This window comes from Nocardioides panacihumi (assembly GCF_039530925.1).
Lineage (GTDB): Bacteria > Actinomycetota > Actinomycetes > Propionibacteriales > Nocardioidaceae > Nocardioides > Nocardioides panacihumi.
Genome location: NZ_BAAAPB010000001.1, coordinates 434937 through 491692, shown reverse-complemented (window position 1 = coordinate 491692; position 56756 = coordinate 434937). Strand labels below are relative to the sequence as shown.

The 56756-nt window shown below is 70.1% G+C and carries 50 protein-coding genes and 1 tRNA gene (1 of these 51 only partly in view); 32 read left to right on the top strand and 19 right to left on the bottom strand.

Annotated elements, in window-relative coordinates; translation table 11 throughout:
• The 14 genes from ABD205_RS02355 to ABD205_RS02290 all read left to right on the top strand — a co-directional run.
• A protein-coding gene (locus tag ABD205_RS02355) for a sugar ABC transporter ATP-binding protein (RefSeq protein WP_344042009.1) crosses the window boundary here: on the top strand, positions 1-73 show its 3' end. The gene continues 1490 nt to the left of window position 1, outside the view; only the last 73 of its 1563 coding nucleotides appear in the window; its start codon lies beyond the left edge, outside the window; it ends in the stop codon at positions 71-73.
• The gene (locus ABD205_RS02350; RefSeq protein ID WP_344042007.1) at positions 70-1155 is read left to right on the top strand and encodes an ABC transporter permease; all 1086 of its coding nucleotides are present in this window, start codon (positions 70-72) and stop codon (positions 1153-1155) included. The genes ABD205_RS02355 and ABD205_RS02350 overlap by 4 nt, the downstream gene beginning before the upstream one ends.
• Positions 1152-2249, top strand: a complete 1098-nt coding sequence (locus tag ABD205_RS02345; RefSeq protein ID WP_344042005.1) for an ABC transporter permease — start codon at positions 1152-1154, stop codon at positions 2247-2249. Before ABD205_RS02350 ends, ABD205_RS02345 begins: the two co-directional genes overlap by 4 nt.
• Before the next feature lie 6 nt (positions 2250-2255).
• Positions 2256-3287, top strand: coding sequence for a rhamnose ABC transporter substrate-binding protein (rhaS, locus tag ABD205_RS02340; RefSeq protein ID WP_344042003.1), 1032 nt, complete (start codon positions 2256-2258; stop codon positions 3285-3287).
• A 96-nt stretch (positions 3288-3383) separates the two neighbouring features.
• Positions 3384-3740 (top strand): L-rhamnose mutarotase, encoded by a 357-nt coding sequence (locus ABD205_RS02335; protein WP_344042001.1) that lies wholly within the window; start codon positions 3384-3386, stop codon positions 3738-3740.
• 1 nt (position 3741) lies between these two features.
• On the top strand, positions 3742-4905 hold the full coding sequence (rhaI, locus tag ABD205_RS02330; RefSeq protein WP_344041999.1) for an L-rhamnose isomerase: 1164 nt from the start codon (positions 3742-3744) through the stop codon (positions 4903-4905).
• 2 nt (positions 4906-4907) lie between these two features.
• A complete protein-coding gene (locus ABD205_RS02325) occupies positions 4908-6968 on the top strand; it encodes a bifunctional aldolase/short-chain dehydrogenase (protein ID WP_344041997.1) in 2061 nt (686 codons plus the stop codon).
• An 11-nt stretch (positions 6969-6979) separates the two neighbouring features.
• Positions 6980-8479: a rhamnulokinase gene (locus tag ABD205_RS02320; protein WP_344041995.1), complete on the top strand. Its 1500-nt coding sequence runs from the start codon at positions 6980-6982 to the stop codon at positions 8477-8479.
• A 5-nt stretch (positions 8480-8484) separates the two neighbouring features.
• Entirely contained in the window at positions 8485-9225 is a 741-nt protein-coding gene (locus ABD205_RS02315; protein WP_344044442.1) for a (Fe-S)-binding protein, read from the top strand.
• On the top strand, positions 9222-10691 hold the full coding sequence (locus tag ABD205_RS02310; RefSeq protein ID WP_344041993.1) for a lactate utilization protein B: 1470 nt from the start codon (positions 9222-9224) through the stop codon (positions 10689-10691). The genes ABD205_RS02315 and ABD205_RS02310 overlap by 4 nt, the downstream gene beginning before the upstream one ends.
• Positions 10688-11302: a LutC/YkgG family protein gene (locus tag ABD205_RS02305; protein ID WP_344041991.1), complete on the top strand. Its 615-nt coding sequence runs from the start codon at positions 10688-10690 to the stop codon at positions 11300-11302. The genes ABD205_RS02310 and ABD205_RS02305 overlap by 4 nt, the downstream gene beginning before the upstream one ends.
• A gap of 43 nt (positions 11303-11345) precedes the next feature.
• Positions 11346-11435 (top strand) — tRNA-Ser (locus ABD205_RS02300).
• A gap of 225 nt (positions 11436-11660) precedes the next feature.
• Positions 11661-12224 (top strand): GNAT family N-acetyltransferase, encoded by a 564-nt coding sequence (locus ABD205_RS02295; RefSeq protein ID WP_344041989.1) that lies wholly within the window; start codon positions 11661-11663, stop codon positions 12222-12224.
• A gap of 231 nt (positions 12225-12455) precedes the next feature.
• Positions 12456-13871 carry an aldehyde dehydrogenase family protein gene (locus ABD205_RS02290; protein WP_344041987.1) on the top strand — a complete coding sequence of 472 codons (1416 nt, stop codon included), beginning with the start codon at positions 12456-12458 and terminating at the stop codon, positions 13869-13871.
• 1 nt (position 13872) lies between these two features.
• On the opposite strand, the gene ABD205_RS02285 is transcribed toward ABD205_RS02290, so the two are convergent.
• On the bottom strand, positions 13873-14406 hold the full coding sequence (locus tag ABD205_RS02285) for a nuclear transport factor 2 family protein (RefSeq protein WP_344041985.1): 534 nt from the start codon (positions 14404-14406) through the stop codon (positions 13873-13875).
• Positions 14407-14452: 46 nt separating this feature from the next.
• Between ABD205_RS02285 and ABD205_RS02280 the strand changes: the two genes are divergently transcribed.
• From ABD205_RS02280 to ABD205_RS02270, 3 genes are all read left to right on the top strand, one after another.
• Positions 14453-15511, top strand: a complete 1059-nt coding sequence (locus ABD205_RS02280; protein WP_344041983.1) for an aldo/keto reductase — start codon at positions 14453-14455, stop codon at positions 15509-15511.
• A 67-nt stretch (positions 15512-15578) separates the two neighbouring features.
• The gene (locus ABD205_RS02275) at positions 15579-16784 is read left to right on the top strand and encodes a cytochrome P450 (protein WP_344041981.1); all 1206 of its coding nucleotides are present in this window, start codon (positions 15579-15581) and stop codon (positions 16782-16784) included.
• 35 nt (positions 16785-16819) lie between these two features.
• Entirely contained in the window at positions 16820-17044 is a 225-nt protein-coding gene (locus ABD205_RS02270) for a ferredoxin (RefSeq protein WP_344041979.1), read from the top strand.
• Between the two features lie 56 nt (positions 17045-17100).
• Here the strand turns inward: ABD205_RS02270 and ABD205_RS02265 are convergent, their stop codons facing one another.
• The 3 genes from ABD205_RS02265 to ABD205_RS02255 are packed head-to-tail and all read right to left on the bottom strand — an operon-like array spanning position 17101 to position 21593.
• A complete protein-coding gene (locus ABD205_RS02265; protein ID WP_344041977.1) occupies positions 17101-18726 on the bottom strand; it encodes a GMC family oxidoreductase in 1626 nt (541 codons plus the stop codon).
• Between the two features lie 27 nt (positions 18727-18753).
• Positions 18754-19935 (bottom strand): epoxide hydrolase family protein, encoded by a 1182-nt coding sequence (locus ABD205_RS02260; RefSeq protein WP_344041975.1) that lies wholly within the window; start codon positions 19933-19935, stop codon positions 18754-18756.
• A complete protein-coding gene (locus ABD205_RS02255) occupies positions 19935-21593 on the bottom strand; it encodes a flavin-containing monooxygenase (protein ID WP_344041973.1) in 1659 nt (552 codons plus the stop codon). Before ABD205_RS02255 ends, ABD205_RS02260 begins: the two co-directional genes overlap by 1 nt.
• Positions 21594-21737: 144 nt before the next feature.
• Between ABD205_RS02255 and ABD205_RS02250 the strand changes: the two genes are divergently transcribed.
• From ABD205_RS02250 to ABD205_RS02235, 4 genes are read left to right on the top strand one after another with little or no spacing between them, the layout of a single operon-like run.
• Complete coding sequence (locus tag ABD205_RS02250; RefSeq protein ID WP_344041971.1) at positions 21738-23210, top strand: flavin-containing monooxygenase; 1473 nt, start codon at positions 21738-21740, stop codon at positions 23208-23210.
• Positions 23207-25771, top strand: a complete 2565-nt coding sequence (locus tag ABD205_RS02245; RefSeq protein ID WP_344041969.1) for a CaiB/BaiF CoA-transferase family protein — start codon at positions 23207-23209, stop codon at positions 25769-25771. The genes ABD205_RS02250 and ABD205_RS02245 overlap by 4 nt, the downstream gene beginning before the upstream one ends.
• Positions 25771-26922: a thiolase family protein gene (locus tag ABD205_RS02240; RefSeq protein ID WP_344041967.1), complete on the top strand. Its 1152-nt coding sequence runs from the start codon at positions 25771-25773 to the stop codon at positions 26920-26922. Before ABD205_RS02245 ends, ABD205_RS02240 begins: the two co-directional genes overlap by 1 nt.
• Positions 26919-27317, top strand: a complete 399-nt coding sequence (locus tag ABD205_RS02235; protein WP_344041965.1) for a Zn-ribbon domain-containing OB-fold protein — start codon at positions 26919-26921, stop codon at positions 27315-27317. The genes ABD205_RS02240 and ABD205_RS02235 overlap by 4 nt, the downstream gene beginning before the upstream one ends.
• A gap of 10 nt (positions 27318-27327) precedes the next feature.
• On the opposite strand, the gene ABD205_RS02230 is transcribed toward ABD205_RS02235, so the two are convergent.
• Positions 27328-28272 (bottom strand): fumarylacetoacetate hydrolase family protein, encoded by a 945-nt coding sequence (locus tag ABD205_RS02230; protein ID WP_344041963.1) that lies wholly within the window; start codon positions 28270-28272, stop codon positions 27328-27330.
• Positions 28273-28283: 11 nt separating this feature from the next.
• On the opposite strand from ABD205_RS02230, the gene ABD205_RS02225 reads away from it, so the two are divergent.
• Positions 28284-29069, top strand: coding sequence for an SDR family NAD(P)-dependent oxidoreductase (locus tag ABD205_RS02225; RefSeq protein ID WP_344041961.1), 786 nt, complete (start codon positions 28284-28286; stop codon positions 29067-29069).
• Here ABD205_RS02225 and ABD205_RS02220 read toward each other — a convergent pair.
• From ABD205_RS02220 to ABD205_RS02210, 3 genes are read right to left on the bottom strand one after another with little or no spacing between them, the layout of a single operon-like run.
• Positions 29047-30294: a cytochrome P450 gene (locus ABD205_RS02220; protein ID WP_344041959.1), complete on the bottom strand. Its 1248-nt coding sequence runs from the start codon at positions 30292-30294 to the stop codon at positions 29047-29049. The genes ABD205_RS02225 and ABD205_RS02220 overlap by 23 nt on opposite strands.
• Positions 30295-30299: 5 nt before the next feature.
• On the bottom strand, positions 30300-30509 hold the full coding sequence (locus ABD205_RS02215) for a ferredoxin (protein ID WP_344041957.1): 210 nt from the start codon (positions 30507-30509) through the stop codon (positions 30300-30302).
• Between the two features lie 2 nt (positions 30510-30511).
• Entirely contained in the window at positions 30512-31723 is a 1212-nt protein-coding gene (locus tag ABD205_RS02210; RefSeq protein WP_344041955.1) for a cytochrome P450, read from the bottom strand.
• 128 nt (positions 31724-31851) lie between these two features.
• Here ABD205_RS02210 and ABD205_RS02205 point away from each other — a divergent pair, with 128 nt between their 5' ends.
• Positions 31852-33450, top strand: a complete 1599-nt coding sequence (locus ABD205_RS02205) for an FAD-dependent oxidoreductase (RefSeq protein ID WP_344041953.1) — start codon at positions 31852-31854, stop codon at positions 33448-33450.
• Positions 33447-34271: an alpha/beta fold hydrolase gene (locus tag ABD205_RS02200; RefSeq protein WP_344041950.1), complete on the top strand. Its 825-nt coding sequence runs from the start codon at positions 33447-33449 to the stop codon at positions 34269-34271. Before ABD205_RS02205 ends, ABD205_RS02200 begins: the two co-directional genes overlap by 4 nt.
• A 24-nt stretch (positions 34272-34295) precedes the next feature.
• Here ABD205_RS02200 and ABD205_RS02195 read toward each other — a convergent pair whose 3' ends face one another.
• The 4 genes from ABD205_RS02195 to ABD205_RS02180 all read right to left on the bottom strand — a co-directional run bounded on the left by ABD205_RS02195 (position 34296) and on the right by ABD205_RS02180 (position 37740).
• On the bottom strand, positions 34296-34757 hold the full coding sequence (locus tag ABD205_RS02195; protein WP_344041948.1) for a nuclear transport factor 2 family protein: 462 nt from the start codon (positions 34755-34757) through the stop codon (positions 34296-34298).
• A gap of 28 nt (positions 34758-34785) precedes the next feature.
• Complete coding sequence (locus ABD205_RS02190) at positions 34786-36168, bottom strand: tryptophan 7-halogenase (protein WP_344041946.1); 1383 nt, start codon at positions 36166-36168, stop codon at positions 34786-34788.
• 70 nt (positions 36169-36238) lie between these two features.
• Positions 36239-37072: a mycofactocin-coupled SDR family oxidoreductase gene (locus ABD205_RS02185; protein ID WP_344041944.1), complete on the bottom strand. Its 834-nt coding sequence runs from the start codon at positions 37070-37072 to the stop codon at positions 36239-36241.
• 140 nt (positions 37073-37212) lie between these two features.
• Positions 37213-37740, bottom strand: coding sequence for an HtaA domain-containing protein (locus ABD205_RS02180; protein ID WP_344041942.1), 528 nt, complete (start codon positions 37738-37740; stop codon positions 37213-37215).
• Between the two features lie 120 nt (positions 37741-37860).
• On the opposite strand from ABD205_RS02180, the gene ABD205_RS02175 reads away from it, so the two are divergent.
• A complete protein-coding gene (locus tag ABD205_RS02175) occupies positions 37861-38367 on the top strand; it encodes a hypothetical protein (protein WP_344041941.1) in 507 nt (168 codons plus the stop codon).
• Here ABD205_RS02175 and ABD205_RS02170 read toward each other — a convergent pair.
• Positions 38328-39758, bottom strand: a complete 1431-nt coding sequence (locus ABD205_RS02170; RefSeq protein ID WP_344041939.1) for an MFS transporter — start codon at positions 39756-39758, stop codon at positions 38328-38330. The two genes, ABD205_RS02175 and ABD205_RS02170, sit on opposite strands and share 40 nt — an antisense overlap.
• 122 nt (positions 39759-39880) lie before the next feature.
• Between ABD205_RS02170 and ABD205_RS02165 the strand changes: the two genes are divergently transcribed.
• From ABD205_RS02165 to ABD205_RS02155, 3 genes are read left to right on the top strand one after another with little or no spacing between them, the layout of a single operon-like run.
• Positions 39881-41074 carry a CaiB/BaiF CoA transferase family protein gene (locus tag ABD205_RS02165; RefSeq protein ID WP_344041937.1) on the top strand — a complete coding sequence of 398 codons (1194 nt, stop codon included), beginning with the start codon at positions 39881-39883 and terminating at the stop codon, positions 41072-41074.
• Positions 41075-41097: 23 nt separating this feature from the next.
• The gene (locus ABD205_RS02160) at positions 41098-42261 is read left to right on the top strand and encodes an acyl-CoA dehydrogenase family protein (protein ID WP_344041935.1); all 1164 of its coding nucleotides are present in this window, start codon (positions 41098-41100) and stop codon (positions 42259-42261) included.
• Positions 42262-42266: 5 nt separating this feature from the next.
• Entirely contained in the window at positions 42267-43451 is a 1185-nt protein-coding gene (locus ABD205_RS02155) for an NAD(P)/FAD-dependent oxidoreductase (RefSeq protein ID WP_344041933.1), read from the top strand.
• Between the two features lie 59 nt (positions 43452-43510).
• On the opposite strand, the gene ABD205_RS02150 is transcribed toward ABD205_RS02155, so the two are convergent.
• The 5 genes from ABD205_RS02150 to ABD205_RS02130 all read right to left on the bottom strand — a co-directional run bounded on the left by ABD205_RS02150 (position 43511) and on the right by ABD205_RS02130 (position 49344).
• Complete coding sequence (locus tag ABD205_RS02150; RefSeq protein ID WP_344041931.1) at positions 43511-44602, bottom strand: Zn-dependent alcohol dehydrogenase; 1092 nt, start codon at positions 44600-44602, stop codon at positions 43511-43513.
• Between the two features lie 87 nt (positions 44603-44689).
• On the bottom strand, positions 44690-46318 hold the full coding sequence (locus tag ABD205_RS02145) for a flavin-containing monooxygenase (protein ID WP_344041929.1): 1629 nt from the start codon (positions 46316-46318) through the stop codon (positions 44690-44692).
• A 143-nt stretch (positions 46319-46461) separates the two neighbouring features.
• Positions 46462-47709, bottom strand: coding sequence for a cytochrome P450 (locus ABD205_RS02140; RefSeq protein WP_344041927.1), 1248 nt, complete (start codon positions 47707-47709; stop codon positions 46462-46464).
• Entirely contained in the window at positions 47706-48953 is a 1248-nt protein-coding gene (locus tag ABD205_RS02135) for a cytochrome P450 (protein WP_344041925.1), read from the bottom strand. The genes ABD205_RS02140 and ABD205_RS02135 overlap by 4 nt, the downstream gene beginning before the upstream one ends.
• An 82-nt stretch (positions 48954-49035) precedes the next feature.
• The gene (locus ABD205_RS02130; RefSeq protein ID WP_344041923.1) at positions 49036-49344 is read right to left on the bottom strand and encodes a hypothetical protein; all 309 of its coding nucleotides are present in this window, start codon (positions 49342-49344) and stop codon (positions 49036-49038) included.
• A gap of 283 nt (positions 49345-49627) precedes the next feature.
• Between ABD205_RS02130 and ABD205_RS02125 the strand changes: the two genes are divergently transcribed.
• Together ABD205_RS02125 and ABD205_RS02120 are read left to right on the top strand one after the other, a co-directional pair.
• On the top strand, positions 49628-51937 hold the full coding sequence (locus ABD205_RS02125) for an ATP-binding protein (protein WP_344041921.1): 2310 nt from the start codon (positions 49628-49630) through the stop codon (positions 51935-51937).
• 119 nt (positions 51938-52056) lie between these two features.
• Positions 52057-54576 carry a CaiB/BaiF CoA transferase family protein gene (locus ABD205_RS02120; RefSeq protein ID WP_344041919.1) on the top strand — a complete coding sequence of 840 codons (2520 nt, stop codon included), beginning with the start codon at positions 52057-52059 and terminating at the stop codon, positions 54574-54576.
• 327 nt (positions 54577-54903) lie between these two features.
• On the opposite strand, the gene ABD205_RS02115 is transcribed toward ABD205_RS02120, so the two are convergent.
• Positions 54904-55218, bottom strand: a complete 315-nt coding sequence (locus ABD205_RS02115; protein ID WP_344041917.1) for a hypothetical protein — start codon at positions 55216-55218, stop codon at positions 54904-54906.
• A gap of 134 nt (positions 55219-55352) precedes the next feature.
• Between ABD205_RS02115 and ABD205_RS02110 the strand changes: the two genes are divergently transcribed.
• Both ABD205_RS02110 and ABD205_RS02105 read left to right on the top strand, forming a co-directional pair.
• A complete protein-coding gene (locus ABD205_RS02110) occupies positions 55353-56084 on the top strand; it encodes a carboxymuconolactone decarboxylase family protein (protein WP_344041915.1) in 732 nt (243 codons plus the stop codon).
• 117 nt (positions 56085-56201) lie between these two features.
• The gene (locus tag ABD205_RS02105) at positions 56202-56732 is read left to right on the top strand and encodes a hypothetical protein (RefSeq protein ID WP_344041913.1); all 531 of its coding nucleotides are present in this window, start codon (positions 56202-56204) and stop codon (positions 56730-56732) included.
• Positions 56733-56756: the final 24 nt, after the last annotated feature.

The following is a 56756-nucleotide window of genomic DNA, read 5'->3' as shown; positions in this document are numbered from 1 at the left end:
GACGCGGACGACCGCGCACGCCCACGACAACGACAACCCGACCGACAACCGGAAGAGCGAGGTCCCGGCATGAGCGACACCCTGCTCGTCGAGCCCAGCGCCACCTCGCCGACCACCCGCATCGTCGGCACGCTGCTGCGCTCGCGTGAGATCGCGGTCGCCGCGGTCCTGCTCGTCCTCATCGTGCTGACGACGCTCAAGAGCAGCGGCTTCGTGTTCAGCACCGACGGATGGCGCAACCTCCTCGTCACGCCGGCGCTGCTGCTGATCCTCGCGGTCGGCCAGGCGGTCGTCATCATCACCCGCAACGTCGACCTCTCGGTCGGCTCGACGCTCGGACTCACGGCGTACCTCACCGGCAAGGTCTTCATCGCCTGGCCGGGCATGCCGATCCCGTTCGTCTTCCTCATCGCCCTCGCCTTCGGTGGAGCGCTCGGGCTGGTCAACGGGATGCTGGTCGCCTACGGGCGCGTGCCGGCCATGGTGATCACGCTCGGCACCCTCTACATCTACCGCGGCATCTTCCTGAGCTGGGCCGGCAGCGACCGGGTCAACGCGTCGGACTTCCCTAAGGCGTTCAACGAGCTCGGCACCAACGAGATCGGTTCCATCCCGGTCGTCACGATCATCGCGCTCGTCGTGATGGCGCTCGTCGGCTACTACCTGCGCACCGCGCGGGGCGGCCGCGAGCTGTACGCCATCGGCTCCGACCCGGAGGCGGCGACCCTCTACGGCCTCCCCGTCGTACGACGCGTGCTCGTCGCCTTCGTCCTCAGCGGCGCGCTCGCCGGCCTGGCCGGCGTCGTCTACGCGGCCCGCTACGGCACGGTCTCGTCCGGCGCCGGGGTCGGCATGGAGCTGCAGGCGGTCGGCGCCGCGGTCATCGGCGGCGTCGCGATCGCGGGCGGTGTCGGCACGGTCTGGGGCGCGGCGCTCGGCGCCGTCCTGCTCATCACGATCAACCGGGCGCTGCCGATGGTCGGCATCTCGGACTTCTGGCAGCGGGCCGTCGTCGGCGCGCTCATCATCGCCGCGATCGTCCTCGACCGGGTGCTCGCCAAGCGCCAGGAGCGGCAGCTCGTCGCGGCCCGAGACCTGGCCCGCCGAGAGACCAACGACGCCGGCCCCTCGCGGAAGGCAGGTACCCCCGCATGACGACAGCGACCTACTCCCGGCCGGACGGCACCGCGCAGCGCACCTACGCGTCGTACGCCGCTCCGCTCTGGCGGCGGGTGCTCCTGACCCGCGAGTTCGCGATCATCGCGCTGCTCGGGATCGTCTACTTCTACTCGCTCGGCAACGTGCCGAACTTCAACGGCCCGCTGACGCTCTACTACCTCTTCCTCGACATCGCCCCGATCCTCCTCATCGCGCTGCCGATGGCGATGATCATGATCACCGCGGAGATCGACCTCTCGGTGGCCAGCGTGGTCGGGCTGTCGAGCGTGCTCGTCGGGGTCCTGCACCAGGACGCCGGCATGTCCATCCCGCTCGCGGCCCTCTTCGCGGTCGTGATCGGTGCGGTGTGCGGTGCGTTCAACGGCTTCCTCGTGTCGTACGTCGGCCTGCCGTCGCTCGCCGTCACGATCGGCACGATGGCGCTCTACCGCGGCATCGCGGTCGGGCTGCTCGGCACCAAGGCGGTGACCGACTTCCCGCACAAGTGGACCGAGCTCTCCAAGCAGCGCATCTTCGGGGTGGGCACCAGCTACCCGACGATCCTGATCCCGTTCCTGATCCTGCTCGCCCTGTCGGTCTGGATGCTGCACTTCTCCTCCTTCGGCCGCGGCGTCTACGAGATCGGCCTCAACTCGGAGGCGGCGCACTTCACCGGCGTCAACGTCGAGCTCACGAAGTTCTGGCTGTTCGTCATCAGTGGGGCGGTCTCGGCCTTCGCCGGCGTCTACTACACGCTCCGCTTCGGCAGTGCCCGCGGTGACAACGCCACCGGCCTCGAGCTGCAGGTGATCGCGGCCGTCGTCCTCGGCGGGGTCTCGGTCTTCGGCGGTCGCGGCGCGCTCCACGGGGTCGTCGCCGGGGTCGTCCTGATCGGCGTCATCTCGAGCGCGATGCGCCTCGAGGGCCAGACGGTCAACCTCATCAACATCGTGATCGGAGTGCTGCTCGTGCTCTCCGTCCTCTCCACCAGCCTCCTCGCCTTGGCCTCGGGTCTGCTCAGGGCAAGGACCAGGGGCAGGAGCCCCTCCAGCCGGCGTGCGGTCGCCGCAGCCAACCCGAAAGAAAGGTAAAGAACGATGAAGTTCCGGAACCGGCGGATCGCCGCGCTTGCCGCGGTCGCCATCTCCGCCAGCCTCGGTCTGACCGCGTGTGGCGGCAGTGACAGTGGCGGTGGCAGCAGTGCCAGTGGGGGCGGGGGGAAGACCTCGGTGACGTTCTTGCCGAAGAACCTGGGCAACCCTTACTTCGACACCAGTGATGCGGGCGGCAAGAAGGCCGTGGGCGAGTTCAAGGGCACCTACAAGGAGGTCGGGCCCGACGCCGCGTCCCCGGACGCGCAGGTGCCGTTCATCAACACCGCTGCGCAGCAGGGTGTGAGTGCTCTGGTGGTCTCGGCCAACGACCCCAAGGCGATCTGTGATGCGTTGAACGAGGCGCGTAGTGCGGGCACCAAGGTGGTCACGTTCGACTCCGACACCGATCCCTCGTGTCGTGACCTGTACGTGAACCAGGCCACTGCGGAGGGCATCGCGAAGGTGCAGGTCGACGAGATCGCCAAGCAGATCGGTGACTCCGGTGAGATCGCGATCCTCTCGGCCGCGGCGAACGCGACCAACCAGAACGCGTGGATCGACCTGATGAAGAAGGACCTGGCCGCGCACCCGAACATCAAGCTGGTCGACACCGTCTACGGTGACGACGACGACCAGAAGTCCTTCGACCAGACCTCGGCGCTGCTGCAGAAGCACCCGCAGCTCAAGGGCATCATCAGCCCGACCACGGTCGGGATCGCGGCGGCGGCTCGTTACCTGTCGACCTCGTCGTCGAAGGGCAAGGTGGCGCTGACCGGTCTGGGCACGCCGAACCAGATGCGGGAGTACGTCAAGGACGGCACCGTGACCTCGTTCGCGTTGTGGAACCCCGAGGACCTGGGCTACCTGGCCGCCTACGCGGCCGACGCGCTGGTCAAGGGCGAGATCACCGGCAAGGGCGGGGACAAGTTCACCGCCGGCAAGCTCGGTGAGTTCACCGTCGCGGCCGACCACAGCGTGCTGCTGGGCGACCCGTTCGTCTTCACCAAGGACAACATCGACCAGTTCAAGTTCTGATCCGTCCCCTGAACGGCGCCTGCCGGGGGCGGCACCCCCGCCCCCGGCAGGCGCAACCAGAGGACCCCGACGACGCGACGAGCAGGAGGACGACGGATGCAACGCGTGTGCTTCCAGCTCCAAGTGAGGCCCGACCGCCTCGAGGAGTACAAGCGGCGCCACGCCGCCGTCTGGCCGGACATGGTGCAGGCACTGCACGAGACCGGCTGGCACAACTACTCGCTCTTCCTGCGCCCCGACGGTCTGCTGATCGGCTACCTGGAGACGCCGTCCCTGGACCGGGCCCGGGCCGGCATGGCCGCCCGCGACGTCAACGAGCGATGGCAGGCGGAGATGGCCGGGTTCTTCGAGGACCTCGGCGCGGCCGCTCCCGACGAAGGCTTCCTGGAGCTCGAGGAGATCTTCCACCTCGAGGACCAGCTCGAAGCGCTGAACAACACAGAAGCGAAGTGAGATGAAGACGTTCGAGCAGGTCGCGCCTCTCCTGGAGGGACAGGCGATCGAGGTCCCCTCGTGGGCCTACGGAAACTCGGGGACGCGGTTCAAGGTCTTCGGCACCCCCGGCACCCCGCGGACGGTGGAGGAGAAGATCGCGGACGCCGCGGCGGTGAACCGCTTCACCGGGCTGTCGCCGTCGGTCGCCCTGCACATCCCGTGGGACAAGGTCGACGACTACGACAAGCTGCGTCGCTTCGCCGAGGACCTGGGCATCCGGTTGGGGACGATCAACTCCAACACGTTCCAGGACGACGACTACAAGCTGGGCGCGCTGACCCACACCGACGCCAAGATCCGCCAGAAGGCGATCGACCACCACTTCGAGTGCATCGACGTGATGGGTGCGACCGGGTCGCGCGACCTCAAGATCTGGCTCGCGGAGGGCACCAACTATCCCGGCCAGGGCGACATGCGCGGCCGCCAGGACCGCCTCGCGGAGAGCCTGCGGACCATCTACGACAGGCTCGGCGACGACCAGCGGCTCGTGCTCGAGTACAAGTTCTTCGAGCCGGCGTTCTACCACACCGACGTCCCGGACTGGGGCACGTCGTACGTCCAGGTCGCCGCGCTCGGCGAGAAGGCGATGGTCTGCCTCGACACCGGCCACCACGCGCCCGGGACCAACATCGAGTTCATCGTCGCGCAGCTGCTCCGGCTCGGGAAGCTCGGCTCGTTCGACTTCAACAGCCGCTTCTACGCCGACGACGACCTCATCGTGGGCTCGGCCGACCCGTTCCAGCTCTTCCGCATCCTGTTCGAGTGCGTGCGGGGCGGCGCGCTCGAGCCGGGGAGCGAGGTCGCGTTCATGCTCGACCAGTGCCACAACATCGAGAAGAAGATCCCCGGCCAGATCCGGTCGGTGCTCAACGTGCAGGAGATGACGGCGCGCGCGCTGCTCGTCGACCGTGACGCGCTGACCCGGGCCCAGGAGGACGGCGACGTCCTCGTGGCCAACGAGCTCTTCATGGACGCCTTCTACACCGACGTCCGACCGCACCTCGCCGCCTGGCGCGAGGAGCGGGGCCTGCCCGCCGACCCGATGCGGGCCTTCCTCGCCAGCGGCTACCAGGAACAGATCGAGGCGGACCGCGTGGGCGGTACGCAGGCAGGATGGAACTGAACGTGAGCACCTCCACCCCCCGGACTTCGGCCCAGAATGCGGCGCAGGAGCTGATCGCCCGCTCGAACCGGCTGGGCGCCGACCCGAAGAACACCAACTACGCCGGTGGCAACACCTCGGCCAAGGGCACCGAGACGGACCCGGTCACCGGGGAGCCCGTGGAGCTGGTCTGGGTCAAGGGATCGGGCGGTGACCTCGGCACGCTCACGGAGTCCGGCCTGGCCGTCCTCCGGCTCGACCGGATGCGCGCGCTGGTCGACGTCTACCCGGGCGTCGAGCGTGAGGACGAGATGGTCGCGGCGTTCGACTACTGCCTGCACGGCAAGGGCGGCGCCGCTCCCTCCATCGACACCGCGATGCACGGCCTCGTCGACGCCGCCCACGTCGACCACCTGCACCCCGACTCCGGCATCGCGATCGCGACCGCCGCCGACGGCGAGGCGCTGACGAAGCAGATCTTCGGCGACCAGGTCGTCTGGGTCCCGTGGCGTCGGCCCGGCTTCCAGCTCGGCCTCGACATCGCCGAGATCAAGCGGCAGAACCCGCAGGCCGTCGGCTGCATCCTCGGCGGCCATGGCATCACCGCCTGGGGCGAGACCAGCGAGGAGGCAGAGAAGAGCTCGCTGTGGATCATCGACACCGCGGCGGCGTACATCGCCGAGCACAGCAAGGCGGAGCCCTTCGGCCCCGCGCTGGAGGGGTACGCCGCGCTGCCCGACGCCGAGCGGCGTGCGAAGGCGGCCGCGCTCGCTCCGACGATCCGCGGCATCGCCTCGGCCGATCGACCCATGGTCGGCCACTTCACCGACTCCGACGCCGTGCTCGACTTCCTGGCCAGCGCCGAGCACCCGCGGCTGGCGGAGCTCGGCACGTCCTGCCCGGACCACTTCCTGCGCACCAAGGTCAAGCCGCTCGTGCTCGACCTGCCGGCGGGCGCGTCGGTCGAGGACTCCATCGCGCGCCTCAAGGAGCTCGCGGTGACCTACCGCGAGGACTACCAGGCCTACTACGACCGGCACGCGACCCCGGAGAGCCCGGCCATCCGCGGCAAGGACCCGCTGATCGTGCTGGTGCCGGGCGTCGGCATGTTCAGCTTCGGCAAGGACAAGCAGACCGCGCGGGTCGCCGGCGAGTTCTACGTCAACGCCATCAACGTCATGCGTGGCGCGGAGGGCCTGTCGACGTACGCCCCGATCGACGAGTCGGAGAAGTTCCGCATCGAGTACTGGGCTCTCGAGGAGGCCAAGCTCCAGCGGATGCCGAAGCCCAAGCCGCTCGCCACCCGCGTCGCGCTCGTCACCGGCGCCGCTTCCGGCATCGGCAAGGCGACCGCCCAGAAGCTGGCGGCCGAGGGCGCCTGCGTGGTCATCGCCGACCTGTCGCTGGAGAAGGCGATCGAGGCAGCCGCCGAGCTCGGGTCCACCGACGTCGCCGTCGGGGTCCAGGTCGACGTGTCGAACGCGGACGCGGTCCAGGCGGCCGTTGACGCGGCCGTGCTCGCCTTCGGCGGCGTCGACCTGATCGTCAACAACGCCGGCCTCTCGCTCTCGCGCTCGCTGCTCGAGACCACAGAGAAGGACTGGGACCTGCAGCACGACGTGATGGCCAAGGGCTCGTTCCTGGTCTCGAAGGCGACCGCGAAGGTGATGATCGAGCAGGAGCTGGGCGGCGACATCGTCTACATCTCGTCCAAGAACTCGATCTTCGCCGGCCCCAACAACGTCGCGTACGGCGCCGCGAAGGCCGACCAGGCCCACCAGGTGCGGCTGCTCGCGGCCGAGCTCGGCGAGCACGGCATCAAGGTCAACGGCGTGAACCCGGACGGCGTCGTCCAGGGCTCGGGCATCTTCGCCTCCGGCTGGGGCGCCAACCGCGCCGCGGTCTACGGCGTGGAGGAGAAGGACCTCGGCAAGTTCTACGCCCAGCGCACCATCCTCAAGCGCGAGGTGCTGCCGGAGAACATCGCCAACGCCGTCTTCGTGCTGTGCACGTCCGACCTCAGCCACACCACCGGACTGCACATCCCGGTTGACGCGGGCGTCGCGGCGGCCTTCCTTCGGTGACGGAGCCTGCGATGACCGACCAACTCCGGGTCGCCGCGGTCGACCTCGGTGCGACGAGCGGCCGCGTGATGGCCGCGGAGGTCGGTCCGGACCTGCTCCGGCTGGAGGAGGTGCACCGCTTCGCGAACGGCGGGGTGCCGGTGCGCGGCTCGCTGTTCTGGGACGTCGTCGGCATCCACCGCGAGACGCTCGCGGGCCTGCGCAAGGTGGCGCTCGGCGGGTCCCTCGACGGCATCGGGATCGACTCGTGGGCGGTCGACTACGGCCTCCTCGACCGCGACGGTGAGCTGCTCGGCAATCCGTACTCGCACCGGGACGCCCGCACCGTGGGCGTCCCGGAGCGGGTGGCCGGCCTCGTCGACGCGGGCGAGATGTACGCCATCACCGGCCTGCAGGAGCTGCCCTTCAACACCGTGTTCCAGCTCGTCGCCGCGACCGGGACCGCCGCGCTGGAGTCGGCCGAGACGCTGCTCCTGCTGCCCGACCTGCTGACCTACTGGCTGACCGGGGAGATCGGGGCCGAGCGCACCAACGCCTCGACCACCGGCCTCTACGACGTCCGGTCGCGGACGTGGTCGGTCGACCTGGCCAAGCGCCTCTCCCTCCCGTGGGGGATCCTGCCGCCGCTGCGCGACCCCGGGTCGGTGGTCGCACCGCTGCTGCCCGCCGTCGCGCAGGCCATCGGTCAGGCGGTCGGCGAGCCCGGCGTCCCGGTCATCGCGGTCGGCTCCCACGACACCGCCTCGGCCGTCGTCGGCGTGCCCGCCGACGGCGAGCGGTTCGCGTACGTCTCCTCCGGCACCTGGTCGCTGGTCGGCCTCGAGCTCGACGGGCCGGTGCTGAGCGAGGACGCCCGGCTGGCGAACTTCACCAACGAGGGCGGCGTCGACGGCACCGTCCGCTTCCTCAAGAACGTCATGGGCCTGTGGGTGCTGTCGGAGTCCGTGCGCACCTGGGCCGCCCAGGGGCTCACCGTCGACCTCCCGACGCTGCTCTCGGGCGCGGCCCACGCGGCTCCCCTGCGCACCGTCGTCGACATCGACGACCCCTCGCTCCTCCCGCCCGCCACCGCCGCCGACCAGATGCCGGAGCGGCTGCGGGCGCTTGCCCGGGCCGCCGGTGAGCCGGTGCCCGAGAGCCCCGCCGAGGTGGTGCGGACCATCCTCGACAGCCTGGCCCTGGCCTACCGGCGCAACGTACGCCGGGCCTGCGAGCTGGCCGGACGCGAGATCGATGTCGTGCACGTCGTCGGCGGCGGCTCGCAGAACGCGCTGCTGTGCCAGCTCACCGCCGACGCCTGCGGGCTGCCGGTGCTCGCCGGGCCGGCCGAGGCGGCCGCGCTGGGCAACGCGCTCGTGCAGGCGCGCACCCTGGGCGCGGACCTGCCGGACCTGGCGGCGATGCGGGCGCTCGTCCGGCGTACGCACGACCTGGTGCGCTACGAGCCGCGCGGCGGCGCCGACTGGGACGCCGCGGCTCGGCGTGTCGGGCCGCTGAAGGCGGGAGCATGAGCGGTATGCGGGTCGCGCTGATGGTCACGTGCATCAACGACGCCTTGTATCCGCGCACCGGCCAGGCGGTCGTCACGCTGCTGCGCCGGCTGGGCGTGGACGTGGAGTTCCCGGAGGCGCAGACGTGCTGCGCGCAGCCGATGGTGAACACCGGCTACCTGGACGAGGCGGTGCCGGTGGTGCGGACCTTCGTCGACGCGTTCGAGGGGTACGACGCGGTGGTGACCCCGTCCGGGTCGTGTGCCGGCTCGGCCCGCCACCAGCACTCGATCGTGGCCCGCCGCTCGGGCGACGCGGGTCTGGAGCGTGCGGTCGCGTCGGTGTCGCCGAAGGTCTACGAGCTCTCGGAGTTCCTCGTCGACGTGCTCGGCGTGACCGACGTGGGCGCCTACTACCCGCACACGGTCACCTACCACCCGACGTGTCACTCGCTGCGGATGCTCGGCGTCGGCGACCGGCCGCGGCGGCTGCTGGAGAACGTCCGCGGGCTGACGCTGCTCGACCTGCCCGAGGCCGACCAGTGCTGCGGCTTCGGCGGCACCTTCGCGGTCAAGAACGCCGACACCTCGGTCGCGATGGGCACCGACAAGGTGCGTCACGTGTGCGCGACCGGGGCCGAGGTGCTGGTGGCGGGTGACAACTCCTGCCTGACGCACATCGGCGGCCTGATGACGCGGCAGCGGGCCGGCGTACGGACCGTGCACCTGGCGGAGATCCTCGCCTCGACCGAGGGGTCGGGCGCATGAGCGGCACCTTCGTCGGGATGCCCAAGTTCCCAGTCGCCGCGCGTGAGGCGCTCGGTGACGCGCAGCTGCGGCACAACCTGGCGCACGCGACCGGCACGATCCGCGCCAAGCGGCTGCGGCTGGTCGAGGAGGTCAACGAGTCGATCGAGGGCACCTCCGGCTGGGAGGAGCTGCGGCTCGCCGGCGCCGGAGTGAAGGAGTCGGCACTGCTGACCCTGGACGCCCAGCTGGTCCGGCTGGAGGAGACCCTGACCGCGAACGGCGCGACGGTGCACTGGGCGCGTGACGCGGCCGAGGCCAACCGCATCGTCGTCGACATCGCCAAGCGCCACGGCGTGGACGAGGTCGTCAAGGTCAAGTCGATGGTGACGCAGGAGATCGACCTCAACGGCGCGCTCGCCGCCGAGGGGATCGCGGCGTGGGAGACCGACCTGGCCGAGCTCATCGTGCAGCTCGGCGACGACCTGCCCTCGCACATCCTCGTGCCCGCGATCCACCGCAACCGCGCCGAGATCCGCGAGATCTTCCTGCGCGCGATGAAGGAGGTCGGCCGGCCTGCCCCCGAGGACCTGACCGACGAGCCGGCGGTGCTCGCAGCGGCCGCGCGGGCGCACCTGCGGGAGAAGTTCCTGCGGGCGAAGGTCGGCGTCTCGGGCGCGAACTTCGCCGTCGCCGAGACCGGCACGCTCGTCGTGGTGGAGTCGGAGGGCAACGGCCGGATGTGCCTGACGCTGCCCGAGGTGCTGGTCTCGGTGGTGGGCATCGAGAAGGTCGTCTCCACCTGGGACGAGCTCGACCCGCTGCTGCGGCTGCTGCCGCGGTCCTCGACCGGGGAGCGGATGAACCCCTACACCTCGACCTGGTCGGGCGTCACTCCTGGTGATGGGCCGCAGGAGGTGCACGTCGTGCTCCTCGACAACGGCCGGACCCGGGCGCTCGCGGACAAGGTCGGCCGTCAGGCGCTGCGCTGCATCCGCTGCTCGGCCTGCCTCAACGTCTGCCCGGTCTACGAGCGGACCGGGGGGCACGCGTACGGCTCGGTCTACCCCGGCCCGATCGGGGCGATCCTCAACCCGCTGCTCAAGGGCGTGGGGCGTCCCGGTGCGGAGGGGGAGCAGCTCGACTCGCTGCCCTACGCCTCCTCGCTGTGCGGCGCGTGCTTCGAGGCGTGCCCGGTGCGGATCGACATCCCCTCGGTGCTCGTCGACCTGCGCGCGCAGGTCGTCGACGCGCACCGTGGCGGGGTCCCGAAGCCCGAAGCTGTGGCCTTCAAGGGCGCCGCCCGCACGCTGTCCTCCTCGCGCCGGCTGGCGTTCGGGGAGCGCTTCAGCGGCGTGGGGCTCCGGGTGGGGCGGCTCTTCGGACCGTGGTCGGGGGCGCGTGATCTGCCGGCCGCGCCCCAGGAGTCGTTCCGGGCCTGGTGGAGGCGGACCGACGGCGGACGCGACGAGGGGGAGAGCCGATGAGCGCGCGTGAGGAGATCCTGGCGAGCGTCCGTGCGGCGCTGGCCGACGTCACGGACGTGCCGGAGGCCCCGGTCGCGCCGCGGCGTACTCCTGTCGACGACCCCCGCGGCACTGTCGGCCTCTTCGTCGAGCGCGTCGAGGACTACCGCGCCACCGTCGTGAGGTGTACGCCGGCCGAGCTGGCCTCCACCGTCGCCGCGGCCCTGCCCGCGGGTGCGTCGGTCGTCGTGCCGGCCGGGCTCGGCTTCGAGGTCGGCGGGGCGGTCGTCGACGACGGCACCCTGACGGCGTACGAGCTCGACGAGATCGACGCCGTCGTCACCGAGGCCGCCGTCGGCATCGCCGAGACCGGCACCATCGTGCTCGACCACGGACCCGGCCAGGGACGCCGTGCGATCACCCTGGTGCCCGACGTCCACGTGTGCGTCGTCCGGGCCGACCAGGTCGTCCTCGACGTGCCCGACGCCGTGGCGCTCCTGGGCCCCGCCGTCCGCGGCGGTCGGCCGCTCACCTGGATCAGCGGCCCGTCCGCGACCAGCGACATCGAGCTCAGCCGGGTCGAGGGTGTGCACGGCCCGCGCACGCTGCACGTGGTGCTGGTCGAGGGCTGAGGCGATTTCGTCGGTCGTGCCGCTCTCCGGTAATCTCACCGGCGGTGACGTGTCCGAGCGGCCTAAGGAGAACGCCTCGAAAGCGTTTGTGGGCGCAAGTCCACCGAGGGTTCAAATCCCTCCGTCACCGCCAGCCGATGCCCCGCGACACCACCGTGTCGCGGGGCATCGTCGCGTTGCGGCCCGGTCCGGTGCCCCGCGGCTGGGCGACCAGGGGTAACCGTCTGTTCGCAGGGGTAACCGTCAGTTCGATACGCCTCCTGACCGTTGCAAGGGTCATCCAGTGTGTCGAACAGACGGTTACCCCCGGGGTTGGGGCGCGCTGGAGAGGCCGCGCCGCTGTGCGACCATCTCCGCCATGACAGCAGCGGAGGCGACGTCGTGGGCCGTTCGCCGCGTACGTGCCGACGAATGGCGCAGTGCCAAGAAGCTGCGACTCGACGCGCTGCGAGACCCCATCGCCCATCTCGCCTTCCTTGAAAGGCTCGACAACGCACTGCAACAGCCGGACATCACCTGGCGTGCGCGCACCGAAGCCGGAGCCACCGGCACCCACGTCGGACAGTTCGTCGCCGTCGATGACCGAGACATGTTCATCGGCAGTGCTACCGCGAAGATCATCGCCCCCGGAGAGGCCGACTTCCTGGGGGAAGTCCGTGACGTCCCGCGCGCAGACATCGTCGCTGTGTACGTGACGCCCGAACAGCGCGGAGGAGGAGTCATCCAGCGTCTGCTCTCCGAAGCCGAGGGATGGCTGCGGGAGAACGGCGTGACCCAGGCACGCCTCCACGTCCACGAAGCGAACGTTCGCGCGCAACAGGCGTATCTCAAGTGCGGCTACGCCGACACCGGCGTTCGCGCACGGCTGAGCGAAGGAGTCGAGCTCGAGATGATCCACCCCTTGGCCGACGGCTCTGCGTGAACCTGCACGCAGACTCGGCTTCTGTGGTGACGGGGTAACCGTCTGTTCGCAGGGGTAACCGTCAGTTCGATACGCCTCCTGACCGTTGCAAGGGTCATCCAGTGTGTCGAACTGACGGTTACCCGTGAGGCTGGCTGGGCCCCCCGCCAGGCCGGGCCGCACCGGCGCGCCGAGAGCTTCGGACGAGACCGGCGGAGCCAATGTTGATCTAAACATGATTAACTAATGGTCATGGTACGCGACCTGGATCACTGGATCGACGGCAAGACGGTGCCTCGTGGCACGCAGCCGGCCATGACGGTCCACGGCCCCGTCGACCGGCGGTCTGTGGCCAGCGTCGCGCTCGGCGGTGCCTCGCACGTCGCGGATGCGGTCGCTGCCGCTCGAGGTGCTGGCCCCGACTGGGCCGACCGCGCACCCGTCGAGCGCGGGCGGCTTCTGCTGGCGGTCAGCAGCGCGCTGCGGGAGCGGGCCGAGGAGTTCGTCGAGGTCGAGGTCGAGGAGACGGGCAAGCTCGTCTCCGAGATGCGCGGCGGCCTCGGCGTCGCTGCTGACTACTTCGAGTACTACGGGGGCGTGGTGCGCGCCCTCTTCGGGGAGACCATCGGCCTGGGCTCCGGTGACCACGCTTTCACCACACGGGAGCCGTACGGCGTGGTCGGCATGATCACGCCGTGGAACGGCCCGCTCACCCAGGCCGCCCGCGGCATGGCGGCGGCTCTCGCGGCCGGGAACACGGTCGTCGTCAAGCCCTCGGAGTTCACCTCCAGCACGACGCTCATGCTCGCCAGGCTTTGCGAGGAGGTCGGTGTCCCGCCCGGCGTCGTGAACGTCGTGCTCGGCACCGGGGCCGAGGTCGGTGCCGCACTGGTCGACCACCCCGACGTACGCCTGCTGGCCTTCACCGGGTCCGTGACGACCGGTCGCGCCGTGGCGGAGGGGGCGGCACGCCGTCTCGTGCCGACGATCCTTGAGCTCGGCGGCAAGTCGGCCAACGTGGTCTTCGCGGACGCCGACCTCGATCGCGTCGTCGAGAGCGCGCTCACGATCTGCGTGGGCGCGGGGCAGCAGTGTGCCGCCCTCAGCCGGCTGCTGGTCCAGCACGAGGTCCACGACGAGCTCCTCGACCGCGTGGCCGCCGCGATGCGCGAGAGGGTCCCGGGAGAGCGTCTCGCGCCGATGACCACCGAGGGCCAGTTCGAGAAGGTGGTGGAGTACTTCGACGTCGCCGCGCGGGACGGAGCGCGGCTGGTGGTCGGAGGGCGCGCGGCAAGCGGAGAGACGGCCGCCGGCCGCTATGTCGAGGCGACGGTCTACGCGGACGTGACGCCGCAGATGCGGATCTTCCGAGAGGAGGTCTTCGGCCCTGTTCTCGCCGTGTCGCGGTTCGGCACGGAGGATGAGGCCGTCGCGATGGCCAACGACTCCGACTTCGGCTTGGTGGCCAGCGTCTGGACCAGGGACTCGGGGCGTGCACTCCGGGTCGCCTCCCGGATGGAGGCCGGGCAGGTCATCGTCAACGGCGGCCGCACCGGCATCGAGACGCCGTTCGGCGGCTACAAGTCCAGCGGCCTCGGCCGGGAGAAAGGTTTCGAGTCCTTGTTGCACTACACGCAGCTGAAGACCACGGTGGTCTCGACGCGGTGACTCAGCCCAGACGCTCCGGCGTCATCAGCGGACGGTCGTAGGAGGTGTCGCTGCGATCGCGCGCGACGACCCCGTTCTCCTTGCGGTCGACCGGGGGCAGGTCGGGCGTGGTCACCCCGCCGGTCCACTCGACCATGGACACGCGGTGGGCGATGCGCCACTCGCCATCCCGGCGCTCGAGCTGGTCGATGTAGCGCCCGCCGTGCAGCGTGACCGGCGTCCCGGTGCGGTTGCGTCCGACCATGACGAAGTACGTCTCGGCGTGCGCGACGTCGTCGTCGATCTCGCAGACGTGGTTCGTGACGTAGTGCTGCTCGCCCTGGTGGTTGGCCCGGTGCCCGGCGAACGCCCAGGCCACGAACTCCTCGATCGGGCCGCGGAACACGCCGTGGTCGTCGATCGCGCCCGGCCAGTACGCCGAGCGCAGCAACTCCTCGTCAAGCCGGTCCACGCCGCGCGTGTAGCGCAGCAAGCAGGCCCAGATGTCCTGTCGGTCGAGCAGCTCCTGGAGGCGCCGCGGGTCGGGAGAGGTCATGCTCACGACGCTAACAATGGTGCAGTTATTGTGCAATGCTGCGGAAGTGAACTACCGACTGCTGGGCCGCAGCGGCCTCCGTGTCTCGGACCTGGCGCTGGGCACCATGCTCTTCGGCGCGACGACCGACTGGGGTGTCGATGCCGCCACCGCCGCGGAGCTCTACGCCGTCTACCGCGATGCCGGGGGCAACTACCTCGACACCGCGAACCAGTACGCCGGCGGTGAGAGCGAGCGGATCCTCGGAGGGCTTGTTGGTGGCCACCGAGACGAGGTTGTGATCGCGTCGAAGTACACCAACTCCGCGCCCAACGGGCGCGATCCCAACGCCGCCGGCAACCAACGGAAGAACATGGTGCAGTCGGTCGAGGGCAGCCTGCGCCGGCTGGGCACCGACCGGCTCGACGTACTGGTGGTGCACGCCTGGGACCTCCTGACCCCCGTCGAGGAGGTCATGCGCGGGCTGGACGACCTGGTGCGGGCCGGGAAGGTGCTCTACGTGGCTGTGTCCAACACCCCGGCCTGGGTGGTGGCACGGTCGGTCACCATGGCGGAGCTTCGCGGCTGGACGGCGTACGTCGGTGTGCAGATCGAGTACAGCCTGCTGGCCCGCACCGCCGAGGCCGAGTTCCTGCCCCTGTGCACCGAGCTCGGACTCTCGGTGTTGGCCTGGTCGCCGCTGAAGAACGGGCTGCTCACGGGCAAGTACGCCGGGGCCGACTCGTCGGCGACCGCCGGCCGTCTCGGCACGCGGACCTGGACCTCGCCGGCGATGGCGTGGGCCGACCCGCTCGGCGGACCGGGCGCGGGTCCAGTGCTGGCCGCGCTCGCGAGCGTGGCCGGCGAGCTGGGCGTACCGCCCGCCCAGGTGGCGCTCGCGTGGCTACGGCACCGACCGGTACACGTGGTGCCGGTCGTCGGGGCGACGCGGGCGGACCAGCTGCGCACCAACCTGGCCAGCGCCGGGGTCGCCTTGACCGCCGAGCAGGTGGCGGGTCTCGACGCGGCCAGCGCCGTACCGCAGGCATATCCGCATCCCTACCTGGACAGTCCCATGGCGCGATCCTTCCGCTCCGCCGGGCTCGGGGAGCGCATCTCTCTGTAGCCAATCGTGTTAGGACTCACCTACAATCATGTTCATACTGATTTCAAGCGTTGGATGGAGACAGCACATGACGTCGATGTTGGAGCGTGCCGAGGCCAACGGGCTCCCGGTTCACAAGCTCGACCTCGAGCGCGACGAGCGACTCGGCATCGACCCCTTCGCCGTGTGGGACGAGGCGACCAAGGTCGGCGGGCTCTTCTACAGCCCGGTGAACCGGGGCTACCTGGTGGCAGCGGACTACGACACCGTGCGGACGGTCCTCCAGGACCCCTCAACGTGGTCGAACCTCCCGAGCTCGATCGTCTACACGAAGCAGGAAGTGATCCTCGACGTCCCGCCGATCACGATGGACCCACCGGTGCACACCAAGTACCGCAAGGCACTCGCGCCTCTGTTCGGCCCGAAGGCCATTGCGCACCTGGAGCCGCGCATCGGTGAGATCTGCCACGAGCTCATCGACGCCATCCTCGAGAAGGGCACGTGCGACTGGGCGAAGGACTACGCCGCGAAGCTCCCTGCCCTGTTCTTCCTCGAATGGCTCGGCATCGGCACCGACGACGTCGACCGCATGTTCCACCTCGCTGAGCGCGCGACCTTCGACTTCCCGACCCAGGAGGAGCGCAACGACATCGAGTCGCAGATCGACGCGATCGTGCGCGGCGCGATGCACGATCGGCGTACGCACCCGCAACCGGGCGACCTGGCCACCGCGTTCATCGGGATGGAGGTCGACGGAGAGCCCATCCCCGAGGACCTGCTGGTCGGCATGGCCAAGCTCGCCTTCATCGCCGGGCAGGAGACGACGTCGAGTCAGCTCGGCTTCATCATGTGGCACCTCGCCAAGCACCGGGACGACCGGGAGTTCCTGGTGGACGACCCGTCCCGGATCCCGGGGGCGGTCGAGGAGCTCATGCGCTACTACAACACCGGTGGGTCGGCGGGCAGGGTCGCCAAGCAGGACGGCGAGCTCAACGGCTTCCCGGTCAAGGCCGGCGACCGGATCTTCATCGCGCGCAGCGGCGCCGATCGGGCCTTGGCGCCGGACGTCGAGCTGACCCGCACGGGCGTCCCTCACTCCGCCTTCGGGCTGGGCGTGCACCGCTGCCTCGGCTCACACGTGGCACGCCTCGAGATGCGGATCGCGCTGGAGGTCTGGCACGAGCGCATCGCTGACTACCGGCTGCCGGACGACTTCGTCGAGGAGTACCGGTACGGGAGCTTCATGCAGCAGCTGCTGCACCTGCCGCTCGAGATCGAGCCGGCCGCCCGCTGACCCATCCGGCCGATGGCCACGAAAGGAAGACCCAGATGACCGAGACCACCGATCAGAAGCAAGGCCTGCGGTTCCACATCGACACCGACCTCTGCTCGGGGCACGGCCGTTGCTACACGCTCGCCTCGCAATGGTTCGACCCGGACGACGTCGGCTACGGCGAGGCGAAGGACGTCGTGATCGGCGACGGCGAACAAGCTGCGGCCGAGGACGTCGCAGCGGCCTGCCCAGAGGGTGCGATCAGCCTGGTGCGCCGCTGACCTGACCACAAGGAAGCCCCCGGCCCGCGATGCGGCCGGGGGCTTCTCGTTCCCCGTCAGACCTGCTGCTCGAGGATGATGTCGGCGGCGATCCACGCCAGCGCCATGGTCGGGGCGTTGTTGTTGCCGGACGGCTGATCGCGGAAGACGGAAGCGTCCACGACGCGCAGGCCCTCGGTGCCCCGGACCCGGAGCGAGGAGTCGACGACGTCTTCCGGGTCCGGGCCCATCGCGCAGGTGCCGAGGCCGTGCGCGCCGGCGTTCCCGTGGTTGATGCCGTACTCGATGATCTCCTCGTCCTCGGCGACCTGAGGGCCCGGCTGCAGCTCTTCGACGACGTACTTCGCGAACGGCTCCGTCGCCACGACCTCGCGTGCCTTCCGCAGCGCTTTGACGAGCATCTGGCGGTCCTCCTCGGTGCTCAGGAAGTTCGGCTCGAGCCGCGGTACGTCGTCGAGGCCGGGGCCCGTGATGTGCAGCGAGCCCTGACTGGTCGGGTACATCGGCAGTGCGACGTACTTCGCGCCCGGGTGCTTGTCGACGACCATACGGCCCGACATCGGGTTGACGGCCGACGTCGAGATGGGGGTGAAGAAGCACTGGGTGTCGGGGTGCTCCGAGGCCGGGTCGGACTTGTAGATCGCGCTCACCGCGTAGCCGCCGTGCGCGATCATGCCCGAGCGCGACAGCAGGTACTTGAGCCCCGTCCACAGGTAACGGGGCGTCGAGGAGGCCTCGGCGTTGTAGCCCTTGACGCCGGAGAGCCGGAACTGCAGCAGGATCCCGCGGTGCTCCTTGAAGTTCTGGCCGACGCGGGGGCTGGGGACCCGGACGAGGACGCCGGCCTTCTCGAGCACCTCGGGGTTCCCGATGCCGGAGCGCTCCAGGAGCAGCGGCGAGTCGAACGCGCCGCCGCAGACGAGCACCTCGCGCCGCGCCGTGTACGTGACGGTCCCTCCCCCGGTCCGGCGGCAGTGCACGCCGGTGACCCGGGTGCCGTCCAGCACCAGGCGCTCGGCCTCCGTGTGGCTGACCACCGTGAGATTCTTGCGACGACGAGCCGATCGGAGGTATGCCCGGGACGCGCTCATGCGGGTGCCCTTGCGCGTGTTCGAGGCGACGTACGACGCCCGCTCCACCCCACTGCCGTTCATGTCCTCGGCGTACCCGACGCCGTTGCGCTCGAAGGAGGCGATCAGCGCGTCGCACGCCTCCTCCCGCGGCCCGGCGATCTCGATGTCGACCGCGCCGCTGCCGCCGCGGACCTCGCTGGCGCCGAGCTGGTGCCGCTCGATCTTGCGGAACGCGTCGAGGAAGCGCTTCCAGTTCCAGCCGGCGTTCCCGGCGGCCTCCCACCCGTCGTAGTACGGCGCCCAGCCGCGGTTCCACACCATCCCGTTGATGGTCGTCGACCCGCCGATGACCCGCCCGCGGGGCAGCTGCTCGACGTGCCCGTCGGGGAAGGCGACCGTGGCGAAGGTCTTCGCGTACTTCGGGTTCGTCAGTGTGAAGTAGAAGCCCTTCGGGACCAGGTGCATCAGGCTGGTGTCCGGCCCGCCCGCCTCGATGAGCAGGACGCTGTTGCGCCGGTCCTCGCTCAGTCGGTTGGCCAGGATGCAGCCGGCGGCTCCGGCGCCGACGATGACGTAGTCGAAGATCGAGGTCTGCGGGGTTCGGGCCATGAGGTGTCCTTCGGGTCGGGGGGGCGCTCAGCGCAGTGGGCGGAAGGTGTCGCGGATGTCGTTGACGACGTCGACAGGGCGCTCCATCGCGCCGAAGTGGCCGCCGATCTTGTGCTCGGCCCGGTGGACGACCTGCGCGTAGATCGCGGGTAGCCAGTCGAATCCCGCGCCGGGCGGGTTGTCGTCGATGAAGATCGACAGCCCGGCAGGGGCTTGGATGACCGGGGTCCGGTCGTGCGCCGGCTGCCACGGGTTGGTGGCGGCCTCGTAGTAGAACCGCGCGGCGCTGGGGTAGGTCTGGGTGACCCAGTAGAGCATCGTCGTCGTGATGAGGAAGTCCGGAGGGAACACCTCGTCGAGCAGCTGTGCCGGGTCCATCCAGGCGAGCCGACGCTGGGTCAGCCAGGCCAGCAGGCCCGCGGGGGAGTCGTTGAGGCCGTGAGCGAGGGTCTGCGGGTGGACGATCTGTGGCACCAGATGGCCCACCCGGCGCTTCTCCCAGGCGACGACGGCGGCGCGGTTCTCCGGGGACGCCGCGTCGGCCGCCTTCAGCAGCAGGTCCCACGGGCGGTCGGAGTTCCAGCCCGCCGGGAAGGAGATCAGGCTGGTCAGGTGGATGCCGATCACTCGGTCGGCGTACTTGTGGCCGAGCTGGGCCGTGACCTGGGCGCCCCAGTCCCCGCCGTGCGCGGCGAACCGGTCGTAGCCGAGCACGTCCTGCATCAGCCGCACCCAGAGGTCGGCGGCGGTCAGGAAGTTGATCCCGGTCCGCGGCAGCGGCGACGAGAAGGCGAACCCCGGCAGTGAGGGGATGACGACGTCGAACGCGTCCGCAGGGTCGCCGCCGTACGACGCCGGGTCCGTCAGCGGCCCGATCATCCGGTGGAAGTCCCAGAACGTCCACGGGAAGCCGTGGCTGAGCACGAGGGGCGTGGGCGAGGGCCCCTTGCCGCGCACGTGGACGTAGTGGATCGGGACGCCGTCGATCTCGACCCGGAACATGGGGAGCTCGTTGAGGAGCTTCTCCTGGGCTCTCCAGTCGTAGCCACTGCGCCAGTACTGGACCAGCTCCCGCAGCCGCGCCGTGGAGATGCCGTAGCGCTCGTCCTGGTTGCCGGGGTCGGCCGCGAACCGGGTCGCGGCCAACCGCCGCTCGAGGTCGGCCAGCTCGGCCTCCGGGACGTCGACGACGAACCGCTCGGGCCTCATCAGCTGACGATGAAGCCGCGGTAGTCGTCGTCCCGGGCGTCCTCGAGCTTCTGCACGAACTCGGGGAGGGAGCCCAGGTAGGCGACGTAGACGCGGGGCTTGCCAGGGATGTTGTCGCCGAAGAAGATCGACTTCGCCGAGGCCTGGAGCGTTCCGGCTGCGGTGTCAGTCACGCTCTTGGTCCATGCGGCCTCGGCCTCGGGGTCGGCCTCGACCCGCTTCCAGTCGTTGGTGAAGATGTCGCCGACGACCTTGGTGACCCACTCGACCACGGGCTCCGAGCAGCGTGGCCCGTTGCCGTGGCCGCCCTTGCCGTGCGGGCCACCCTCGATGAACAGGTTCGGGAAGCCGGACACCTGCATGCCCAGGTAGGTGTGCGGGCCGTCCTTCCACTTGTCCCGCATGGACACACCGTCCAGGCCCCGGATGTCGATCTTGTTCAGCGCGCCGGTGAAGGCGTCGAACCCGGTGGCGAGGATGATCATGTCGACCTCGAGCTCGCCGCTCTCGGTGCGGATGCCCTTCGGCGTGAACTCGACGATGGGGTCCTCCTTGAGGAGGACCAGGTCGACGTTGTCGCGGTTGTAGGTCTCGTAGTAGTTGGTCTCGCAGGGGACCCGCTTGGTGCCGAAGTAGTGGTCGTTCGGGATGAGCTTCTCCGCGGTCTCCGGGTCGTTGACGCGCTCCCGGACCTTGTCGGCGAGGAAGTCGCAGTAGATCCGGTTGGCCGTGGCGTCGTAGGCGAGGTCGTTGTAGAGGCCGATCCACTTGACGAAGCCGGGGGAGTTGAACGCCTCCTCATAGCGGGCGTCGCGCACCTCGACCGGGACGTCGGTGGACTTGGTCGGGTCCCACGTGTGCAGGAAGCCGCTCCACGTCTGGCGCAGGTGGGGGAACATCTCCGCGTAGCCGGCGCGGATGCGGTCCATGTCCTCATCGGACAGGGGACGGTTGCGCAGCGGCACCGCCCAGTTCGCCGTCCGCTGGAAGACCGTGAGGTGTCCGGCGGTCTTGGCCACCTCCGGGATCACCTGGACGCCGGTGGCACCGGTCCCGATGACGGCGACGCGCTTGCCGGCGAAGTCGATCTGCTTGTCCTTCGGCCACAACGACGTGTGGTACCACTCGCCCTCGAAGCTCTCCAGGCCCGGGATCCGGGGGAAGTTCGGGTCGGAGAGGATGCCGGTCGCCGCGATCACGACGCGGGACCGATAGAGGTCGCCGTCGGTCGAGTGGAGCGTCCACGTGTTGGTCTCCTCGTCGAAGACCATGCTCTCGATCCGGGTCTCGAAGTCGATGTCACGACGCAGGTCGTGCTTGTCGGCGAAGCGGTTGTAGTAGGCCTCCAGCTCGGGCTGGCCGGCGTACATCTCCTTCCACCGCCACTCCTCCAGGAGATCGGTGTCGAAGGAGTACTGGTAGGAGTAGGACTCCGAGTCCAGGCGAGCACCGGGGTAGGCGTTCCAGTACCAGGTGCCGCCCACGCCGGAGCCGGCCTCGATCACGCGCACGGACAGGCCGAGCTCGCGCACGAGCATCAGCTGGTACATCCCCGTGAGACCGGCGCCGACGATGATCACGTCGTACTTCCGGACGCCGGTGTCACCGACTGGCGCTCCCGTTGTGTCCGCGTCGGTCCTGGTCGCGGTCTCCGTCATGGGTTCCTCCACATCTCAATCTCAACTCGGTTGTAACACTATAGGGCCAAACTTTGGAACACAGTAAGACCCGTTCCAGAGGCACCGCTAGTTGTGTTAGATTCGTGTTGATAACGAGTCGTCGCTATGTTGGAGGTCAGACCAGTGAGAGTGGGCATCATCGGTGCGGGGATGTCGGGGCTGTTCCTCGCCCACCACCTGGCGGAGGCCGGCATCGACTACACGATCTTCGAGAAGCGCGCGGGCGTCGGCGGCACCTGGTACGACAACACCTACCCGGGCCTCCACGTGGACGTGATCACCCGCTCCTACGAGTTCCCGTTCGCGCGGAAGAACTACTGGTCGAAGCGGTACGCCCCGGGCTCCGAGATCAGCCGCTACCTCTCCGACTTCGCCCGCGAGGAGGGCATCCTCGCGAAGGTCCGCTTCAACACCGAGGTGCTGCTCTCCGCCTGGGAGGACGGTTCCTGGACACTGACCCTCTCCGATGGGACCACTGAGACCTTCGACGCCGTCGTCGCGGCGACCGGCTTCCTCCACGTCCCCAAGCGCCCCACGTTCCCGGGGACCGACACCTTCGCGGGACACAGCTGGCACTCCTCGGAGTGGGACCACACCGTCGACCTCGCGGGCAAGCGGGTCGGCGTCGTCGGCACCGGCTCCAGCGGCATCCAGATCGTGAGCGAGCTCGGCAAGCGCGGGCACGACGTCAAGCACTTCATCCGGACGCCCCAGTGGATCCAGATCCGGGAGAACAAGAAGATCTCCGTCGTCGAGCGGCTGCTCCTGCGGATCCCGGCGCTCGCAGGCTACTGGGACCGTCGGATCATGAAGCTCCGCATCGCGACCGAGGGGTCCGAGACGTGGCGGCTTGTGCCCGGGCCCGAGCGCGACGTGCAGACCCAGCGCTTCTACGACGAGTTGGCCGAGGCTGTCCCGGACCCGGACCTGCGGGCGAAGCTGACGCCGAAGGACCCGCCGGGCTGCAAGCGGATCCCCAAGTCACCCGACTACTACCAGGTCGTCCAGCGCCCCAACGTGCAGCCGGTCTTCGGCGGCGTGCAGCGGGTCGAGGCGAACGGAATCGTCGACCCGGACGGCACGCTGCACGAGCTCGACGTCATCGTCTACGCCACCGGGTTCGACACCCACGCCTACATGCGGCCGATGGACGTCGTCGGTCCGGACGGCCTCACCGTCGACAAGCTGTGGGCCGAGGGCGTCTACAGCTATCGCGGCATCGGCCTGCCCGGCATGCCCAACTTCTTCCTGCTCAACGGCCCCTTCGCCCCGGTCAACTCCGTGGCGATCCCCACCTGCCTGCGAGACGAGGTCGGCTTCCTCATGCGGCTGCTGGCGACCTCACAGCGGGAGAGCCGCGCCTTGGCACCGACGGAGGAGGCCACGGACGCCTTCTGCGGCACCGTGCGGGCCGCGCTTCCCGGCACCACCTACTCGCTGTGCGACAACTGGTACACCGACCAGGCTGGCACCGCCATCATCTGGCCGTTCACCCGCCAGGAGCACGCCGACCAGTACGCCGACGCGTCGCTGGCGGACTTCGAACGCTTCGAGGCCAGGGGTGACCGGACCCTGTCCGGGGAGGTCGCCCGATGAGCGCCGGGCCGGACGAGGGCTCGAAGCCAGGTCCCCTGACCGGGGTGCGGGTCGTCGAGGTCGGAGACCGGATCGGCGAGTACTGCGGCCTCGTCCTGGCCGGGCTCGGCGCCGAGGTGATCAAGGTCGAGCCGCCCGAGGGTGCCGAGAGCCGCCGGATGGCGCCCTTCGTCGATGACGTACCGGACCCCGAGCGGTCCTTGCACTTCTGGGCCTACAACCGGGGCAAGCGGTCGGTCGTGCTGGACCTCGAGACCGAGGACGGGGCCGCCGCGCTCGAGCAGCTCGCCGCCGCCTGCGACGTCCTGCTCGACGCGACGCCGGTCGGCTACCTCGACGAGCGAGGCCTGGGCAGCGCGTCCCTCCGCGAGCGCCATCCGGAGCTGGTCGTCGCCCGGATCACGCCGTTCGGCGAACAGGGCCCCCGCAAGGACTGGAAGGCCACCGACCTGGTCCACCTCGCCCTCGGCGGCCAGGTGATGAACAACGGCTACGACCCCGACCCGGCCGGCCGCTACGACCTGCCCCCGGTCGCGGCACAGCTCGACCACTCGTTCGCCGTGGCGGGGGAGCAGCTCGCCTTCACGGTCATCGCAGCGCTGATCAGCCGCCGCCGCTCCGGCGCCGGCCAGCACCTGTCCTGCGCGGTCCACGAGGCGCTGGCCAAGAACACCGAGGGCGACCTGATGTCCTGGGTGTGCCTGCGGACCCCGTTCCACCGCCAGACCTGCCGGCACTCGGCTCCTGACGTCTCCATCCACCGCTCGATCTTCGCCACGAAGGACGGCCGCTGGATCCTGGCCTCGACCCGCAACGCCAAGCTGCTCGGACCGTTCCTGGAGAAGTACGGGATCGGCGACGACATCAGCGACGGCAGTGACGAGAAGAAGCAGGACTCGCGCGTGCTGCCGGGCATGGAGGGCGGCGCGGCGCGCAACATGGATGCCGTCGAGCACACCATCCGGCGCTACCTGTTCGACGACGTCCCGTGGCGCGAGGCCCAGGAGGCCGGCCTCATGTGGGTCCCGGTCCGCAAGCCGCACGAGTCGGCGTACGACGAGCACTGGCTCGAGCGCGGCACCTTCGGCGACGTCGAGCACCCGGACCTGGGACGCTCGCTGCGCTACCCGACGAGCAAGTGGATCGCCAGCGGGACCGGGTGGGCCGCCGAGCGGCCGGCGCCGAGGCTCGACGAGGCGCGCGACCTGCGACTGTCGATCACCCCGCGGACGTTGCAGCGCTCGCCGCTCCTCGTCCCCGAGCGTCACTCGGTGCACGGCAAGCCGTGGGCCCTGCAGGGCGTGCGGATCCTCGACTTCACCTGGATGCTCGCCTCGGCCGGCGCCACCCGCTTCCTGGCCTCGCTGGGCGCCGACGTCATCAAGGTCGAGTGGCACAAGAACCTCGACCCGCGGCGTGGCGGCAACCCCGTGGGTGGCCGGGAGGCGCGCGAGGGGGCGACCGGGCCGGTGCCGTCGCAGTGGCCGGCGGACCTCGGTGGCCCGGTCGGGGCCCAGTACAACAACAAGAACCCCGGCAAGCGCGGCATCTCGCTCAACGTCAAGCACCCCAAGGGACTCGAGCTCGCCCGGCGGATGGTCGCCGAGAGCACCGTGGTCGCCGAGGGCTTCTCGCCCGGCGTGATGGAGAGCTGGGGGCTGGGCTACGACGAGCTGCGCGCCATCAAGTCCGACATCATCTACGCCAAGCAGTCCGGCATGGGGACCAAGGGGATCTACGGGCGCTTCCGCACCATCGGCCCCGTCGCCCAGGCGTTCGCCGGCACCTCGGAGATGAGCGGTCTGGCTGACCCGTTCCCGCCGGCGGGCTGGGGCTACTCCTACCTCGACTGGTACGGCGCCTACAGCTTCGCCCTCGCGATCCTCAGCGCCGTCTACCACCACGACGTGACGGGCGAGGGCCAGTCGATCGACGCCTCGCAGAGCGAGGTCGGCATCTTCATGACGACCGTCCCGACCCTCGACTTCCAGGTCAACGGCCGGGTGTGGGAGCGGGCAGGCAACCGGTCGCCGTACTCCACTGCGGCGCCCGAGGGGCTCTACCGCACCCGCGGCGAGGACCGCTGGATCGCGATCAGCTGTCAGAGCGACGACGACTGGGTCGCGCTGGCGAAGGAGGCCGGCCACGCGGAGTGGCTCGAGCACGACGAGTTCCGCACCGCCGAGGCGCGGCACGCGAACCGGGCCGACCTCGACCGCCTGCTGAGGTCGTGGACCCGCGAGCACGAGCCGTTCGACCTGATGGAACGTCTCCAGGCGATCGGCGTGGCGGCAGGCGTCGCCCAGACCGCCCAGGACCGGGTCGAGACCGACCCGCAGCTCGCCGCGCTGGACTGGCTCACCGAGCTCGACGCGACGAACTTCGGCCGCTGGCCGGTCGCGGCACCGTCGGTGCGGATGAGCGAGACCCCGCAGCACGCGGGCGGCCAGGTCGACCGGGGTGCCCCGACTTACGGCGAGCACAACTACGACGTCTACGAAGAGGTGCTCGGACTCTCGCGCGACGAGGTCGACGAGCTGGCCGAGCAGGACGCGATCTGATGGGCGCGGCGCAGCTCGGCGGCGCCATCCGGGGGCGAAGCGCGATCGTCGCCGCCGGCAACTCGGCGCAGGGCACCATCCCCGGCATCTCCGCCGACGAGCTCGCGGTGGAGGGTCTGCGCATCACGCTCGCGGACGCCGGGATCGACAAGTCCGAGATCGACGGCCTGATCACCTGCAAGTCCTTCGGCGGCTTCGGGATCGACACCGAGATCGGGCGGCTGGCGGGCCTCAACCCGGCGTACAGCGCCACGCTCGACTACGGCACCTGCAACTTCTCGCTGCACCTGGCCTGCGCGGTGATCGACGCCGGCCTGGCCAGCGTGGTCGCCATCGTCTACGGCACCAACCAGCGCAGCGCGGGCAACAGGTTCAGCCACCCGCTGGGCCGTCAGGACGAGGCGTCGGTCTACGGCTTCCTCAACGTCGCGGGGCCCGCGGCGATGGCGTTCCGTCGCCACCAGGCGCTGTACGGCACCACCGAGGCGGACCTGGCGGAGATCTCGGTCTCCCAGCGCCGGTACGCCGTCGACAACCCCCTGGCGATCTTCCGGGAGCCGATGTCCGTCGAGGACTACCTGGCGGCGCCGTACCTCGTCACGCCGCTGCGCCGGCCCGACCTGTGCATGATCTCCGACGGCGCCGCCTGCCTGATCGTGGCGAGCGCCGAGAAGGCCGCCGAGCTCACCGACAAGCCGGTGCACGTGATGGGGATCGCCCAACAGACGGGACTGCGCGACCGGCAGAACGCCGACCAGTGGATGCGACCGTGGATCGAGCAGGTGGCCGACCGCGTCTACCCGGCGGCCGGGATCGAGCGCGAGGCGATCGACGCTCTCTACATCCAGGACCCGACCAGCATCTGGGTGCTCCAGATGCTCGAGTACTACGGCTTCGCCAAGCCCGGCGGCGTCGGGGACGCGTTCCGGTCCGGCGAGGTCGGGTACGGCGGCCGCCTGCCGCTGAACACCAACGGTGGTCAACTCTCCGAGGCCTACATGTGGGGCTTCCTGCACCTGTGCGAGGCCGTCCGCCAGCTGCGTGGCGAGGCGGGCGAACGTCAGATCGACGGCCTCACGACGGCGCAGTACTGCTCCACGTTCGGCTTCATGAAGGCGGCCAGCACGATCCTGTCCACGGAGGTGGCGTGAGCGGCTACGAGACTCCCGAGACCCAGGACGACTCGCGGTTCTGGGACGAGGCCGCCCAGGGGCGCCTCGTCTTCCAGCGCTGCGAGGACTGCCGGTTCCTGCGCTGGCCGGCCGCAGGCGTGTGCCCGGAGTGCCTCGGCCGCGGCTTCACCTGGGACGAGGTGGAGCCGTCCGGCACGGTGTGGAGCTACGTCGTCTACCACCGGGCCTACTCGGCCCACCTCAAGGACCGCGTGCCGTACAACGTGGCACTCGTCGAGCTCGACTGCGGGGTGCGTCTGCTCAGCACGCTGGTCGACCTGCACGACGGGGCCGAGCCGGTCGGCGCCGCGGTGCGGGCGCGCTTCGAAGCCGTCGGCGAGCACCCCGTCGTCCCCGTCTTCGCGCTCGCCTGAGTCCATGGGGTCAGCGCGGAGGCACCAGGCTCGTGAGCGGCCGCCCCGCCGGCCTGTCGCCGACGGTGTTGGCGAGCACTCCGATGCCCTCGACGTCGAGCTCGACGACGTCGCCGGGACGCAGGTAGCGCGCACCGGCAGTCTGCTTGCGCAGTGCCTCCCCGATCGAGCAGCCACCGACCGTGCCGCTGGCCAGGACGTCGCCGGGCAGCAGCCGGCCGTCGTACGACGCGTGCTCGACCATGGCCGGCCACGAGTGGTGCATCGCGCGGCTCGTGGACGTCGCCCACGACTCGCCGTTGACGCGCACGCTGCAAGTCAGATCGAGCCGCCCGTCGACGAGGTGCGGGGCGAGCTCGTCGGTGGTGACGAGCCACGGCCCGAGGGACGAGGCGAAGTCCTTGCCCTTGGAGGGCCCGAGGCCGTACGCCATCTCGTCCTGCTGGACGTCGCGGGCGCTCCAGTCGTTGAAGATGGTGAAGCCGACGATCGCGTCGAGCGCCTCATCCTCGTCCAGGTCCGACCCCTCGCGTCGGACCACCGCGGCGAGCTCGAGCTCGTAGTCCAGTCGTTCGGTGAGGGGCATCGGCACCTGGGCGTCGTGACCGAGCAGTCGCGCGGTCCCGCTGTAGTAGTAGAGCGGTCGGCGGTGCCAGACCTCAGGCAGCTCCCGGGTGCCCGTCCGGCTGGCGTGCTCCTCGAAGGCGATGTGGTCGCGGATGGTCGGTGGGCGCAGCACCGGAGGCAGCAGCCGGACCTCGGCCAGCGGCACGGGCCGTACCGCGCCCGGGTCGGCGTTCCGCAGCCGGGCGACGCCGTCGCCCGGGGCGGCGAGCAGGTCGGCGACATCGCGCATCGGGCCGGAGCGCAGGAGCTCGGCCGCGTCGTGCACACCCTCCCCGGTGACCACGCCGGCTCGGGGGCCGGCACCGTCGTCGTAGGTCGCGATCCTCATCGGGGCCTCCCGTGGTGAGTGGACGTCGTCTCCTGGTGACCGGCGCGGCGAGTGGGATCGGCCGGGCCGTGGCACTGCTCGCAGCCGACCGAGGTGCGGCCTCGATCGGCCTCGTCGACCGCGACCCGCGTGGCCTGGCCGAGGTCGCGGATGCTGTCGGCCGCCGCGCGACGCGCGCGGTGCCGGTGGTCGCGGACCTGTCGACCGCCGAGGGTCCGGCCGAGGCGGTGGCGGCGGTGCTGGAGGCGACCGGCGGTCTCGACACCCTGGTGAGCAACGCCGGCGCCAGCGGGCGCGGCACGATGCTCGACCTGACGGTCGACGACTGGCGGCTGGTCTTCGACCTCAACGTTCGCGCGACGTGGCTCCTCGCCGCCGCGGCGTACGCGGCGCTCGTCGACGCGCAAGGCTCGGTCGTCGTGACCACGTCGGTCTCGGCTCACCACCCGACCCCGCGGACCGGCGCCTACAGCGTCTCGAAGGCAGCCGCCTCGATGCTGGTACGCCAGCTGGCCCTCGAGTGGGGTCCGGCCGGGGTCCGGGTCAACGCCGTCGCCCCGGGGCCGGTCGCGACGCCGATGACCTGGTCGAGCTTCGGCGACCCCGAGGACCCGGCCGCACGTGAGCGGCGCGCCCGGCGTACCGCCGCCACGCCGTTGCGCCGGCTCGGCGAGCCCGAGGACGTCGCCGAGGTCGTGCTCTTCCTGGCCGGTCCGGGCGCCGTTCACCTGACGGGTGTCGAGGTGCCCGTCGACGGCGGTCTCGGCACGACCCTCATGCCCGGGAGCCGGGAGTAGCGACCGACGGCGACACGGGCAGGCGCGCTGGCACGGCGTCGTAGAACCAACCGATCCCGAGGTGGCGTGAGCGGACCGTGCGCCCGAGGTCGATCTCGAAGTCGGGCAGCAGGTCGAGCACGGCCTCCACCTCGACGCGGAGGATCAGGCGCGCCAGGTGCAGCCCCATGCAGCGGTGGACGCCCCAGCCGAAGGCGACGCTCTTGGCGCGGTTCCGGTCGAGGTCGACGGTCTGGGGGTCGGGGAACGCGGCCGGGTCGTGGTTGGCGGCGAGGTTGACGAACAGGGCCCAGTCGCCGCGTGTCATCGCCACCCCGCCGAGCTCGGTGTCCTCGGTGACCCGCCTGGCCAGCGCCGTGACCGGCGCGTGTATCCGGACGATCTCCTCGATCGCCTCGGGGACCAAGCGGCGGTCCGCGTCGAGCCGAGCGCGGAGCTGCGGATCGCGGGCCAGGTGGACCAGCAGCGCCGTGAGGGCTCCGCTGGTCGTGTGGAACCCGGCGAGGAGGAGGAAGACGACGGTGTCGCTGACCTCCTCGTCGCTCATCGGCGCGCCGTCGATGATGGGATCGGTGGCCAGCACCGTCATCAGGTCCTCGCGCGGGTGCGCGCGGCGTTCGGCCGCCTCGGCGAGGATCTGCTCGCGGATCCAACGGTCGCCGGCCTCGTTGCGGGCGACGGTCCCGGGATCGGTGGCCGCGGCGTTGCGCAGGCCGCGCGCCATCACGTCGAGGAGCTCGACCCGGCGAGAGGCGTCCCAGCCGAGGATGCCGAGTGTGACCGCGCCGGGGGAGACCTCGGCCAGGTCGGTGACGAAGTCCCAGGAGCCGCGCTCGCGCAGCCCTTTCACGATCTCCTCCACGAGTGCGCGGATCTCCGGCTCGCGACGGTTCACCTCGGCCTTGCCGAACCAGCCGTTGAGGACACGGCGGTACGTCGTGTGCGCCGGAGGGTCGATGCCGACCGGGATGTGCCGGGTGCCGAAGGGGTTGGCCGGGATCGCCGGCCCGAAGCCGGAGCTGAACCGCCCGTAGTCCGCCAGCCCGTCGATGACGTCCCGGTGGTCGGTGACCACCCAGAACCCGTCGTGGGCGGTCGACCACGTGACCGGGCCCCGCTCGCGGAGCTCGGCGAGCATCTCGATCGGACGGTCCGCGAAAGCGCCGGAGTGGTGCGAGAAGTCGGTGACCTCCGCAGTGAGCCGCGTCCTGGCCCGGGCCGGCACGGCGCTCAGCCCGTGACCGTGATCGCGAGGCGGGGGCAGCCGTCGGCCGCGCGCTCGACGAGCATCCGGTGCTCGTCGTTGACGGTCCCGTCCGGCCGCAGCGCCTCCGGCAGCACGCGGGCCTGGTCGGAGTCATCGAGGTCGAAGACCATGGGGGCCAGCGCTTCGCAGACGGCGTTCCCCTCGCACAGGGTCCTGTCGATGTCGATCCGCATCCTCAGGCCTTTCCGGGCAGGTGGGCGGGCATCGAGTCGTAGAAGTAGCCCTGGCCCATCCGCCCCGAGAGCTCGGCCCGGTCCAGGTCGATCTCGTAGCCGGGGAGCAGGTCGAAGACCGCCTCGACCTCGAGTCGCAGGATCAGCCGGGCCAGGTGCAGACCGAGGCACCGGTGGACTCCCCAGCCGAAGGCGACGCTCTTCGCACGGTTGCGGCCGAGCTCGACCTTCTCCGGCTCGGGGAAGGCGTCCGGGTCGTGGTTGGCGCTCATGTTCACGAAGAGCGTCCAGTCGCCCTCCTTCATTCGTACGCCGCCGAAGTCCGTGTCGGTGGTGACCCGGCGGGCGTGGGCGGTCGCCGGGGAGTAGATCCGGATGATCTCCTCGATCGCGTCGGGGATCAGGTCGCGGTCCTGGTCCAGCCGCAGCCGGTCCTCGGGGTGGCGTTGCAGGTGGGCGAGCAGTGCGGTGAACGCCCCGCTCGTGGTGTGGAAGCCGGCCAGGAGGAGGAGCACGACGCAGTCGCAGAGCTCCTCGTCGGTCAGCTGCGCACCGCCGACCACGGGCTGCGTGGCGACGACCGTCATGAGGTCGTCGCGCGGGTGTGCCCGCCGGTCCTCCGCCTCGCCGAGGATCTGCTCGCGGAACCAGACGTTGCGCTGGGCGTTCTGCTCCTGGACGTCGGGGTCGGGGTTGGCCTGGTTGCGCATCGACACCGTCATGACGTCGAGGAGCTCCAGGCGCCGGGCCGGGTCCCAGCCGAGGATCCCGAGGGTGACCGCGCCGGGGGAGACGTTGGCGAGGTCGGCGACGAAGTCCCAGCTGCGTCGCGCGGCGAGCCCGGCGACGATCTGCTCGACCATCGCCTTGATCTCCGGCTCGCGTCGGGTGATCTCGGCCTTGCTGTACCACTCGTTGAGCACCTTGCGGTACAGCCCGTGGGTGGGCGGGTCGAAGGCGACGGGGATGTGCCGGGTGCCGAAGGGGTTGGCGGGGATGGCCGGTCCCGAGGTGGACGAGAACGTCGCGTAGTCGGCCAGGCCGTCGACCACGTGCTCATGGTCGGTGATGACCCAGAACCCGCCGTGCGCCGTCGACCAGGCGACCGGTGAGGTGTCCCGCAGCTCGGCGAGGGCCTCGAACGGTCGCTCGGCGAACGTCGCGGAGTGGTGGTCGAAGTCGGTGACCGCGGTGGTGTCGGCTGGACTGTTCACGGGACTCCTTGCGGGCGGGGTGCACATCCTTCACTGCGACACGACTGTGGCAGTATTGAATCGTCGTGTCAACGCCGGAAGTGGCCGAGCTCTCGCCATGCTAATGATGTTGGACTATTGTGTTCAACATGACGTACGTGATCACCCAGGGCTGCTGCAACGACGGCTCGTGCATCACCGTGTGCCCGGTCCAGTGCATCAGGCCGCGCCCGGGGGACCCCGACTTCACGAGCACCGAGCAGCTCTACATCGACCCCGAGACGTGCATCGACTGCGGGGCGTGCCTCGACGAGTGCCCGGTCGACGCGGTGCACTCCGACTGGGACCTGCCCGAGCAGTACTCCGACTACCTCGCGATCAACGCCGACTACTTCGTCACCAACCCGCTGGTCGGTGTCGGTCCGCCAACGTTCACCCGCCGGACGCTGCCGGAGAACCGGTCCACCCTCAGCGTCGCGGTGGTCGGCACCGGCCCCGCAGCCTGCTACGCAGCCGGCGCGCTCAGTGAGATCAAGGGCGTCTCCGTGACGATGCTGGAGCGGCTGCCCACGCCGTACGGCCTGGTCCGCGCCGGCGTCGCACCCGACCACGCCAACACCAAGAAGATCACCGACCGGTTCGCGACCGTCCTCGGCCGCGCCAACGTGTCCTGCTACTTCAACGTCGAGGTGGGCCGCGACGTCTCCCTCTCCGAACTGCTCGACTACCACCACGCCGTCCTCTGGGCGGGGGGCGCTCGTGACGACCGTCGCCTGGGGATCGAGGGCGAGGAGAAGGACGGTGTGCACGGCGCGCGCTCCTTCGTGGCCTGGTACAACGGCCATCCCGACCACACCGCGGAGGAGTTCGACCTGAGCGGCGAACGCGTGGTGGTCATCGGCAACGGCAACGTCGCGCTCGATGTCGCGCGGACCCTCCTGCGTCCGACCGAGGTGCTGGAGCGCACCGAGATGGCCGAGCACGCGGTCGCCGCGCTGAGGGCGAGCAACGTCCGCGAGGTCGTGATCGCTGCCCGGCGCGGACCGGAGCACGCGGCGTTCTCGCTCGGCGAGATCATGGCCCTCGACCAGCTCGACGGCATCACGGTGAGCGCCGTCGACGACGAGTTGACCGGCCGTGACGGCGACCGACGCCACGACGTGCTGGTCCGGGCAGCGTCCCGGACGAGCGGTGGAGACACGAAGTCGATCCGCTTCCGGTTCGGGCTCGAACCGGTCGCCGTCGAGGGTGACGGAGCCGCCGAGGCCGTGGTCTTCCGCAGGCCCGACGGCGGCACCGAGCGCGTCGAGACCTCATTGGTCCTCCGGGCCATCGGCTACCGCGGCACGCCGGTCGACGGGCTGCCGTTCGACGAGGTGACCGCGACCCTGCCGCACGATGCCGGCCGGGTGGTCGACCCGCAGACCGATGAGTCGGTCCCGGGGGTGTACTGCTCGGGCTGGATCAAGCGCGGGCCACGGGGCATCATCGGCAGCAACAAGTCCGACGCCGAGGAGACCGTCGACAGCATCCTGCAGGACCTGGTGGCGGATCGGCTGTCCGACCCGGCCTACCCGAGCGCGGACCTCGAGAAGCTGTTGTCGGGTCGGGTCGACGACCTGCTCGACAAGGCCGCGTGGGGTCGCATCGACCTTGAGGAGAAGCGCCTGGGTCGGGAGTCCTCGCGCCCGCGCCTCAAGCTGGTCACTGTCGAGGAGCTCCTCGCGGCCTCGCGCGCACAGGGATGAGTGCGGGAGCCACGACCGGCGATCCCGCAACGGAGTACGTCGACGTCGACGGCGCCCGCATCGCGTACCGCGTGCTGGGGTCGACGGACGCACCGGCGCTGCTGCTGGTCCACGGCGGCGCGGCTCACTCGGGCTGGTGGATCCGGGTGGCGCCGGTCCTGGCCGAGCGACACCGCGTCGTCCTGGTCGACCTGAGCGGCCACGGGCGCAGCGACCACCGGGAGGCGTACGGCGCGGCCCAGTGGGCGGCGGAGCTGGCGGCGGTGCTGAAGGCCAGCACTGACAGCCCGGCAGCGCTGGTGGGGCACAGCATGGGTGGGCTCGTGGCGGCCGCCGCTGCTGCTCGTCACCCCGAGCTCGTGGAGTCCCTCGTGCTCGTCGACAGCCGGCTGCCGCTCCGTGAGCTGGCGCCGCCGACCCCGACAGTTCGCCTCTACGTGTCCGCGGAGGCGGCACTCGATCGCTTCCGCCTCCTGCCCGCCCGGACGGTCGCCGACGGGGCGCTGCTCCGTGAGGTGGCGTCGGCCGGCCTCACGCGGGCCGACGGCGGCTGGCGCTGGCGGTTCGACCCGGCCGCGCGTCGCCGCCTCACCAACGACGGTCTCCGTGCCGACCTGGCGCGAGTCCGGTGCCCGGTCGGCTACGTCTACGGAGCCGAGAGCGACATGGGCGGCCCGGACTCACTCGCCGAGCTCGAGCGGTGGCTCGGCCGCACCGTCATGTCCGTCTCCGTCGAAGGAGCGTTCCACCACGTGCCGCTCGACCAGCCGGTCGCATGCGCCCGGTGGGTCGAGGAGGTGCTCGCCGTCCTCGGCGGGTGAGCGCGCGGTCGCCCGACGTCGACCTCATGTGCCGAGGGCGTTCTCCCCTTCGAGCTGGTCGACGTGGAGTCGGGTGAGGGTGCACCGGCTGATCAGCCAGCGCTCGCCGACGCGGCGGTACTCCTCGTGGTAGTGCCCGTAGCCGATGAAGTTCTTGTCGCCGGGCACCCGGAGGTAGTCCTGCATCGACCAGATGGCGGTGGCGTTGTCCTCGTCGATCACGTCGATCTCAACCGTGTGGCCGTGGTGCACCGAGAAGCCGTTGAGCCGCTTCTCCTTGATCGACTCCAGGTAGTCGGCGAACTCCTGGCGGGAGTTGAACCGGGCGAGCGGCGTGACGTTGTCCTCGGCCAGCCAGGTCCAGACGAGGTCCTCGGTGAACTGGGCCAGGAAATCCTCAGTTCGGCGCAGGTCCGTGAACCGGAAGTACTTGGCCTTCGTCTCCTTGATCTGCTCGCGTGCCCAGAGGATGTCGATCCGGTCCATGGTGCTCCTCGTCGTGGTCGGTGCCGATTCAGCGCGGGACGATGGCGCGGCCGAGCTCGTCCCAGTGCGCCTTGACCGCGGAGACGACCTCGTCGCTGCCCAGCCATTCGGGGGAGCGGAGCAGCTGGGTGGTCTCGCGGTACTTGATGTAACGGTCCGGGTCGAGGCCCATGTAGGCGGCCAGGCGGTCGGAGAACTCCGACGAGCTGGCGTCGACCGTGCGCGGCTCGCCGTCCACGGTGTAGTCCACCCCGGGGATCCGGTGGTCGAGCGTGTTGGAGGAGTTCCAGCAGTACTTGATGAGCGCGTCGGCCTTGGCGTAGAAGCGGCCGGCCAGGCCCGTGAGGTCCTTCGGGTGCTCGGTCAGCTGCTCCTCGATGACGCTGCGCAGGTCGCGCGCCTCCAGTGCGGCCGCGGTCATGCCTTGGCCGTAGACGGGGTTGAAGCCCATCCACGCGTCGCCGATCGCGAAGAAGCCCTCAGGCCGGTCGGGCTGCCCGGCGAAGTCACGGAGCCGGCTCCGGGTGTCGCGCCACATCGAGATCTTCTCGGGGAACTCGACCTCGGCGAGCGCCTTGTCGAGCTCGGGGACACCGATCGAGGAGATGAACTCGCGCAGCTTCTCCTCCGTGCGCGGCGGGTGGTCGCCGCCCGAGCCCTGGGCCGTGAGGATCCAGCGCCGGTCGCCCTCGACCACCCACATCGCCATCGCGCGGGACGCGGCCTCGGGGGTGAGCGCACCCTCGCCGAACGGCGTGACGGCGAGGGCGCGGAAGCCCGGGTCCCAGTTCTCGGGGACCCGCAGGAATGTCGAGGAGTAGCCCCAGTGCGCGTTGACGACCTCCTCGGAGGGGGCCGGGTAGCCGAGCTCCTGCAGCCACTCGGGCGCTTGGGAGAACCGGCCGCTGGCGTCGATCACCAGGTCGGCCTCGATGTTCCGACCGTCGGCGAGGCGTACGCCGGTCACCCGGCCGTCGGCCCCGACCAGGCCGGCGACCTCGACGCCGGAGTCGTAGCGGACGTTCGCCAACTGGTGGGCCTGGTCGCGCAGCGCCTTCTCGATGAGCGGGCGACTGGCCATGAGGAACTCCAGCGTGGACTCGAAGCGCGGCGACCAGCCGACACGGTCCAGCCGCATGACGTCGAGCGCTGAGTCGAGGCGTGCCGCGCCGAGCTCGAAGGCGTGCTCGGCGAAGCCCGGCAGCAGCTCGTCCATCGCCTGGCGTCCGGCGGCGAGAAGCGCGTGGAAGTGGGCGCCCTGCGGGACGCCCTTGCGGAAGACGGCCTCGTCCGGGAGGTGGTCCTTGTCCAGGAGGACCACCTCGGCGAAGTGGGGTGCGACGGCGGCGGCGGCGAGGGTGCCGCCGATGCTGCCGCCCACGATCACGGCGCGGTCGAACGGGTTGGTCATCGGGCCCTCCATGCATGGCTGATCACAAGTCAATTGAACCATAACAAACGAACACGATTAGGAACAGATGTCAGGCGATGCTGATCCCGCCGTCGACGGTCATCGCCAGACCGGTGACGTATCGCGACTCCTCGGAGGCGAGGAAGACCACCGCGTGGGCGATCTCGACCGGGTCCACCCACGGGATCGGCATGGCCATCCGGGAGAGCGACGCCTCGGCGAGGTCGTCGCGGCCCGGTTCGGCCAGGTCGGGCCGCGCGCGGCGGTACATGAACTCGTTCTGGATCATCGGCGTGTCCACCTGCGTGGGGTGAACGCTGTTGACCCGGATCATCTCGGGGCCGAGCTCCAGTGCCATCGCCCTCATCAGGCCGACGACGCCGAACTTGCTGGCGACGTAGTGCGCCGTGTTGCGCGATGCGCGGATGCCGGCGCTGGAGCTGGTGAGGATGATCGAGCCGCCGGGCCCGGACGCCCGTAGGTGGGGCATCGCCACCGTGACGGTGCGCCAGACGCCGGTGAGGTTGATGTCGACCAGGTCGGCGAATGCCGCCTCGCTCATGGTGTCGAACGGGCCGATCGCGGTGAGCACGCCAGCGTTCGCGACCACCACGTCGAGCCGGCCGAGCTCCGCGACGCCCTCGTCGACGGCCGCCCGCAGCTCGTCGAGGCTTCGCACGTCCGCCTTCCGTGCCACGATGCGTCGGCCGGTCGCCTCGACCAGCCTGACGGTCTCCTCCAGGTCGGCGAGCGAGCCTCCCGGGTAGGGCATCTCGGGCACGTCGCCGCACAGGTCGACGGCGATGATGTCGGCTCCCTCCTCCGCCAGCCGAACCGCATGGCTGCGGCCCTGGCCCCGAGCTGCTCCGGTGATGAAGGCGACCTTGCCGCTGACACGTCCCATGGCCTGTTGTTACCCTTCTTACAATGATGTGGCAGGTCGCGCGCGGCCTGCTGGAGGCACTGCACGCCCGGCGGCTGGATGCCTTCGACGAACGATGACGTGGGGCCGGCCGTTCCGGGATCGACGACCGAAGACCCCACTCACGATCCGGCGGGCAGCTGGACGACGAACGGCTCGAAGGCCTCGCCCTCGGCGTACACGTCGTTGAACAGCTCGACCCCGGCGGCGGTGAGAGTGACGTTGTCACTGCCCCACACCACGGTCGGCGCCTGGTCCGCCACGCGCTGGAGCGTGCCGGTGACGAGTGGTACGCGAGGAGCGCCGTCGCGTGCCTGAGGGTCCTCGATGGTCAGCACGGCCCGGTCGCCGACGAGCTCGATCGTGGGATGTGCGACCCGGACGAAGAGCATGCCGTAGTGGCCGCTGAACCGGACGTCGCCGCGGAACGACCAGACGTCCGGCGAGCTCCCGTCGGCGTCGTACTCGTAGAACAGCTCACCGCTCCCGACGGGAACGGCGCCGTCGCCGACCGAACCCTGACCGTCCGGCATGCGCCGGACGTAGTCGAGGAACGAGGCCTTGATGCCCCAGCGCAGGCCGTGCGCGAGCCGGGTGACGTCGGCCCCGGAGTCGGCGGCCGGGCTGTCCTGGGTCGTCGTGATCTCCATCTCGGGGTTCTCCTCGTCCGTCCTCTGGCCGTGTCCAATGATGTTCGATACTATATTGACACGTCTTGAAGATAGAAGCGAATGATCTTCCACCATCATTGAGTGATCGAGGAGGTTGCCATGGCGCGAGATCGCACCGCCCGCAGTCGCATCCGCAGGCACCTCGCCGAGTCCGGCCCGGTCGTCGACATCCGCGGCCAGGCCACGAAGCAGCTCAAGGACGCCGTCGGCTACTCCGGGTCCCCGGTGGCGTTCATCCAGCTCGTCGCCGCGATGGAGCGTGACGGGGAGGTCGTCCGCGACATCCGTGGCAAACGCACCTACCGCATCGCAGGCGTGGGCTCGGTGGTCGAGTCGGTGGCGGTGCTCGACACGCCCGAGGGGCGGCTCACGGTCGACTACGACGCACTCGCGCGATCGCTGCTCCGTGAGCTCACCGCCGGCGAGTCGGTCGACCCGAACCCGGCCCGGGCCGGGTTCGAGAGCCGTCGCATCGCCCAGGATCGCAACGAGTACGCCCGTCGGCTCGACGCTGCTCGCACCGCCCTGGCCGAGCTCGCTCACCTCGCGCCCCGACGCCCGGCCCGTCAGGACATCTCGCCGGCGAGCTGGCCGTCGGCGACCTGACGGCCCTCGTCCTGCTCCGCACCCGGGCCCGGAACGAGGAGCGCCGCGACCCCGGCCACCGCCATGGCGCCGGCCATCATCGAGAACGCGACGACGAACCCGTGCTCATCGGTGGCACCGTTCCTGGTGTGGGCGCTCAGGATGGCGGCTGTCGCCGCCGCGCCGAACGAGCCACCGATCGTGCGGACGTTCGTGTTCAGACCGCTCGCGACGCCGGTCTGATGCGCCGGGACGGCGGCAACCACGACCCCGGCCACGGTCGAGAGGATGAGGCCGTTCCCGACACCCTGGAGTGCGCACCATCCGACGATGACCCAGCGGCTGTCGTGCCAACCGGCGATGCCGACGTACGAAGCGGCGCTGAGGACAGCGCCCGCAACCAGTAGCGCACGCGCGGAGAACCGGCGGTACAGGTGGCCGGTGCACAGGCTGGTCACGAAGGCGGCGAGGGCGATGGGCGCCATCAGGAGCCCGACCTCGTCGACGCTCGCACCGACGCCGTAGCCGCTGTCCGACGGTGTCCGGAGCAGGAGCGGCAACCCCGCGGCGCACCCGAAGAGACCGATCCCCGCCAGGACCGCGACGAGGTTGCCGGTCCACACTCCGCGTCGGCGCATCATCCGGAGGTCGATGAAGGGGGCGGTCGACAGCCGCTCGCGCTGCGCCCAGAGGCCGCCGAGCAGCGCCCCCGCGACACCGAGCCCCAGCACGACGGGCGAGTCCCACCCACGGCGGCCGCTCTGGCTGATCGCGAGCAGCAGGCTGACCAAGCCGCCCGAGAACAGAAGGACGGGCAGGGGTCCGAACCTGCCGACGGGAGCCGTGGCGGGCGTGGACGACGGGATCACCAACAGGACGCCGACCGCTGCGAGGAGGGCGACGACGCACGGAAGCAGGAAGACAGCCCCCGGGCCCGCGGCACTGAGCAGCGGGCCGGAGACGACGATGCCGAGGGAGAACGCGATCGAGCCGACGGTGGCGAGCACGGCGACGCCGTACGTGAGCCGCTCGGGTGGCACTGCGGCCCGCACGGCCGAGAACGCCACGGGCACGGCGCCGCCGCTGACGCCCTGCACGAATCGCATGGCGATGGCCCATCCGATCGTGTGTGCGAGGGCCGCGCCGGCGCAGCCGAGAGCCAGGACGACCAGCGCGCCTGCCAGGATCCGCCGCTGCCCGATGCCGTCACCGAGCCTGCCGAGCAGCGGGGTGGCGACACCGGAGGAGAGGAGGAACCCGGTGATCAACCAGGTGGCCGTGACCTGATCGGCGCCGTAGCTCGCGCCGATCGCCGGCAGCACCGGGACGACGACGGATTGCGGCAGGTTGACGGCGACGACCACGAGCGCGAGGACCGGAAAGGCCGCTCGACGCCGTAGCCCCGGGCTCATGCGCGGTCGGAGCGGGCAGCGTCAGTCTTCACATAACAACATTACAAGACTATTGAAGCCAGCATAAGAATTGTGAGTTTCTCCACAGGACGCCCAGCGTTAATGATTGTAGTCTTGTGTTCATGGTCCACCCAGCAGCCCGACCGCTCGACGGCGTCGTCGTCGTCAGCCTGGAGCAGGCCGTCGCTGCCCCGTTCGCGACCCGCCAGCTCGCCGACCTGGGTGCGCGCGTCATCAAGATCGAGCGCCCCGGCGGCGGCGACTTCGCACGCGGCTACGACCAGGCCGTCCACGGCATGTCGAGCTACTTCGTGTGGCTCAACCGTGGGAAGGAGTCGCTCTCGCTCGACGTGAAGTCACCCGGTGGCCGGGACGTCCTGCGCCGGCTCCTTTCGGAGGCCGACGTCTTCGTCCACAACCTCGGACCGGGCGCGGTCGGCCGTCTCGGGTTCGGCGTCGAGGCGCTCGCCGAGCTCAACCCCCGCCTTGTCAGCTGTGCCGTGAACGGCTACGGCAGCAGTGGTCCCTGGTCGCAGCGCAAGGCCTACGACCTGCTCATCCAGTGCCAGACGGGGCTGGTATCGCTGACCGGTACGCCCGAGGCCGGAGCACGGGTCGGCGTGTCGGTCGCCGACATCGCAGCCGGGATGTATGCCTTCAGCGGCGTGCTGACCGCCCTGCTCGACCGCGAGCGGACCGGCGCGGTCCGCGCGGTCGAGGTCTCGCTCTTCGACGCGCTCGCCGAGTGGATGAGCCAGCCCGCCTACTACACCGCCTACAGCGGTGTGCAGCCACCGCGGCTCGGCACCCACCACGCCACGATCGCGCCGTACGGCGCCTACGCCGCCTCGGACGGACGCGAGGTGCTCTTCTCCATCCAGAACGACGCCGAATGGCGCGCGTTCTGCTCCGACTTCCTCGGCGACCCCGCCGTCGCGGAGGACGTGCGGTTCGCGACCGGCGCCGCGCGTGTCGCGAACCGCGAGGATCTCGACGTGCTGGTCGCGGCCGCGTACGCGCGCCGCACCAGCTCCGAGGTTGCCGAACTGCTCGACAGCCTGCGCATCGCCAACGCGCCCATCAACGACGTCGCCGACTTCCTCGACCACCCGGTCCTGCGTGAGCGGGGCCGGTGGCACGAGATCGCGACGCCGGGGGGCCCGGTCGAGGCCCTTGTGCCACCGATCGATCTCGCGGGGACCACGCCCGTGATGGGCGATGTCCCCGCGCTGGGAGCCCACACCGACGTGCTGCTGTCCGAGCTCGGCCTCGACGAGACCGAGATCAAGCAGCTCCACGCCGACGGAACCGTCTGACTCGCAGGACACTGAGGAGAACCATGGGCCACCTGGAAGCGCTCGACAGCGACGAGCGCGCCATCGTCACGACCGTCGCCGAGTTCGTCGAGAAGCAGGTCAAGCCGGTCGTGCAGGAGCTGGAGCACGGGAACGTGTACCCCGAGGCGCTCATCGAGCAGATGAAGGAGCTGGGGATCTACGGCCTGGCCGTGCCCGAGGAGTACGGCGGGAACCCGGTCAGCATGCAGTGCTACGTCCTCGTGACGGAGGAGCTCGCCCGCGGTTGGATGAGCCTCGCCGGCGCCATGGGTGGCCACACCGTGGTCGTCAAGCTGATCAGCCAGTACGGCACTCCCGAGCAGAAGGAGGAGTGGCTCCCGCGCCTGGCGCTCGGCGAGCCGCGCGCGACGATGGCCCTCACCGAGCCGCAGGGCGGCTCGGACCTGCAGGCCATCCGGACCACCGCGAAGGAGGTCGGCGCCGAGTACGTCGTCAACGGCTCGAAGACGTGGATCACGAATGCCCGCCGGGCCGGACTGACCGCCCTGCTGTGCAAGACCGACCCGACGGCGCGGCCCGCTGCCCAGGGCATCTCGGTGCTCCTGGTCGAGCAGGGCGAGGGAATGACGGTCTCGCGGGACCTCCCCAAGCTCGGGTACAAGGGCGTGGAGAGCTGCGAGATCACGTTCGAGGACTTCCGCGTGCCGGTGGAGAACGTCCTGGGCGGCGTACCCGGGAAGGGCTTCGCCCAGATGATGAAGGGCCTCGAGACGGGTCGGCTGCAGGTCGCTTCCCGCGCCCTGGGCGTCGGCCGGGCGGCGTACGAGGACGCGCTCGCCTACGCCCAGACGCGCGAGTCCTTCGGCAAGCCGATCTGGCGTCACCAGTCGGTGGGCAACCTGCTGGCCGACATGGCGACCGGCCTGGAGGCGGCCCGGCAGCTCACGTTGTACGCCGCCCGGGAGTTCGACGCCGGGCGCCGCGTCGACATGGAGGCGGGCATGGCCAAGCTCTTCGCGTCCGAGACCGCGATGAAGATCGCGCTGGACGCGGTCCGGGTCCACGGCGGGTACGGATACTCCACCGAGTACGACGTCGAGCGCTACTTCCGCGACGCACCGTTGATGATCGTCGGCGAGGGCACCAACGAGATCCAACGCAACGTCATCATGAGCCAGCTGGTCGCTCGCTCGAAGCGGGGCTGAGCGCCGTGACCGCCACCCCGAGCGGGATCGTCATCGCCGGTGCCGGGCTGGCCGGGCTGCGGACGGCCGAGGGGCTGCGCCGAGCGGGGTGGGAGGGAACCGTCACGATCGTGGGCGCCGAGGTGCACCTCCCGTACACACGCCCCCCGCTGTCGAAGAAGCTGCTCCTCGAGGGCGGTGACCCGGCGAGCGTGGAGCTTCGCCGACGCGACTGCGAGCACGAGACGCGGTGGCTGCTCGGACGGACGGTCACGGCTTCCGACCTCGAGGCGCGGACGGTCACGCTCGACGACGGCACCGAGCTCGCGTACGACGGGCTGGTGGCCGCCACGGGTGTGCACTCGCGCCGGCTCCCGGGCACGGTGGGCGGCGACCGGCAGGTCCTGCGCACCGTCGACGACGCGGTAGCGCTCTCGGCACGTCTCGTGCCAGGGGCGACAGTCGTCGTGATCGGAGCCGGGTTCATCGGCTGCGAGGTGGCCGCCACGGCGCTCGCCCGCGGCTGCACCGTCTCGATGGTGGCTGTCGACCCGGAGCCGATGCTCGTCCCTCTGGGCTCCCTGGTCGGCGCCGAGCTCCGCCGGCGCCACGCTGACGCCGGTGTGCGCTTCCACCTCGGCACAGGGGTGGCGTCGATCGATGGGACGAGGGTCGTGCTCTCGGACGGGACCCGGCTGGACGCGGACGTCGTCGTCGAGGCGATCGGGTCGGCACCCAGCTGCTCATGGCTCGAAGGCAACGGCCTGGACCTCACCGACGGCGTCACCTGCGACCCGATGCTCCGTCTCGGCGGTCGTCGCGCGACCGTAGCCGTGGGTGACGTTGCGCGGTTCCCGAACACGCTGTTCGACGACGTCCCGCGCCGCATCGAGCACTGGCAGGTGGCGGTAGACACGGCGATGTACGCCGCCAAGGTGCTCGTCGGCGATCTCACGGGTCAGCCGTACACCGATGCGTTCAGGACGGTTCCTACGTTCTGGTCCGACCAGGGCGTCGTCAGCATGCGTGCGCTCGGCCAGCCCGCGTTGGCGGACGGGGTCGAGGTGCTCGAGGGTGATCTGGGAGGCGAGGCGGCGGTGGGCTACCGACGCGGTGGTCGACTCGTGGGTGTGGTGCTCCTCGGCATGGCGAAGAGCATGGGCACCTACCTCACCCTGCTGACCGCGGACCTCGAGGCGGCTTTGGTCTGAGTCGACCGGAGACACGAAGGGCCGCGACCGGGAGGTCGCGGCCCTTCATGTCTCTCGGATCAGAACTCGATCACGCCACGGAGGTTCTTGCCGGCGTGCATGTCGGCGTACCCGTCGTTGATCTGGTCGAGGGTGTACGTCTGGGTGATCAGCTCGTCCAGCTTGAGCTTGCCCTGGCGGTAGAGGTCGATCAGGCGGGGGATGTCACGATGCACCTGGACGCCGCCGTACACGTTGCCGCGCAACGTCTTCTGGGTCAGCGTGAACATCGCGAGGTTCATGTCGACGGTGGTCGACGCGAACGGCGACACCGAGGTGATCACCGTCGTGCCGGCCGGACCGGTCAGGTCGATGATCCCGCCGAGCTTGCTGCTGTCACCGACGCCGACCGAGAGGATCGCGGCGTCCGCCATCCGGCCCTGGGTGTGTTCGGCGAGCAGGGCCTGTGCCTCCTCGACGGAGGCGACGGCGTGCGTGGCGCCGAACTCGAGCGCCTTCTGCCGCTTCAGCTCGACTGTGTCGACGGCGACGATCATGTTCGCGCCGGCGTTCTTGGCGCCCTGGACGGAGTTGACGCCGACGCCTCCGCTACCGATCACGACGACGTTGTCGCCGGGCTCGATCTCGGCCAGGTAGACCGCGGCGCCCCACCCGGTGGTGACGGCGCAGCCGAGGAGCGAGGCCGCCGCGAAGGGGACGTCCTTGTCGATCGGGATCACGCAGCGCTCGGAGACGACTGTGGCGTCGGCGAAGGTGCCCAGGTCGCCGGTGGCGGCGACCTCCTGGCCCCGGGCGCGGAAGGGCTTGCTGGCGCCATAGTCCTGCAGCGAAGCGTTCATGCAGAGCTGGGAGCGCCCGCGCGCGCAGTTGCGACAGTGACCGCACGGCGGCTGGAAGACCAGGACGACGTGGTCACCGACCGCGACGCGGCTGACCCCGGGGCCGACCGCCTCGACGACGCCGGCGCCCTCGTGGCCGCCGACGAGCGGGAGCGGGGTGGGCATGTCGCCGGTCACCGCGTGGTCGTCGGAGTGGCACAGGCCGGTGGCGTGGATCTTGACGCGGACCTGACCCGGACCCGGGTCGGCCAGCTCGACCTCGTCGACGCTCCACTTCTCGCCGACGCCCCACAGAATTGCCGCTCTTGTCATTGCTCCCTCGTTTCTATGATGGAAACAACATAATAAGGACTTGATTGCAGCATCGTCAACGGGTGCGGCGCCGCCGGCGGTCGTGGGCTACGACGAGAACTGCAGCCCCTGGTAGCCCGCCGCCGTGGCAGCACGTACGCGCTCGCGGTACTGCGGAAGACCGCCGGCGTAAAGCAGGTAGGCACGCTTGCGACCGGGGACGTTGGAGCCGAACGCCCAGGACTCGGCGGTCTGCTGCAAGGTGCCGACGATGGTGCTGTTGACATGGTCGATCCACTCGTCCTCGGCCGACTCGGTGGTGCTGATCGTGGCGTAGCCGTGTTCGTCGGCGTACTCGATCGTGGACGCGACCCAGTCGGCCTGGAAGTCGGTGATCCGCGGGATCGTCCCGGTGACGCTCTGCGCGCCACCAATCATGAAGAGGTTGGGGAATCCGGCGGTCTGCATGCCGAAGAGGGTGCGCGGACCCGCCTCCCAGTGCTCCCGCAGGCTGAGTCCGTTCTCGCCGCGGATGTCGATCCTGTTGTACGAGCCGACGACAGCGTCGAACCCGGTCGCGAAGACGATCAGGTCGAACTCGTAGTGGCCCTCGCTGGTCTGGATGCCTGTCTCGGTGAACCGGACCATCTCCTCCTCCATCGTGGAGATGAGGGAGACGTGCGGCTCGTTGAAGACCTCGTAGTAGCCGTTCTCCAGTGGCGGACGCTTCTGGCCGAAGCCGTGGTCGGTCGGGATGAGGCGATCGGCGACCGCCGGGTCGTTGACCCGGGCGCGGATCCGCTCGGCGATGTAGGCCGTGCAGTTGTCGTTGGCCTCCTGGTTGACAGCGACGTCACGGAAGTTGCCGAGGGCCATCACCAGGCCGGGGGAGTCGTAGAGCTTCTCGAACCTCTTGCGCCGCTCGTCCGGGTCCAGGTCCAGCGAGGACTCCATCATCGGACGGTGAGGCGAGCCTGAGGGAGAGAGCTGGGTCGCCTCGAAGATCTCGTCGATCCGGTTGCGGATGTCCAGCATCCGCTCAGGGGTGATGTCGAAGTTGTTGATCGGCGTGCACCAGTTGGGCCGGCGCTGGAGGACGACGAGGCTCTCGGCCTCCCCGGCGATGATCGGAATGATCTGGACACCGCTGGAGCCGGTGCCGATCACGGCGACCCGCTTGTTCTTGAAGTCGACGCCCTCGGCGGGCCAGAGACCGGTGTGAGCCCACTCGCCACGGAAGTCCTCCAGCCCCGGGATCTTGGGGAAGGCCGGCGCCGAGAGGATGCCGAGTGCCGTGACGACGTACCGCGCCCGCCAGACCCGTCCGCTGTCCGTGGTCACAGTCCAGCGCCGGTCCGTCGCATCCCAGACCGCGGAGGAGACGCGCTGCTCGAGGTTGATCAGACCGCGCAGGTCGAAGCGGTCGACCGCGTAGTTGAGGTAACGCTCGATCTCGGGCTGGCCGGCGTACTCCTCGCTCCAGTCCCACTCCTCGATGAGCTCCTTGGAGAAGAAGTAGCCGTAGGTGTAGCTCTCGGCGTCGAAGCGCGCGCCGGGGTAGCGGTTCCAGAACCAGACTCCGCCGACGCCGGTGCCGGCCTCCAGCAGCTGGACGTCGAGGCCGAGCTCGCGCAGTCGGTACAGCTGGTAGATGCCGGAGATCCCGGCGCCGACGACCAGGGCGTCGAGCAGGGTTGCGTCGCTGCCTGCGGTGGTGAATGTCTGCTGCTCCGACACCGGGTTCCTCCTGCGCGATCGGTGCAACCCTTATTCATGTTGCACTCGTGATTCTATTAAGTCCCAACCATGATAACAGTGTTGATGGGAAACGTGGAGCGGGCCGGACCACACCGTGGTCCGGCCCGCTCGCGAGGGTGGTCTCAGGAGGTCTCGCGCGACCCCGGCGGAAACCGCAGGTGGACGTCCTCGATGCCCCAGGCCAGGCCGAGGTGCTCGTGAGGAGCCGGCGCGTCCGGGTCCAGCTCGAACCTCGGGAGGCGCCGGTGGAGCTCCGTGTACGCGATCTTCAGCTCGAGGCGCGCCAGGTGAAGACCCACGCAGCGATGAGGTCCGACGCCGAAGCCGAGATGGGGCTTGGGCGCGCGGTCGAAGACGATCTCATCGGGGTTCTCGTAATACTTCGGGTCCCGGTTGGCCGCAGCCAGTGGCGCGTGGATCCGGTCGCCGTGAGGGATGTCGACGCCCTGGAAGCGCACGGAGTCGACGGTGACGGTCCTGGTCGGAACCGGGGGCGTCGCCCACCTGATGAGCTCCTCGACCGCCGGGTCCAGCAGCTCCGGCGAGGAGAACATGCGATCCCACTGGTCGGGCCGGCCGGCGAAGTACACCGCACTCTGGGCCAGCACGCTCTGCACCGTGTCGAGCCCGGCGGTCATCATGAGCACGAAGAAGTCGAACAGCTCGTTGTCGGTCATCTTCGCGCCGTCGATCTCGGCGTCGAGCATCACCGACGTCACGTCGTCCTTGCGCGGCGCAGCCCGCCACTCCGGGATCTTCTCGAGCATGTATCCGCTGAACTCGACATGCGCCGCACCGCGGGCAGCCGCGTTCTCCTCGAGCGTGCCGCCGGGCACACCGTGCAGCAGGATCGACGTCCAGCGGTTCATCCGCTCGAGATCCTCCAGCGGCCAGCCCATGATCGCCAGGACCGTCGCGCCCGGGAAGGGCAGGGCGAACGACTCGACGAAGTCGCACCTCCCGGCCTCGATGAACCCGTCGATGAACCGGTTGCACTGCTCGCGCAGGTGGTCCTCGAGCTCGGCGACCTTCCGCGGCGCGAACTGCGGGTCGAGGTAGCGCCGGTACTGGCGGTGCTGGTCGCCGTCGATCTCGATCGGGATCATCGCCTGGCGGCTCCCGACGGCGTTGGTGCCGTCCGGCTCGTTCGGGAAGCTGACCACGCCCCGGTTGTTGAGGCGCAGCAGCTCCGAGATGTCGTCGTACTGCGTGAGCACCCAGCAGCCGTTGCCTCTGCCGGACCAGCTCAGCGGGAGCTCCACACGTCGCCTGGCCAGACCGTCGACCTGGGTCGCGATGCTGACCCCGGCGTACGGGTCGTAGTCGCGGCGGAGCCTCTCGCGGGTGTCCTCGGTCGTCTCGGTGGTCATGACAGCTCTCGCGATCCGGGAGCGAAGCGAAGGTGGACGTCGAGGACACCCCAGGCCAGGCCGAGGTGCTCGTGCGGCACCGGCTGCTCGGGGTCGAGCTCGAACTTTCCGATCCGGCGGTGCAGCTCCTCGAAGGCGATGGCGAGCTCGAGGCGGGCGAGGTGCAGGCCGACGCACCGGTGTGTGCCGACGCCGAACGCGAGGTGGGGCTTGACCGGACGGTCGAACACGATCTCGTCCGGGTTCTCGTAGTACTTCGGGTCGCGGTTGGCCGAGCCGAGAGGGGCGTGGACCCGCTCGCCCTGCGGGATCTTGACGCCGCGGATCTCGAGGTGGTCGTCGGTGATGGTCCGGGTCGGCACCGGCGGCGTCGCCCAGCGCAGCAGCTCTTCCACGGCCGTCGGCACGAGGTCCGGGTTCTCGAACATCCGGTCCCACTGGTCGGGCCGCTCGGCGAAGTACACGGCGCTGCGGGCCAGCACGCTCTGAACGGTGTCCAGGCCGGCCATCATCATCAGCACTGAGAAGTCGAACAGCTGGTCGTCGGTGAGCTTCTTGCCGCCGATCTCCGCGTCGAGCATGACCGACATGACGTCGTCCTTGCGCGGTGCGGCTCGCCACTCCGGGATCTTGCGGGCCATGTATGCGGCGAACTCCTGGTGGGTCCTGCCGCGGGCCGCGTTGCTCTCCTCCTCGGTGCCGCCGGGGACGCCGTGGAGGAGCACGTCCGCCCACCCGTTCATCATCTCCAGGTCCTCCGGCGGCCAACCCATGATGGCGAGAACCGTGGCTCCGGGGAACGGGACCGCGAACGAGGAGACGAAGTCACAGCGCCCGTCCTCGATGAAACCGTCGATCAGCCGGTTGCACTCCTCGCGGAGGCGGTCCTCGAGCTCGGCGACCTTCCTGGGTCCGAACAGCGGGTCCAGGACGCGACGGATCTCGCGGTGCTCGGGACCGTCGAGCTCGATGGGGATCTGCTTGTCTCGGGCGCCCGACAGGTTCAGGCCGTCCGGCTCGTTGGGGAAGCTCACCACGCCGCGGTTGTTGCGGCGCAGCAGGTCGGAGACGTCGTCGTAGTCCGTGAGGACCCAACAGCCGTTGCCGCGCGCCGAGTAGCTCACCGGCTTGTCGACGCGCCGGTCCGCGAGCTCGGCGAGGTGATCGGCGATGGAGCGGTCGGCGTACGGGTCGTAGTCGCGGCGGTACGCGGCTCGCAGCTCCTCGAGAGCAAGGTCGGTCATGAGGTCGCCAATCGTGTTACAAGTAATGTTTGTTCAACCTAGCGCCATAGTGGCGTAGATAACAGGAGTACGACAAGGGACCTCACAGACGATGGCCGTCCAGCTGGCCGATCGTGCGCTCGACCAGAAGGCTCTGCACCAGGTCGTCGCCGACCGACGAGGCGGCGAGGTCGCGGAGCAGCCTGAGGCCGCGTGCGCCGACAGCGGTCGCGACGAGGCGAGCCGCGTCGCTCAGCAGTCCGTCGAACGCGGCCCAGGACGGGTCGTCCAGGCATAGCGCCGCCGTGGGGGCGGGGATCAGCGCGGCGACCTCCGTGATGAGCGCGACCGGTTCCGCGCCTGCAGACTCGAGGCAGGCCGTGTCCGGTGCCGACTCGCTCGGTGTCGTCACCACCCCGACGCGATGGTGCCGCCACCTGCGATCGGCGATGGATCCGTGCGTCGGTCGACGTGAGGGCTGGTTCTGCGTGCAACGCTGCATTCGGGTGCCTGTCCTCGTGGGTGATGGGGTCGTCGTCTCGAGGACGACCGCCCCACCGTCCGCCCGGTGAGGTGCGCGGCACATGCGTAGAATGACGCAATCGACTACGTATGTGACCGCCGTCACGCTGTGGTCGAGGCGAATTTGTCAGTGTTGGGCCACGCCCGGGGTGGTGTCGTCGAGGCGAAGGCGGATGGTGCGCAAGGACTCGCGAGCCGCGGACGCCCTGCCTGCGGACATCAGCAGCCTGGTCGGTCGTCAGGCAGAGACGGCGGAGGTCCGTCGGCTCCTCAGTCATGCCCGGCTCATCACCCTCACCGGTCCCGGCGGTGTCGGGAAGACTCGTCTCGCCGTACACGTCGCCCGCACCGTTCGTAGTGCCTTTCCGGACGGCGCCCGACTGGTCCCACTCGCCGAGCTCTCTCAGCCCGACCTGGTCGCCTCCGCGGTGGCGGCCGTTCTCGGCCCGGCGCGCTCGGCGATCGCCGGAGCAGGTGAGCTGGTCTCGCTCGTCGGCGACCAGCGGCTCCTCCTGGTGCTGGACAACTGCGAGCACCTGGTCGAAGCCGTGGCCGACCTGGTCTCGACCCTGCTGTCCGGCTGCCCGAACCTGCACATCCTCGCGACGAGTCGGTCGGTGCTCGGCGTCGACGGCGAGGTCCGCTACCAGGTGCCCACGCTCGAGCTTCCCGATTCGGAGGCTGCCGTTCCGCCCGGCGTCGCGGTCACGTACGACGGCGTCGCGCTGTTCCTCGAGCGAGCCGGCCGCCTCAACGCGGACATCGCCGCCGGGCGGGTCGACGAGCTCGCCGTCGTCGAGCTCTGCCGGCGCCTCGACGGTCTGCCCCTCGCGATCGAGCTCGCCGCCGCCGGCAGCCGGTGGCTCTCGGTGGAAACGATGCTGGCCCAGGCATCCGGGCCACTCGAGAAGGTCACCCCAGCATCTCGGACCGCACCCGCCCGGCACCGTTCCGTGCGAGCGAGCCTCGACTACAGCCTGAGGCTGTGCTCTCCGGAGGCGCGGACGCTGTGGGGGCGGTTGTCCGTCTTCCGTGGCGGCGCGACGCTCCCGACGCTCGAGGCCGTCTGCTCCGGTGGGGACCTCGCCGGCCCGGAGTTGCTGACCGCGCTGTTCGAGCTCGCGGACAAGTCCCTCGTCGTGCTGAGCGGGTCGCGCTACACGATGCTGGAGACGATCCGGCAGTACGGCGCGGCACTCCTCGACGAGAGCGGTCAGCTCGCCGCGACCCAGTGGGCTCACCTGCACTACTTCGCCGAGCTGGCACGCGAGCTCCACCGAGGCTGGTTCGGTCCGACGCAGTCAGGCCTGCTCGCTCGCGCCAACGCGGAGCAGTCGAATCTTCGGGCCGCGCTCGAGTTCTCCCTTGCCGAGCCCGCGGGCGTCGCAGTCGGGCTGGGCATGGCCAGCGACCTGTGGCCCTACTGGATCGGATCGGGCAGGCCCGCCGAGGGGCGCCGATGGCTGGCCCGCCTGCTCGAGCTGGACGACGGGACGGCTCTCGACCGCCCCGCCGCACTCTGGACCAGCGGATTCCTCTCCGCGGTCGACGAGGACATCCCCGCCGCGCGACGTCTTCTCTCCGAGTGCCTGGCGACGGCCGAGGCTCGGGGTGACCTGGCCAGCGCTGCGCACGCTCGGTGCACGCTCGGCGTGGCGGACTGCTTCGAGGGTCGCATCGACGGGGCCATCGAGCAGCTCGAGGCCGGGATCGCACTGGAGCGCGAGGTCGACGTCGGCTCGGCGTACCTGGCCGACGCGCTCATCAACCTGGGCCTCGCCTGCTGCTACCGCGGCGACCTGGACCGCGCCCACGCCGTCCTCGAGGAGGCGAGCGGCCTCTGCGCGGCCAACGGTGAGGAGCTGCTGCTCTCCTGGGCCCGGGTCTTCCTGGCACTCGAGGCGCTGCTGGACGGCCGTGTCCTCGAGGCCGCCGAGCTCGCCCACGAGAGTCTCGCGCGCAAGCGCGAGCTGGAGAACGAGCAGGGGATGATGTGGGCCATCGAGCTCCTCGCCTGGGCGGCACTGGAGTCGGGTGACGCGCGGCGGGCGGCGCTGCTGCTCTCGGCGCGGGAGGCGAGGGCCCGGGATGTCGGACCGTCGTTCCACGGTCACCCGGGGATGCGCGAGCGGCACGCCGGCTACGCCGCGCGGGCGCGCGAGCAGTTGGGCGACGCCGAGTACGCCGCCGCGGTCGCGCGTGGCCGCCGGCTGTCGCTGGACGACCTGGTCGCCACGGCGCTCGGCGAGGTACGTGCGCCTGCGGCGGTCGGAGACTCTCCGCTCGGCGACCTGCCGCTGACACGCCGCGAGCGGGAGATCGCCGAGCTGGTGGCGACCGGTAAGACGAACCGGGAGATCGCCGAGGCGCTGGTCATCGCTCCCCGTACGGTCGACACCCACGTGCAGAACATCCTCACCAAGCTCCAGTTCACGTCGCGCAGCCAGGTCGTGGCGCTGGTGGCGGCGTCCCGCTCCTCCTGACCACGTGGCAAACACCACAGAAACTCAATTGGACGCTGGAAACTCACGGGCTGGCTAGTGCTGCTCAAGTTGCGTTGTTAGTTGTGTTTCTTCTCGTGAAGTCCTAGGGTCGGCCCATCATGAATGCCGACACGTCACCGACCCCGCCGTCGACCACCCCCCTGTCCGGTCTTCGCGTCCTGGACCTGTGTCGGGTCGTCTCGGGCCCCTTCGGTTCCCTGTTGCTGGCCGACCTGGGCGCCGAGGTCATCCGCATCGAGTCGCTCCCGCCCGCCGGAGGGCCGGTCGAGGTCGACCCCACGCGGCTCAGCGAGGACGAGGCCTTCAACTGGGGACTGAGTCGCAACAAGCACTCGGTCAGCATCGACCTGAAGTCCGACGATGGCCGGGCGATCTTCCACCGGCTCGTGGCCGAGGCCGACATCGTGGTCGACAACTTCCGACCGGGCGTGACGCAGCGGCTCGGTATCGACCGCGAGTCGCTGGCACAGCACAACCCCGGCATCATCACGTGCTCGCTCACCGGCTTCGGCGGCGACGGCCCGTGGGCGACCATGCCGGCGTACGACCCGATCGTGCAGGCCATGTCGGGCACCATGAACTACACGCGTCTCGACCCCGGACAGCCTCCGGTGCGGTGGGGCATCCCGATCGGCGATCTGTTCGCCGGGATCTTCTCCGCCATCGGAGTCGTGGGCGCGGTCATCCACCGCGACCGTACCGGCGCAGGACAGCACGTCGACGTCTCGATGCTCGACGTCATGCTCGCCCTCAACACCTACCGGGTGCCGCAGGCGCTGACGTTCGGCGAAGAGCCACTGCCCGCGCCGTTCGAGGGCGGCCAGGGCACGGTCCCGTTCGGGAACTTCGCCTGCAGCGAGGGCTGGGTCGCGATCTGCATCAGCCAGCGGATGTGGCCGGCGGCGGCTGCGGTCATGGAGCGGCCGGACCTGCTCACGGACGAGCGCTTCAACACCGGACCGGCCCGGCACGCTCACCGCGAGGAGCTGGTCGAGCTCCTCCAGGACGTCTTCAAGCAGCGCAGCGCCGACTGGTGGCAGGAGCACCTGATGGCGGCCGGCGTCGTGTGCGGCAAGGTCACCCGCGTCGCCGACGTCTTCCGCCACCCGCAGGTGCTCGCGCGCGACATGGCGGTCCAGATCACCGACGAGTTCGGCCGGACGGCGACCGTCGCGGGAGACTCGCTCAAGTTCAGCGACCCGGCCACGTGGTGGGCGCCGCGGCAGACGGGCGCCGACACCGCCCTCGTGCTCGGCTCGCTGCTCGGCCTCGACGGCGCAGCGCTGGAGCGGCTGTCCGCTTCCGGGGCGATCCACTGTGGCGACCCGCGCGGTGGCGTCGCTCTCCGGAGCCGCTCGAGTCATGGGGGCGCGCCCGAGGAGGCCCGGCAGGTCGGGCTGCCCCTCGAGGGCACGACCGTGCTCGAGATGAACGGCGACGAGCCGAGCAAGGCCTTCGCGGCGCAGCTCCTCGCCGACCTCGGCGCGGACGTCATCCGTGTTGAGCGTCCCTACGGCCAGGTCCTCGAGCCCTATCCGGACGAGACCCGGGAGGCATCGTTCCGAGCCGGGCTCAACAGGGGCAAGAGGAGCGTGACCGCCGACCTCAAGACGACCGAGGGTCGTGACTTCCTGCTCGGTCTGGCGCGCAACGCGGACGTGATCCTCGACAACTACCGTCCCGGTGTCCTGCGCCGCCTCGGCCTCGACTACGAGACGCTCAGCCAGTCCAACGAGCAGCTCGTCGCCACCTCGATCACCGGCTTCGGGCACTCGGGACCGTGGAGCTCCTACCCGGCGTTCGACAATGCCATCCAGGCGCTCGGCGGTGGAATGAGCATCAGCGTCGACCACACCCGCCCTGACGTCCCCGTCCGGTGGGGCAATCCGATCGGCGGTCTCACGGGGGCCATGTTCGCCGCGCTCGGGACGCTCGCCGCGTTGCGTCTGCGGAGCCTGCGCGGCCGTGGCCAGCAGGTCGACGTCAGCCTGCTGGACTCGCAGGTGGCGTTGCTCTCCTACCGTGCGCCGCAGGCAGTCACCGTCGGCAAGGAGTTCCTGCCCGAGCCGCGCCGCGGGGGGACCGGATCCCTGCCGTTCGGGGTGTTCCGCACCGCCGACGACCGGTGGTTCACCATCTGCATCACGCAGCAGTTCTGGTCGAAGTTCTGCCAGGCCGCCGATCACCCGGAGTGGATCGACGACCCCCGGTTCTCCACGGAGCTCGACCGTCGGGCGAACGAGGACGCGCTGTACGCACTGGTGGAGCCGAGCTTCCTGAACCGCACGGCTGCCGAGTGGGAGGCCATGTACTTCTCCCTCAAGCTCCCCGGCGCCGTCATCCTCAGCATCGGCGAGGCGTTCGCGCATCCGCAGGCGCTCGCTCGTGGGATGAGGATTCGTCTCTCCGACCACGACATCGTCGGGGGTATCGAGGTGGCGAACACACCGATCAAGCTCAGCGCAGCGCCTGACCTGGTGGCGGCCTCGTCCCCGACGCCGGGCGCCGACACCGCGCTCGTCGCTGTCGAGTTCGGCCTGGACACGCCGCCGGTCGACGTCCGTACGCCCGCAGAGCGTTGGCGCGCAACGGCCAGCGACACCGGCGCCGGCGTCTGACGAAGGGCCTTGAGCGGGGGGCGGGCGGAGTCCCCGGTGAACCGGGGACTCCGGAACTTCTCGGGTGTCATGCACCCGAGAAGTTCCGTTCTTCCCTGGGTCGTGTGGCGGATGGGGCTGGTGAGCGGCGCGCGGTCGCATGTCCGGACGACGCGGATTCATCTCGGCACCCAGGACGAGCGCGGCGCCCCGCTGCGACCGCGTGTCAAGCGACACGCTTAACGAAGGCGCTGCAGTACGGACAGGCAGTATCGATCAAACGGCGGTGCTCGCCTGTCCGTACGCGGCCTGTCAGCGCTCGGCCCGTCCCAGGGCGGCGGACCGGCCTCAGCGACCGACGACAGCCGGCTGGACGATGGCAATCCGGCGCAGGATCGCGCACGTGGCAGTGTCGGCCGCGTCGTCGTTCGCGAGCCGAGCGGCCAGGACGAGCAGGCCGGTGCCGTCGAGCTGAAGGCTGGGGAGCCGTGCGCCTGCCGCGGCGAGTGCGGGGACGTCGTCGGCGAGCGACTGCAGCCGACGGACCGCGGAGAGGATCAGATCCTCCCAGGCGAGGTAGCCGAAGGCGTCGTGGACGGCGGGGGGTCCCGGAAGGAGTGCTGCCGCCTGCTCGGCCAGCATCTCCACTCGCTCGTTCGCCACGACGGACTCCGTTCCTCGATGTAACCGCCGTCACGCACGCTACGTCGTTCGATAGGTATCGTCAAGCGACGCCATTGACAAACTGTGACGGCCGCTACAGACTCTCTGCATCCCGGATCCAGGCGAGGAGCACCATGACCGACGCAGTCACCGAGCAGCAGGACGCGCTGGCGCGTCACCTGCGCACGGCTGACCTGCTCCGGGAGCTCGACCCGGCCTTCGCGTCGGCCGTCGATGCGTTGGTCGACCATCCGCACCGTCGCGGGGTCCTTCGCGCGGCCGTGCGCGCCCTCGTCGTCGTGGCGGTCGAGTCAGTGATCCCGGAGGCGGACGAGCCGCGGCTGCGGGCAAGCGTCGAGGCGGCCCTCGCCGACGGCGCGTCCCGCGACGAGGTCCTGTGCACCCTCGAGATCGCGTGCTCGATCGGCCTTCACGCCGTCTCGGTCGGCCTGCCGATCCTGCTGGAGGAGATGGCGGCTGCAGGGGTTCTCCTTCCCCCGGTCACCGAGCGCCAGAAGGAGCTCCAGCGGACCTTGGAGACGCGCGGACCACGGCCGCGGCCGCTGAACGCCATCTACGCCGGCATCCTGCGCATGGACCCCGACTACTTCGAGGCCCGGGTCAGCGTCATCGACCTGCCGTGGGAGCGCGACGACGTGCTCGACCCCGAGACAAAGCATCTGCTCTCGATCGCGATCGACGCGGTGAGCCCCCAGCACTACGTGGACGGTCTTCGAAAGCATGTCCGCGAGGCACTCGCGATCGGAGTCGCCCCGGAGGCGGTGCTCGAGGTGCTCCAAGTTGCGTCGGTCACCGGACTGCGCACACTCGAGGTGGGCCTGGAGGTGCTCGACAAGACGCGCTGACTCCCTTCCTCCAACCGTGGTGGTTACGTATCCGCTGCCTTCGTCCACGCCTGGTCGCGTGGTGTCATCTAGTTGATGTGCTATGGTGCTGTCACGCGCTACACCATTGGAGGACCAATGTCCCGTGATCGCACCGCACGCATCCGGATCCGTCAGCTCCTGGCGACCTCGGGCCCGATCGTCGACCCCTCGGGGTACGCGACCGGCGTCCTGAAGGACGCTGTCGGCTACACGGGCTCGTCCGTGGCCTTCATCCAGCTGATCGCCGCGATGGACCGCGAGGGCGAGATCCAGCGTGAGATCCGTGGCAAGCGCACCTACAAGATCGAGGGCGTCGGCGTGCCGCCGACCCCGTCGGCCGGCGCACTGCACCCCGCCGACCAGGCGTCGGCGGTCGAGGCGATCGCCGCACCAGGGTTACCGGCGGTGGAGATCGACTACAAACTGCTCGCCCAGGCCATCATCCGCGAGCTCGCCGCAGAGGTGCGGCCGGCGGCTGCTGCGGACGACGACCGCCTCGCCGCGGAGCGCGACGAGTACGCCCGCAGGCTCGCGGTCGCGCGCCAGCAGCTCGACCAGCTGCTTGGCCAGCCGATCGGCGCCGCACCCCAGGGTGACGACGCCACCGTCGGCCACGCGGCCGACTGAGCCGCCGACCGAGCACTGGAAGAC

What these genes read in the sequence shown, in the direction of transcription:
- ABD205_RS02350 (WP_344042007.1), top strand. Translation starts at nt 70, where the DNA reads ATGAGCGACACCCTGCTCGTCGAGCCCAGCGCCACCTCGCCGACCACC.
- ABD205_RS02345 (WP_344042005.1), top strand. Translation starts at nt 1,152, where the DNA reads ATGACGACAGCGACCTACTCCCGGCCGGACGGCACCGCGCAGCGCACC.
- rhaS (WP_344042003.1), top strand. Translation starts at nt 2,256, where the DNA reads ATGAAGTTCCGGAACCGGCGGATCGCCGCGCTTGCCGCGGTCGCCATC.
- ABD205_RS02335 (WP_344042001.1), top strand. Translation starts at nt 3,384, where the DNA reads ATGCAACGCGTGTGCTTCCAGCTCCAAGTGAGGCCCGACCGCCTCGAG.
- rhaI (WP_344041999.1), top strand. Translation starts at nt 3,742, where the DNA reads ATGAAGACGTTCGAGCAGGTCGCGCCTCTCCTGGAGGGACAGGCGATC.
- ABD205_RS02320 (WP_344041995.1), top strand. Translation starts at nt 6,980, where the DNA reads ATGACCGACCAACTCCGGGTCGCCGCGGTCGACCTCGGTGCGACGAGC.
- ABD205_RS02315 (WP_344044442.1), top strand. Translation starts at nt 8,485, where the DNA reads ATGCGGGTCGCGCTGATGGTCACGTGCATCAACGACGCCTTGTATCCG.
- ABD205_RS02310 (WP_344041993.1), top strand. Translation starts at nt 9,222, where the DNA reads ATGAGCGGCACCTTCGTCGGGATGCCCAAGTTCCCAGTCGCCGCGCGT.
- ABD205_RS02305 (WP_344041991.1), top strand. Translation starts at nt 10,688, where the DNA reads ATGAGCGCGCGTGAGGAGATCCTGGCGAGCGTCCGTGCGGCGCTGGCC.
- ABD205_RS02295 (WP_344041989.1), top strand. Translation starts at nt 11,661, where the DNA reads ATGACAGCAGCGGAGGCGACGTCGTGGGCCGTTCGCCGCGTACGTGCC.
- ABD205_RS02290 (WP_344041987.1), top strand. Translation starts at nt 12,456, where the DNA reads ATGGTACGCGACCTGGATCACTGGATCGACGGCAAGACGGTGCCTCGT.
- ABD205_RS02285 (WP_344041985.1), bottom strand. Translation starts at nt 14,406, where the DNA reads ATGACCTCTCCCGACCCGCGGCGCCTCCAGGAGCTGCTCGACCGACAG.
- ABD205_RS02275 (WP_344041981.1), top strand. Translation starts at nt 15,579, where the DNA reads ATGACGTCGATGTTGGAGCGTGCCGAGGCCAACGGGCTCCCGGTTCAC.
- ABD205_RS02270 (WP_344041979.1), top strand. Translation starts at nt 16,820, where the DNA reads ATGACCGAGACCACCGATCAGAAGCAAGGCCTGCGGTTCCACATCGAC.
- ABD205_RS02265 (WP_344041977.1), bottom strand. Translation starts at nt 18,726, where the DNA reads ATGGCCCGAACCCCGCAGACCTCGATCTTCGACTACGTCATCGTCGGC.
- ABD205_RS02260 (WP_344041975.1), bottom strand. Translation starts at nt 19,935, where the DNA reads ATGAGGCCCGAGCGGTTCGTCGTCGACGTCCCGGAGGCCGAGCTGGCC.
- ABD205_RS02255 (WP_344041973.1), bottom strand. Translation starts at nt 21,593, where the DNA reads ATGACGGAGACCGCGACCAGGACCGACGCGGACACAACGGGAGCGCCA.
- ABD205_RS02245 (WP_344041969.1), top strand. Translation starts at nt 23,207, where the DNA reads ATGAGCGCCGGGCCGGACGAGGGCTCGAAGCCAGGTCCCCTGACCGGG.
- ABD205_RS02240 (WP_344041967.1), top strand. Translation starts at nt 25,771, where the DNA reads ATGGGCGCGGCGCAGCTCGGCGGCGCCATCCGGGGGCGAAGCGCGATC.
- ABD205_RS02230 (WP_344041963.1), bottom strand. Translation starts at nt 28,272, where the DNA reads ATGAGGATCGCGACCTACGACGACGGTGCCGGCCCCCGAGCCGGCGTG.
- ABD205_RS02215 (WP_344041957.1), bottom strand. Translation starts at nt 30,509, where the DNA reads ATGCGGATCGACATCGACAGGACCCTGTGCGAGGGGAACGCCGTCTGC.
- ABD205_RS02205 (WP_344041953.1), top strand. Translation starts at nt 31,852, where the DNA reads ATGACGTACGTGATCACCCAGGGCTGCTGCAACGACGGCTCGTGCATC.
- ABD205_RS02200 (WP_344041950.1), top strand. Translation starts at nt 33,447, where the DNA reads ATGAGTGCGGGAGCCACGACCGGCGATCCCGCAACGGAGTACGTCGAC.
- ABD205_RS02195 (WP_344041948.1), bottom strand. Translation starts at nt 34,757, where the DNA reads ATGGACCGGATCGACATCCTCTGGGCACGCGAGCAGATCAAGGAGACG.
- ABD205_RS02190 (WP_344041946.1), bottom strand. Translation starts at nt 36,168, where the DNA reads ATGACCAACCCGTTCGACCGCGCCGTGATCGTGGGCGGCAGCATCGGC.
- ABD205_RS02185 (WP_344041944.1), bottom strand. Translation starts at nt 37,072, where the DNA reads ATGGGACGTGTCAGCGGCAAGGTCGCCTTCATCACCGGAGCAGCTCGG.
- ABD205_RS02180 (WP_344041942.1), bottom strand. Translation starts at nt 37,740, where the DNA reads ATGGAGATCACGACGACCCAGGACAGCCCGGCCGCCGACTCCGGGGCC.
- ABD205_RS02175 (WP_344041941.1), top strand. Translation starts at nt 37,861, where the DNA reads ATGGCGCGAGATCGCACCGCCCGCAGTCGCATCCGCAGGCACCTCGCC.
- ABD205_RS02170 (WP_344041939.1), bottom strand. Translation starts at nt 39,758, where the DNA reads ATGAGCCCGGGGCTACGGCGTCGAGCGGCCTTTCCGGTCCTCGCGCTC.
- ABD205_RS02165 (WP_344041937.1), top strand. Translation starts at nt 39,881, where the DNA reads ATGGTCCACCCAGCAGCCCGACCGCTCGACGGCGTCGTCGTCGTCAGC.
- ABD205_RS02160 (WP_344041935.1), top strand. Translation starts at nt 41,098, where the DNA reads ATGGGCCACCTGGAAGCGCTCGACAGCGACGAGCGCGCCATCGTCACG.
- ABD205_RS02150 (WP_344041931.1), bottom strand. Translation starts at nt 44,602, where the DNA reads ATGACAAGAGCGGCAATTCTGTGGGGCGTCGGCGAGAAGTGGAGCGTC.
- ABD205_RS02140 (WP_344041927.1), bottom strand. Translation starts at nt 47,709, where the DNA reads ATGACCACCGAGACGACCGAGGACACCCGCGAGAGGCTCCGCCGCGAC.
- ABD205_RS02135 (WP_344041925.1), bottom strand. Translation starts at nt 48,953, where the DNA reads ATGACCGACCTTGCTCTCGAGGAGCTGCGAGCCGCGTACCGCCGCGAC.
- ABD205_RS02125 (WP_344041921.1), top strand. Translation starts at nt 49,628, where the DNA reads ATGGTGCGCAAGGACTCGCGAGCCGCGGACGCCCTGCCTGCGGACATC.
- ABD205_RS02120 (WP_344041919.1), top strand. Translation starts at nt 52,057, where the DNA reads ATGAATGCCGACACGTCACCGACCCCGCCGTCGACCACCCCCCTGTCC.
- ABD205_RS02110 (WP_344041915.1), top strand. Translation starts at nt 55,353, where the DNA reads ATGACCGACGCAGTCACCGAGCAGCAGGACGCGCTGGCGCGTCACCTG.
- ABD205_RS02105 (WP_344041913.1), top strand. Translation starts at nt 56,202, where the DNA reads ATGTCCCGTGATCGCACCGCACGCATCCGGATCCGTCAGCTCCTGGCG.